Raw genomic sequence first — 56,885 nt, 5'->3', positions numbered from 1 at the left:
GTGGTAAAGCGCATCAATCCTCGCCAGGTGCCGACCAGCAAGGATGTTACCGTGATCTTCGACCCGCGCGTCGCCCGCGGCTTCGTCGGCCATATCGCCGGCGCGATCAATGGCGCTGCCGTCGCCCGCAAGTCCAGCTTCCTGCGCGACAAGATGGGTCAGCAGGTGCTGAAGGCGGGCCTGTCGATCACCGACGATCCGTTGATCGTGCGCGGCCCCTCCTCGCGGCCATTCGACGGTGAGGGCGTGTCGGGCGAGCGGCTGGTGATGATCGAGGACGGCGTCTTGAACCACTGGTTTCTCTCGACCTCGACCGCCCGCGAATTGGGTCTGGAAACCAATGGCCGCGGCGTGCGCGGCGGCACCGCCGTCTCGCCGTCCTCCACCAATCTTGCCCTTGAACCCGGGGACATCTCGCCCGAGGAACTGATCCGCAGCGTCGGCAACGGTTTTTATGTCACCGAATTGATCGGCCACGGCGTCAACATGATCACCGGCGAGTACAGCCGCGGCGCCACCGGCTTCTGGATCGAGAACGGTGAACTCACCTTCCCGGTTTCCGAGGTGACGATTGCCTCGAACCTCAAGGACATGTTCATGCGCCTGACGCTGGCAAACGACATCGATCGCAAATTCGGCGTCGCGGCTCCGACCTTCGCCATCGAAGGCATGACGCTCGCAGGGCGCTGAACATCCCTTCGCAAAAATGTGCGGCGGTTTCGGACGATATCATGCTGCTACTATTGAACTGAGAAACGGATAGGCGAGATGAGCGATAGGGAAAAGTCTCGCTGGCAGGGCGATCTCACGTTGATTGCCGATGCTGCGAAAGAGGCCGGTGCGGTTGCTTTCGGCTTTTTCAACCAGTCTCCTGAGGTCTGGTGGAAAAACGGCGACCGCTCCCCCGTCAGTGCCGCCGACTTCGCCGCCAACAAGACGCTCGAGACCATTCTGCGCAAGGCCCGGCCGGATTATGGCTGGTTGTCTGAGGAAACTGACGATGATGCCGACCGCCTCCTGCGCGAGACGCTGTTCATCGTCGATCCGATCGACGGCACGCGCGCCTTCCTCGGCGGGCAAAAGGTCTGGTGCGTCAGCGTCGCGGTCGTTCATCGCGGCCGGCCGGTCGCCGGCGTGCTCTATGCCCCGGCGCTCGAGGAACTCTATGAGGCGACCGAAGGTGGCGTGGCGATGAAGAATGGCGCGCCCTTTACCGTCTCCGCCGCAGGACCGGAGCAGGTGAGCCGCCTGGCGATCGGCGAGGATCTGTTGAAGACCTTCCCGCCGGAGTTTCGCGACCGGGTCACCCGCCAGAAGCACATACCCTCGCTTGCCTATCGCATCGCCATGGTGGCGGACGGTCGTCTCGAAGGCACCTTCGTCAAGAGCAATTCGCATGATTGGGACCTTGCCGCCGCCGATCTTATCCTGGCCTGCGCGGGCGGTGGCCTTGTCGACCTTGAAGGCAGGCCGATCGTCTACAATCGCGCCGCCGTTACTCACAACGTCCTCTGCGCAGCACCTACGCCCCGTCTCGACGAATTCCTCGTGGCCTTTGCTGGGCGACGAGACAGTTGACGTTTCCGTCAAAATCCCGCAGATGGGGTGGCGGAGGAGAATAGCAGAAAGAGAACAAAAAATGACTGACTCCGGTGACAAGAAGCAGCTTCTGCATCTCGTTTTTGGCGGCGAACTGGAAAGCCTCGATGATGTCCAGTTCCGTGATCTGAGCGGTCTCGATATCGTCGGCATTTTCCCGGATTATGCCACGGCGCTGACGGCCTGGAAGGCGAAAGCGCAACAGACGGTCGACAATGCGCATATGCGCTACTTCATCGTCCACATGCATCGTTTGCTCGATCCGCAGGAAAAGGCCAGGGGCAACTGACCTCGCTAGAAACAGGTTGATTTCAGGCCGGGTCGGCCCCAAGTCTGAATCCTGTTCTGAATTAATTGGTTAGGGCATGGTGTCGTGAGAAAACCGCTTGCACCTTTCGGCATCACGCTCTTGTGCCGCCGGCGAGCGGGGCTTTCCGGCATCGGGCGCTCCGGATTGTTTGACGCATTCTGAACAAATTGATCGGTCATTGCGGGCGCAACGATAATGAGGGAATGGGTTTGATGTCGATCGGTTTGGATCGGAGACTGGCGCGATGAGTTCCCGGATGGCTCGGTTCGGTCTGAGCGCATACCGTCTGGCGGGAACCGTGGCCTCTCCTGTTGTCGGCCTCTATATCACCTACCGCACCGCCAAGGGCAAGGAAGACCGAGCGCGCCGCCTGGAACGCTTCGGCTATCCAAGCGCCAATCGGCCGCAAGGCCCGCTCGTCTGGTTCCATGCCGCAAGCGTCGGTGAAACCAATGCCGTCATCCCGCTGATCCGCGAAATCCGCCGCCGCGATATCCATGTCATCCTGACGACCGGCACCATCACCTCCGCCAAGCTCGCCGCCGAGCGGCTCGGTCAAGACGCAATCCACCAATATGTGCCGCTCGACCTGAAGCCGTCGGTCAGCCGCTTCCTCGATTACTGGCAGCCCGATTGCGCCATCATCGCCGAATCCGAGATCTGGCCGGCAACGGTGCTGGAGCTTGGCCGCCGCCGCATTCCGCAGATCCTGATCAATGCCCGCATGTCGGACCGCTCCTTTACCCGCTGGCGCCGCCGCCCGGCGATAGCCGAAGCCCTGTTCGAGAATCTCGCCCTCGTCATCGCCCAGTCGGATATGGATGCAGAACGTTTCCGCGATCTCGGCGCTGTTCCCGTCATCACCTCCGGCAATCTGAAGGTCGACACCGACGCACCGCCTTATGACAGCGCTGTCCTTGCCCGCTACAAGAAGCAGATCGGCGACCGCAAGACCTGGGCGGCGATCTCGACCTTCGACGGCGAGGAGAATGCCGCTGCCATCGTCCATCGGGCGCTGAGGGAGCGCGATCGTCAATTGACGATCATCGTGCCGCGTCATCCGGAGCGCTGCGACGAGATCGAGGCGGCCCTGGTCAAGCTGGGGCTGAAGGTCGCCCGCCGCACCCGTGACGATGTCTTGTCGGCCGATGTCGATATTTTCCTCGGTGATACGATCGGCGAAATGGGCCTCTATTTGAGACTGACGGAAATCGCTTTCGTCGGCCGCTCGCTGTTTGCCGAAGGCGGCCAAAACCCGCTGGAGCCCGCCATGCTCGGCTGCGCCGTTCTCTCCGGCGGCCATGTACAGAATTTCCGCGATGCCTATCAGAAGCTCGCCCGCAGCGGCAGCGCCCGCATGGTGCGCGATACCGAAATGCTGGCCAAGGGCGTGCATTACCTGCTGATCAATGATGAAGCCCGCCGCAATATGATCGAGGCCGGCATCACCGCGGTGCACGAGATGCGCGGTGCGCTGACCGCGACCGTGAAAGGGCTGGAACCCTACATCAATCCGCTGACGGTGAAGGCGCGGTTGCTGCCCAAGGCCGTGGCCCAGGTCTGAGGATATATCATGTCGGCAGCGGCCCATATCAAAGGCATTCTCTTCGACAAGGACGGCACTCTGCTCGACTATGACGAGAGCTGGCTGCCGGTGAACCGGGAGCTTGCCCGCATCGCCGCGGAAGATGACCCGCTTCTGGCCGACCGGCTGCTGTCTGCCTGCGGCATGGATCCGGTGACCGGCCATATCGTTCCCGACAGCCTGCTTGCTGCCGGCAATACCCGCCAGATTTCCGAGGGTCTGGTTGCTGCGGGCTCGATGGTCGATGTCGACGAACTGACGGTGCGCCTAGACGCCCTGTTTTCCAGCGCCGCCGAATTTTCCGTGCCGGTGACCGACCTCGCCGGCTTCTTCGCAAGGCTGCATCGGCGCGGCTTCAAGCTCGGTGTCGCCTCCAGCGACAACGAACGGTCGATCCGCCAAACGGCGGAACGCTTCGGTTTTGCCCGCTACGTCGATTACATCGCCGGCTACGACAGCGGTTTCGGGGTCAAACCGGAGCCGGGCATGGTACTCGGCTTCTGCGCCGCGACCGGACTTTCGCCTGAGGAAGTTGCCATGGTCGGCGACAACAATCACGATCTGCACATGGGCCTGAATGCCGGCACAGGGCTCAGGATTGCAGTGCTGACCGGCACCGGTTCGCGCGATTCGCTTGCCGCTGCAGCCGATCATGTGCTCGACGATATCACCGCTCTCGAGGCGCTGCTGCCGGATCTGCAGCCAGCCTGACCGGCAGCATTCAACCTCGAAGATCGGAATCGATTTTCGAGGTTGAGTGCCAGTTCAAAGTCATAGAGCGTCCTTGACGCGTCCAATCGGGCGCGCGGCGCTCTAAGGGCTTGCATTTTCATCGATTTTGGCCTCTCAATCCCGCCGGTCGAAAAGCAAGGGGCCGGTTGCCGCAAGGCGGGCAGGGGAGCGGGACGGCAAGATGATATCCGAAGCGCCGCCGTTCTGGTGGCGGAAAGCCGATTGGCGGGCCTGGCTGCTGCTGCCGCTTTCCTTTGTCTACGGCCGTATCGCCGGCCACCGCATGGCCCATGCGCGCCGCGCCTCGGTTCCTATTCCCGTCATCTGCGTCGGTAATTTCACTGTCGGCGGCGCCGGCAAGACGCCGACGGCGCTGACCATTGCCCGTGCCGCCAAGGCGAAAGGGCTGAAGCCCGGCTTTCTCAGCAGGGGTTACGGCGGATCGCTCGATGTGACGACGGTGGTCGATCCCGATCATCACCGTGCGGTCGCCGTCGGCGATGAGCCACTGCTGCTTGCCCAGGAGGCGTTGACGGTGATTTCTCGCCGGCGCGTCGACGGTGCTCAGCGGCTGGTGGCGGAGGGCGCCGACCTCATCATCATGGATGACGGTTTCCAGAGTGCCCGGTTGGCGATCGACTATGCCCTGCTCGTCATCGACGCGACCCGCGGCCTCGGCAATGGCCATATCGTGCCCGGCGGCCCTGTCCGCGCGCCGATCGGCCAGCAGCTGCGTTCTGCGACAGCCCTGCTGAAGGTCGGTGGCGGCAATGCCGCCGACAGGATCGTCCGCATGGCGGCGCGCGCCGCAAAACCCTATTTCACCGCATCGCTGAAAGTGCGCGGCAACAACACGCTTGCCGGCATGAAGGTGCTCGCCTTCGCCGGCATCGCCGATCCTGCCAAATTCTTCCGCACGGTCGAATCGCGCGGCGCCGAAATCGCCGTCGCCAAGACCTTCGGCGATCATGAACACCTGACCGAAGAGGAGATCGACGACATCCTGACGACCGCCGAGCGTCAGGACCTGCTGATCGTCACGACATCCAAGGATTTCGTCCGCCTCTCCGGCCATCCCGGCAAGGCGGCGCAGCTTATTGAAAAGTGCCGGGTGATCGAGGTCGACATGGTATTCGAAGATCACCTCGCCCCGAGCCTGATCATCGACCGGGCGATCGCCGCCTGCCGCGAGCGCCGCCTCAGAGAATTGAAGGCTGAGGTTGAAGCGATTCCAGGAAAGGCCGAACCGCTCTAATCAGGCTGCAGCAAAACGTCCTCCCGTGGCAGAGACACCGGAAGTCAGACCAAGCCAGAGTGCTGCTCACATCTGTCCTTGCAATGTTATCACACGATCGAGTGAAGCAAAGTTTCGCGCGCCGAGGTCAGATGCGACCGGCAAGCGTGATTGATCAACGCGAGATTGCGGCTTTCGAGGGCATCGATCAGCGCCAGATGTTCCCCAATGGCGACCTCATTCCGCGCGCGTTCATCCCGCTTGTTCCACTGATAGTGATAGTGGAAGACCATGGCGATCACGTCTTGGAAGCTTTCGATAAAGCGGTTTGGCGCGACAGCCACAATCAGCCGATGGAATCGGCTGTCCAGTTCCGAGAAATCCTGAAACCGTGCATCGATATCCGCGAGCAGTTCCAGATGTGCCGCCCGTATAGCACGCACCTGCTTCCAGATGGGCGAGCCGTCGGGCAGGCTAGCGAACAGGCGTGCGGAGCGCATTTCGAACATCTCTCTGATCTCGAACAGTTCGAGTGCGAAACTCGCTGTGAACCCTTTAAAAACCCAGCCTGCATTCTGACGCTTCTCGATCAGCCCATATTTCTGAAATCGATTGAGAAACTCACGGACTATGGTTGTCGCGACGCCGAATTTCCGAGCTAATTCAGCCTCATTGATTTCTGTGCCCGGACAGGCATCGCCACGCAGCATCCATTCCATGAAACTCGTCTCGACCTGTTCCGAAATTGCTAAGGTCTCTTCCTTCGGATAGCGCTCTGTCTGCCGCGGCTGCTTCCGTATGATCCGCCTATGCGCTTCGGATATGATGATCCCACGTGCGGACATCGCCGCCAGCACCTTCCGCACAGTTGTTCTGCTTACGCCAAGCTGGGCGCGCAGTGCGTTTTCGGACGGCAATTCCTCCCCAAGATCGAATGTCCGAAGGATATCGATCATATCATTGAAGGCCCGCTTAAAGGTCGTATCCGTTCTCACTGAGCAACTCCAGGTATGTTTAGATATCCATAAAAAACAATTTGACGTACGTGTATCATATGTTTCTTATGTATAAAAAACCAGGGAGGCTCGGGAAATTTGGAAGACTCTGGGATTCTGCCTCAGAATTCGTCCCGGCCTGGTGGTTCGCAAGGTGCAACCTTCCACCCGAGACAATCTGGCATCACATTGGGACTGAAGCTTTTGAGCTTAGGCCCATTATTGATCCTCATTATACTCATTGCCGTCGTCAGTTTGATCACGCCGGCTTTTCTAAAGCCCAGCAACCTGGGGAACATCCTGGCGCAGACGGCGGTGATTGCTCTTGTGGCAATGGGGCAGCAGCTCGTTATCCTGACACGCGGGGTCGACCTGTCTGTCGGCTCAAATCTCGCGCTCGCGACAGTAGTCGGCGGACTCGTCTACCAGCAGGTTGATGCCTCGATCACCGTCATTATGGCCATGTTGCTTGCGGGTGCTGCCATCGGGGCGGTAAACGGCGTGGTGTTTGTCTACGGTCGGCTGCCACACCCCTTCATTATTACCCTTGCGACCTTGAGTATCTGCCGTGGCCTGGCACTTGCATTGGCGCCCGGCCACACCACCATGCGCGGGATGCCCGATACAGTTACTGCGATCGGTGGCGGCACGACGTTTGGTGTGCCCAATTCCTTCTTTGTCGTCGGGGTGTTCGGGTTCCTGTTTCTGATCCTGACAAAGTCAATGGTCTGTGGCAGATGGATCTATGCGGTCGGCGGCTCGCCGAATGCCGCCAGAAGCATGGGTATACCGGTAAAGGGTGTTCTGCTCTCGACCTACATTATCTCAGGCTTTTGTGCCGGTGCCGGCGCGGTGCTGCTGGCAGGACGGACCGGCGCCGCCTCGCCAATCTATGGCAATCTCTTGGAGCTCGACACGATTGCGGCGGTGATTATCGGTGGTGCTAGCTTCCTTGGCGGACGGGGCCATCTCGGCCACGCCCTGATCGGCGCCGTGCTGATCGGCGTCATCCGCAACGCCCTTAATCTTCTCGGCGTCGACGTGTTCTTTCAAATGATCGCGATCGGGCTCGTCATCGTCATCGCCGTAGAGGCTGACGTGCTTCGTAACCATCTCGAGGCGCGCGCGCGCGTGCTTCAATCGGCGAGAGTGCAATGAACGCTGCATCCGCCCCACCGGTCCTTTCGGTTCGAAATGCGCAGAAGCGCTTTGGCGCCATCCATGCCCTGAAAAATGTAAGCTTTGATGCATATGCAGGGGAGGTAACCGCTCTCCTGGGTGACAACGGCGCTGGCAAGTCGACGCTCGTCAAATGCATCAGTGGGCTTCATAGTCTCGACGAAGGAGAGATCCTTGTGGATGGTGCTCCCGTATTGCTCCATTCAACGGCGGCGGCCCGCCGCGCCGGCATTGAAACCGTCTATCAGGATCTGGCGCTTTTCGACAACCTGACCCCTGTGCAGAATTTCTATTGCGGGCGAGAAATCTCTTTCCCTTCTTGGCTGCCACGCCCGCTCCGCTTCCTCAACACGGGCGTGATGAAGCGGGAAGCAGCGCGTGTAATCGATCGTCTGAAGGTTAAGCTGCCGCGGTTCGACGCGCCGGTCGCGCTGATGTCTGGTGGACAGCGACAGGCGATTGCGGTCGCGCGCGCCATTGTTTTTGCACGCAAGCTGGTGATCCTTGACGAACCAACGGCCGCCCTCGGTGTTCGCGAATCTCGCCAAGTTCTCGACCTTGTCAATCAGCTTAAAGCTGAAGGCAATGCCGTGATCATAATCACACACAATATGGAACATGTCGTCGAAATCGCCGATCGGGCAGTGGTGCTGCGGCAGGGTCGCAAGGTGGGTGAACTGAAGCCAACCGAAGCGAACAAGCAGGACCTTGTCGCGATGATTGTCGGCGCCGAGACTTAAAGGAGATCGCTGCTTCGTTAGGGCAGTGGACAACGAGATCGCTCTAGAGGAGGGCGGTCGAAACATGGGAGGTGTATCATGAAACCGCAATCCCTGCTGGGAGCTCTCGCTCTCCTGGCTGTCGCTGCAGTCCCGTCCTTGGCGCAGGAGCCGGTCAAGCTCGGCTTTATAACCAAGTTCCCGGTACCGTTCTTCGCAACAATGGAGAACGCAGCCAAAGATTATGCAAAGAGAAATCCCGGCGTCGAGATCATCTACGGGCAGGGCACGTCCGCAACCGACATCGAGGGCCAGATTGCACAGATCGAGTCCATGGTGACACGAGGCGTGCAGGGCATTGCCCTCACGCCCGTCGATCCGACCGTGTCCGCTGCCCTGGACAAGGCGGTGGCGGCCGGTGTCAAGGTCGTGCTGATGGATAACAATATTCCGGATTGGAAAGGCAGGACGGCGCTTGCCACGACCGATAATTTCGCCGCGGGCAAAATCGCCGGCGAATATCTCAAAACTGTTCTTAAAGCCGGCGACACGCTCGGGATTCTCGAGGGTGTGCCCGGTGTGCCAGCGCTTGATGACCGTGTGAAGGGTATGCTTGAAGGGCTGCAGGGCCTTGACGTCAAGATCGTCGGGAAAGGCGCAACAAACTGCACCGAGGAACTCGGGATCAGTGTCGCCGAAGATCTGCTCACGAAGAACCCGGACCTCAAGGCCATTTACGCCGCTTGCGGCCCGCCCGCTGCTGGCGCGGCGCGCGCAATCAAGAATGCCGGCACTGCCAATGACAAGATTGTGCTGGTCGGTTTCGACTTCTGCTGCGGTGAAGAGGAAGCGCTGAAGAGTGGAATCGAGGATGCTTCGGTGGCGCAGTTCCCCACCAAGATGGCTGAACTCGGTGTGGATGCGCTGGTAAAATCGATTCGCGGAGAGACGGTGGAGTCTTTGATAGATTCTGGCGCCGCGCTCGTGACGCCTGAGAATATGGCGCAATTCAAGTAAACACTTGCCCCTCTGTGCAATTCGCAAAGAGCACATGGACCATGTTGTTGCTCAGCAAACGGCCCGTCCTGCGTGGGGCGGGCCGGACCTGTGGCCCCTCGCACGCGGCCGCGCTCTAACGCCGCTGGTTCGGCAGCACGCCGGCGCGTTTGTCGGCTTCGATGGCCGAGATCACGTCGGCATAGGGTTCCTGCCGGGCGACGCTCCAATAGCGCAATTCGTCGAGCGGGATCTGTTTTCCCGTCATCGCGCAGACGACATAGGAGCCGGGCGAGAGAATCTGGAAATCGCCGTCGAGGTACCGGATCTTCGCCTCGCGGTTTCCGTGTCCTTCGAACAAATTCATGCGCTCCGTTCCCTGCAGCCTGTCATTAAAGCTTGTCGCGCAAAAGTGTGCCGCGGATTTGCGATCACGACATGCGGAAAACCAAAGACCTAAAGCGTGGAAAGCGAATCTGAAAGATCGCGGCACGCTTTAGTCTGCCATACTCCCGCAAGGGCTGCTTTTCCAGCTTTTTTAGCTTCTGCCGAAAAGCCGCTCGATATCACTGAGCTTCAATTCGATATAGGTCGGCCGGCCATGATTGCACTGGCCGGAGCCTGGCGTCACTTCCATTTCCCGCAGCAGCGCGTTCATTTCCTCCGGCCGCAGCCGCCGTCCGGAGCGCACCGATCCGTGGCAGGCCATCGTCGCCGCCACATATTCGAGCTTGGCCGACAGGCCCGACGCCGTATCCCATTCGGCAATCTCGTCGGCAAGCTGGCGGATCAGGCCATGCGCATCGACCTCGCCGAGCATGGCCGGCGTCTCACGCACGGCGATCGCCCCGGGACCGAAACGCTCGATCGCCAGGCCGAGTTCGGAAAGCTCGGCCGCATGCTGCATCAGCCGGTCGCAATCCTCTTCCGGAATGTCGACGATCTCCGGGATCAGCAGCACCTGCGAGGCCAGCCGCTTCGAATGCAGCGCCTTGCGCATCGCCTCGAAGACCAGCCGCTCGTGTGCGGCATGCTGGTCGACGATCACCAGCCCGTCCTCGGTCTGGGCGACGATATAATTGGCGTGGATCTGCGCCCGCGCCGCGCCGAGCGGATAGCGTGCGACCGTCTCGGCTGCTGCCGGCTGCGGCGAAAACTGCGGCTCGGCCCGCGCCGTCGGCATCGACAGCCCGTCGAAGGAGGCCTGCGGCCGATCGCCGAAACCTGTTGCCGGCTGGTAGGGACGAAAGGGCGAGGTCTCGGCCGACCATGCCGTCTGCGGCCGTTGCGCGTGTGGCTGAAAACCGGGGCGGAAGGAGCGCAGCATATCGCTTGCCCCGGTCGTTGCCGCCCGGCTGCCGTCGCGCGCCAAGGCCTCGCGGATGGCGCCGACGATCAGGCCGCGTACCAGGCCGGGGTCGCGGAACCGCACGTCGGATTTTGCCGGATGCACGTTGACGTCGACGAGCGCCGGATCGAGTGTGATTGACAGCACCGCCACCGGATGGCGCCCAGACGGGATCGTCTCGGCATAGGCGCCGCGGATCGCCGAGAGGATCAGCTTATCCTGCACCGGCCGGCCGTTGACGAAGGCGTATTGATGGGCGGAGTTGCCGCGATTGAAGGTTGGCACGCCGGCAAAACCGGTCAGCGCGATCTCCTCGCGTTCGGCGTCGAGCGCAATGGCGTTGTCGCGGAATTCCTTGCCGAGCACCTGCGCCATACGCGCCAGATGGTCGTCGCCGGTCGCTGGGAATTCCAGCGTCGTGCGGTCCGAGCCTGACAGCACGAAGCGCACAGCCGGGAAGGCGATTGCCATGCGCTTGACGATTTCGGTGATTGCGCCGGCCTCGGCTTTCTCTGTCTTGAGGAATTTGAGCCGGGCGGGCGTCGCGAAGAACAGGTCGCGCACTTCGACGATCGTGCCGGGATTGGCGGCCGCCGGGCGCATATGCGCAATCTTGCCACCGTTGACGGCAATCTCGTGGCCGCCGGCGCTGTCGCGTCTGCGACTGGCGATGCTGAGCCTTGCGACCGAGCCGATCGAGGGCAGTGCCTCGCCGCGGAAGCCGAGCGTGCGGATATCCTCGAGCGTCTCCGATAACTTCGAGGTGCAGTGGCGCCTGACCGCCAGTTCCAGGTCGGCCGCGTCCATGCCCGAGCCGTTGTCGCTGACGCGCAGCAGCGCCTTGCCGCCGCCTGATGTGGCGATCTCGATGCGCGTCGCGCCCGCATCGATCGCGTTTTCGATCAGTTCCTTGGCAGCGCTCGCCGGCCGTTCGATGACTTCGCCGGCGGCGATCTGGTTGATGAGCGTTTCGGAAAGCTGTCTGATGGCCATGGGCTATTTTCGAGGATTCGTGGGCCGGAGGGAAGGGGTTTCGATGGGCTTTCCCAAAGCGTGATCCGGGGGCTCCCTCAAACTTGGGAGGTCGCTAGTGTTAAGCCGGTTTTAACATAAAAATGGCATTTCTATTCATATACCTCCGGAAGCTGTGAAATCGAACAGATGTGGGACGCAATGGAATGAGTGCCGGCTTCGAAAAGGCGGACACATCATCGGAAACCGACGGGATTTCCGCCGAGGCCGATCTGCAGACGGCGCTTTTCGATGTGGTGTGCGACAGCCTTGCGGCAGCCTTCATCATCTACGACAAGAACGATCATCTGATCTTCGCCAGCCGCCAGACGCTGGAATTTTTCCCACTGCCGCCCGAAATGCTGAAGCCCGGGACGCGGCTTCGCGATTTCCTCGGCGCGATGTACGACACCGGCATTCGCCAGCAATATGATGTGAAGCAGCGCGGCTCGCTGAGCCGCGAGGACTGGCTGTCGCAGAAAATCGCCTCGCACTGGCGCGAGCGCTTTGACTCCGTCGAGCGTCACGGGACCGACAGCTGGGTCCGTTTCGTCAAACGCCGGCTGCCGGGCGGTTACGGCGTCACCGTCATTTCCGACATTTCCGAGGACAAGAAGCGCGAAGAGCAATGGCGCTCGGATCTCGAGCGTGTGCAGCTCACCGAGGACATTCTCGACAATCTGCCGTTCCCGCTCTTCGTCAAGGACCGCAACCTCACCTATGTCGCGGTCAATCTCGCCTTCTGCGAGAAATATCAGACCACCGCCGACGAGGTGCTCGGGCGCAAGAGCGCCGATCTTTTTTCAGATGAGATCGCCAAACGCTTCGAGGAAAGCGATCGTCATGTGCTGGAGACCGGCGAGATGTCGATCTCCCGCCAGCGTCAGATCTCCCGCGACGGTATCGAGCGCGACATTGTCAGCCGCAAGCACCGCATCGGCAAGTCGGGCCGCTATTTCCTGGTGTCGACCATGCAGGACCTGCCACGCGACGGCGCCGATCTCGACGAGTTCGGTCGTGCATCGACGATCACCACTTCCAGCAATCAAAGCTATCGTCGGGCCTATGTGCCGGCGCCGAGCGCCGTCGAGCGCCGCGAGCCGGCGGCGATGGAAGCGATCGTTCCGGAGAATTTCTCTGGCCGCAAGGTCCTCGTCGTCACTGCCGACCTCGCCGCCGAGACCGCCGCACTGCGGACGCTGTCGAAATACGGTTTCGAATCCTGCTCGGTCCGCGGCGAGGACGAGGAGGAGCGGTTCCTGGAAATTGCCACCTCCTCCGGGATCTCGCTCGATCTGCTGATCATCGATAATCAGATGGGCATGCGCTGCCTCGAGCTTGCCGAGCAATACGGTATCCCGGCGCTGGTCATGGACGGCTTTCAGATCGCCAACGAGCTCACCTTCCAGATCGCCCGCCATTTCAACCGCAACAGCCGCAATAGTGGCGCCGGTGCGGATACGGATTGGGAGATCAGCATTTCCGACGACGTCGTCGGCCTGCAAGTTCTCGTCGCCGAAGACAATGATATCAACCAGATCGTTTTTTCGCAGATCCTCGAAGGCCTTGGTTATCGCCATATGATCGCGGCAACCGGCGACGAGGTCGTGCGCTTGTGGGCCGAGCACCGGCCGCAGATCGTGCTGATGGATATTTCCCTGCCGGGCTTCAACGGCTTCGAGGCCGCCCGCCTTATCCGGCAGATGGAGGAAACCGGCAGCGGAACCCGCACCCCGATCGTCGGCGTGCTTACCCAGGCCTTCGAACGAGATCGTGCCGAATGCGCCAAATCAGGCATGGACGATGTCATCATGAAACCCGTCAGCCCTGACATGCTCGAGGCTGTATTTCAGAGATACCTGATGGAAGAGGCCGTGCGAGCGCGAGGCTAGCCGTAAATAGCTGTCAACCCCTGGATTTCGGAGGGTCCAAGCGGCAAGGGCTGCTGATTTACTATCGAATTGTTAAGACATGCCGGTCATTCTCTGCGTGGCGCGGGAAAGCTCGGGTGGATAATGAAATCGGCGGAAATGGCCTTCTCGACCGTCGGTCAGAATGGGCTTCAGGCGATGGCCTATAGCGATCCGCTGACCGGATTGGGAAACCGCAATCGCATGCGGGACAAGGTCTTGCAGATCTCTTCGGAGCGCGCCAGCGATCCGGCCCCCTTCACCATCGGCATCGCCAATCTCGACAGTTTCAAACCGATCAACGATCTCTTCGGCTCGACAGCCGGCGATGAAATCCTGTGCCAGGTCGCCCATCGCCTGAGGGCCTGTATTCCTGATGGCGCGCTGGTTACCCGCCATGACGGAGATGAATTCGCTTTCGTGTTGCCGCTGATTTTCGAACGGGCGAGTGCCGAGAAATTCGGCCAGATGATCCGCGAGGTGCTGTCGGCCCCCTATGACCTCGGCGACCGCAACGTCCGTCTCTCCGCCTCCCTCGGCTTTGCCATCTACCCGTTCGCCGGAGAAGATTGCGAGGAACTGCTGAAGAGCGCCGAAACCGCACTCTACCGTTCCAAGCGCCGCGGCCGCGGCCAGGTCACCGTTTATTCGCGCGAGATCGCGCAGGAAATGAAGCGCGCAACGCAGCTGGAGCAGGCGCTCAGAAACGCCATCATCACCGACGTGATCGACGTGCATTTCCAGCCGATCGTCTCGCTCTCCAACAATCAGGTCGTCGGCTTCGAAGCGCTCGCCCGCTGGAACGATCCGGATCTCGGCTTCGTCTCGCCCGGCGTCTTCGTGCCGCTGGCCGAAGAGCGCGGCTTCATCGATGCGCTGTCGGAGGCGCTGCTGCGCAAAGCCGCCGAAGCGGCCCTTTCCTGGCCGCGCGAACTCTTCCTGTCGTTCAATCTCTCCTCGGCCCAGCTGATGGACCCGGGCACGAGCAGCAGCGTCCTGTCGATCCTCGGCCGCGTCGGTTTCGATCCGCATCGCCTCGAGCTGGAGATCACCGAGACCGCGGTCATGAGCTCTGCCGACACCGCCCACCGCATTATTGCCGATTTGCGCGCCGCCGGGGTGCGGATTTCGCTGGACGATTTCGGCACCGGCCAGTCGAGTCTCGGGCGCCTGCGCGACTTCATCTTCGACAAGATCAAGATCGATCGTGCATTCGTGTCCCGCATCAACTCCGACCGCGCCTCCGAACACATCATCAAAGCGATCCTGACCATGTGCGAGGGCTTGGACCTAGAAGTCGTGGCGGAGGGCATCGAGGATTATGCCGAGGCGGTGAAGCTACGCACGCTCGGTTGCGGCATGGGCCAGGGCTACCATTTCGGCCGTCCGGCCGACGGTATCGCCACGCTACGCTTCCTGCACGAGAACTATTACGATCCGGCAATAGTGGAGCGTGTCAGCGCCTAACATCGTGATGTCGGCTCTGCCCCCGGATGTATAATGCACGATCGCGTTGGATTCCGACTCCGGCTTGGCAGAAAAATGGGAAGCCGTGAGTGACACCCAATAGCAGTTCTCTTTACGTCTCGGCGTCAACATCAGCGGAACAGCTGCTACCGGTTCGGTCTCGTGCGTTCTATTTCGACGAGAGCATCATGCAGTGCATCGAGTAGCACATCTGCATTCTCGCAGGTGAAAGGGAGCGGTGGCCGAATTTTGAGAACGTTACCATTTAGTCCTGAGGCACTTATCAATACACGCCGATCACGGAGCCCATTAACAACCTTCAGCGCCAGGAGGCTATCTGGCTCGCGGCTGTCCTGATTTCCTACAAACTCCAACCCGAGAAACAACCCACTGCCTCGTACATCTCCAATCGAAGTGAACGTCGCTTTCAAGCTGTTCATTCCTGCGAGCAGGTAGTCCCCTGTCTTGCGCGCGTTATGCATGAGATTTTCGTTCTTGATAACGTCAAGTACAGCCGAGGCAGCGGCCAAAGAAACGTTGTTGGCCCCAAATGTGTTGAAGTAACGTATATCCTGGCCGAAGCACTCCTGGATGTCCGACTTCATAATGGCCGCTGCGATTGGCATTCCGTTACCCATCGGCTTGCCGATTACTGCAATGTCCGGGACGACTTCGTGACGCGCAAAACCCCACATGTTTGAGCCCACTCGCCCGAAGCCGGGCTGCACCTCGTCAGCGATATAAAGTACGCCAGCTTTGTTTAGCACATCAACGACAGGTTTGAGGAAACCGGGCGGATCGGCAAAAACGCCATCCGTGGAAAAGACGCTATCGGCGATAAAGGCCGCTGGCGTGATACCCCGGCGGCGCATGTGGCCAATCGCTTTAGCGACGTCCTGCGCCAATGCCGCGCCAACATCACGACCATTGGCGCGATAGGTGTCCGGCGCCGGCACCGTGAGCACATGCTGGCCAAGGGGTACACTATCCCCAAGCAACGGCGAGATTTCCGCCGCCGAAGCCGTAACGCCATGATAGGCGTTCTCCGTAATGATGATGCCGGTGCCACCTGTATAATAGCGTGCCAACCGGAGGGCTAGATCGACCGCCTCGCTTCCGGTGCAGGTGTACATCACACGGTCCAGGTCTGCCGGAAACGTCGCCAAAAGCCTTTCAGAGTAGGAGAGGATTTGGTCGTTCAGATAACGTGTATGAGTATTGAGTTGCGATGCCTGGTGACTTATTGCGTCCACGACGTGCGGGTGGCAATGACCAACCGACGGCACGTTATTATAGGCGTCGAGATAGGTTTCTCCGTCCGGTCCATACAGCCATACGCCTTTGGCCTTTGTGATATGGACCGGATTTTCATAAAAGAGCCGATACGACGATCCGAGTAACATCTGCCGGCGCTCGATCATCTTTCGCTCTCGGTCCGGCAGGCTACCGAGCCGAGCGGCGTCGAAGCCGTTAACCATAGCCGCACTCGGCTTGGTGGAAACGGGTCTTTTCATTCTCTTGATCCTTGTCGATTGGCCGCGCGCAGTCTTTCACTAGCGACAGTCCTCGGAATTGCATCAAGACGCGCCAGTTGGGCCCAAACGCTGGCGCTTTGGGTTGTAAAGCGTTGAGCATGCTCGGGAAACAGCCGCGCGCGCCACTTCGGAATGCAAAGCCGCATCACTAACCGCATGACCGCTACCGTGTAGACAAGGTCGACTTCAGTGTCGGACAGGAAACATTCTCTGCGATACCCCCTGATAAGATCGCATATCGCCTCTACCGGATCGGGTTCATCCCCGATCTGGTAAGCAGCAGCGACGCCGAAGTCGAAAAGCGTGGGCGCGTGCACCATGTCACCAAAATCGATGATGCCAGTGATTGTATCGGGCGTCGTCGTATCGACAAGAATGTTTTCCATATTAAAGTCGTTGTGGATTACCTGTGCCTGTAACGAGTCCATGACCGGCACAATCATCGTCTCGAACTCATCGATCGCATTTTCGAGGCGTTTCCGCTGATGTATATCAGCAAACGTCGGCAGGACTTCGCGCATCCCTATCGCATGTTTCAAATCCCAGGTGATACGGTGGGAGGCAGCGTCATGTGAAAAGCTCTTCAAGGCCTTTTGCAAACGTCCGAGCAGCGCGCCAACCCGCCGGCGCTGTAGAGGAGACTGTGGCGCGGTCCGTTGTGCAACGCCGGGCGCGAAGGTGACCATGCGCACACCGCGTTCGTTGCCGTCGTCCGTCACAAAGCGAAAATCCGCGGCACCGTCACGTGTGCGGACGACACGCTGGGAAGGAATTCCGGGGTCCACTCCCTCCACATGTAAAAGCGCCATGCTATGCATGGAGGTGACGAGAGGATCCTCTGCAGGGTTGAGGATTTTCAAAAGATAGGCAGTGCCGTCCTCAAGCATCAGGCGGTAATTGCTGTCCTTTTCACCCCACAGCCATTCCGCGCGGCCAGAGAGGCCGTAATGGTCGCGAGCAAGTTGTTGAGCTTGATGGCGCGGCACGGGGATGGAAGCAGTTTCCAGTTCGGCACCGAGCACACCTGTTTTTGAAATTTTTTTCAACGCGGACCCTATTCTGTTCCTGGTGCGGCGTCTGGCCGATACGGTGCTTTCAGCAATGTCGAAACACCGCAGTCGGGCGCCTGGCGACTATCCCCTCGCCAAAAACCAACTCAACAACTCCGGATCGTACATCTCACCGCCTAAAGCGTTCGACAAGCGTCTCCGCGGTCGTCCAGATTGAGAATCTCCGGACTGCGCCATCCTCTGAACCAAATCTCAACCCGGTTCAAAATGCCGATTAGGACCATTGCGTGTTGTAGTCAACATTGTATACATAATCGTATTCTGCTTGATCGAGCAAGAGGGAAAAAGTTATCATGACGCTCGCCGGCCCGGTTAATCGTCGCGTGCCTCGCCGCCCGCAGCCCCGACGTCGAGATGGTGACAAGCGGAAACCCCACTGCTAGCACATGCTCTCCTGGCTGAGGGAATTGCCGAAAATGCCCCCGATATCGACGCGATACTGCTAACGGGCTGCTGGTTCCCCCGCCATCGTGGTGGCCCATGTACATAGCCGCGCACGAGAACGAGCAGGATCTAGGATGAGATGGGTCGGGAGGACCATCAGGTTCTTGTTTGATTGAGCCTAATAATCTGTAGTCGTCATAAACTTGCTGCAACGCAGGGCGCGCCCCGACCCCTTCCAGGATCGATGAGGTTAATCAAGCTATGACAACACTCGTAACCATTCCGAGGATCATGTCCGATGCTCGTACTTGGCGCGCCGTCGCGGAAGCGAAGATCACTTATCCTCTCGCGCTTCAAACGAGGAGATTGCCAAACTTTTCACAGATGCCGAGGTTTCGGTTATCGAAGATGCAGGCCATCTCCTGCCCTTTGAACAGCCACAAGAACTTACTGTTGCTATTCTCCAATGGTTTGTCCGAAAGAAAATCGAGCTGATTTTGAAAAGCCAAGGTGCGAGGTGCGAAACACTTGCGCGTCAGCGCGAAGTGAACGCGCAAATGCACTTGCCGAAGAACCAATAAGCGCGTCCCGGCAACATCGGATTGAGGGTGGTCCAATGTCGCACGCCTTGATGGGATCCGGACCGGAGGGGACGAGTTCGCTAAAGAGCATGATGCCGAAAAGTGTGAGCGGTTTTTGGGCGACATCATGCTCTAACTCTCTAGTTTAGAACAGGATTCTGATTATTGGCCGACCGACCCTAAAATCTGAATCCTGTTCTAAGCGATGGCACAGCAAAAAAAACGATGGCGCCCATAGGAGCACCATCGCCTACGCTATACGACCCTCGCGGGTACTTGGGCCAAGTAGTGTATTTGGCCCGAGTTTAGTTGGCCCTGGCTCACTTGGCGGTCGTCGAGCCGGTGGCCGTGGTATCGGTACCGGTCGCCGCCGGGGCCTTTTCAGCTGACTGCATGGCCAGCGTCTTGAACTCAGGTGCGGCCTTCAGCGATTCAGCCGTTTCGCTAGTCGTCAGCTTGACGCTGCCGTCCTGGGTGTTCTGAGCGACGGTGATTTTTTCCATCGGCACGGCGACATTCTTTTCGCCGATGCCGAGGAAGCCGCCGACGCCGATGATCGCCGCAACGAAGCCGCCGTCCTTCTTGAGGATCAGATCGTTGACGCTGCCGATGCTTTCATTTTTGCCGTTATAGACCGACTGGCCGATATAGGTGTTGGCGCTGACCTGGTCCGGAGCCTGCTCCGTGATATAACCGGCCTGAGCCGTGTCTGCCGTCGGTGCTGCGGCAGGAGCCTGTGCGGCATCGCCTGCGGGCTTGGTGACATCAGGGGTGATCGGCGGCTTCGGGGCTGTCGGATCGGCAGGCGCTGCCTGCGTCGGAGCGGCTGGATCCGCCGGTTGCGGGGCCGCCTGCGAGAATGCCGCCGGTGCGAAAGCCGTGGCAAACAGTGCGCCAGCGGCAACGGTCGTCAAGAGTTTGCGTGTCATTTCGAACCTACCTTCATTTTTCCTGGAGTAGTCGCTGACCCGGCAATATCTGTGTCATTGCCGCGCCGGTTCGAAGGTAAAATGACTGGTGCGCCGATTGGTTCCGGTTGAAAACACGGAAAATTTCTCGATTTTCACGGAACATTTCTCAAGAGGCGGCAGCCGAAATGAGAAAAGGCGCCCCGGTCGGGAGCGCCTCTGGCAAGCAAATTCAGATGATCCGATGTTCAGATCACATAGACCGGATCGAACACGCCTTTGACGTCGATGCCGAGTTCCAGCAGCGCGCCGGCGCTGGGCTGCGCAGAACGGGCATCCTCGTCCAGCCCCTCCCAGGCGGTCGTTACCGCCAGCCGATCGGCGTTGACGCCGATGAAGGCAGGGCAAGAGGGCTGGACGGCGGGAACCTTGTAGCGCGAGATGCGCAGGCCATCGGGATTGTAACGGTCGACGACGCCGGCGCCCCAGCGCGAATTCCAGATATACCCGTCGGCATCGACCACCGAGCCGTCGATATCGCCGGGCTCGTTGGCGCTGTCGACCAGTACGATCGGTTCGCCCGAGGGCAGGCCGGTCTGCGGATCGACCATGACGCGCATCAGCCGGTTGAGGCGCGAATCCGTATAATAGCCGATCGTGCCGTCAGGCGAGAAGCAGATCGAATTCGGGATGCTGATGCCGTTGAAGATCTTCGTCACCTTGCCGCTAGCGACATGATAGATGGCGCCGGCCTGGTTTTCCGCCCGCTTGCTCATCGTGCCGATCCAGAGCGCACCGGAGGGATGGGTGCGGCCGTCGTTCGAACGGTTTTCCGGCCTGTCGTTTTCGAGCGCAGCGTAGAAGGTGAGGCCGCCGCTGGCCACATCGCGGACGAAAAGCCCTTCTTCGGTCGCGATCAGCTGCCGTCCGGCGTCGATACGGGCAAGCACGCTGGCCATGGCAGGCAGCGGATGCACCTTTTTCGCGCTCGTCGAAAGATTGAGCTCGTGCAGTTCCTTGCCGAGGATGTTGAACCACCAGACGGTATTGCTGTCCGGATCATAGGTCGGGCCTTCGCCGAGAACGGAATTGGTGTTGCAAAGGGTCTTGCCCTCGAACTCGTAGATATCGGTCATACGTTCACGCTCCAATGGCTGCATCATAGGCGTAAATGGTCGCCTTGGCGCGCTCGGCAACCTCTGCCGCGGTCATTCCCGGCTTGTAGAGGCTGGTGCCGAGGCCGAAGGAGAAGATGCCAGCCTTGGTGTAATCGCCGAAATTCTTGTCCGATACGCCGCCGACGGCGGCAATCACCAGTTCCGGCGGCAGGATGGCCCGGATCGCCGTGATGCCGGATGGACCGAGCACGCTGGCCGGAAAGAATTTGAGACCGGTGGCGCCGGCGCGCGCGGCGGCCAGCGCCTCGGTCGGCGTAAACACACCCGGCATCGTCACCATGCCGTAGTCGCGGGCCCGGATGATCACCTCGGGCTCGACATTCGGTGTGACCAGCAGCTTACCGCCGGCGGCATGCAGGCTGTCGACCGCCTCGACCGTCAGCACCGTGCCGGCGCCGATCAGCACCTCGGCCGGCGCCATCTTCGCGGCGATCTCGATGGATTTGAACGGCTCCGGCGAGTTGAGCGGGATCTCGATCGCCGTCAAGCCATTATCGATCAAGGCGCCGACGATGCTCTCGATCTCGTCAGGCCGGATGCCGCGAAGGATGGCGATCAGCGGGCGCTTCATGTCGGGGAAGGGGATACGGTTCATCGTGTCAGCTTTCTCAATTCGGCCAGATGGTTTCGGCAGCGGCCGAAAGCCCGCGGCGCACGGCGGCGTCCGCATCGATGGCGGTGAAGGTAAGGGAGAGTGTTCTGAACGCCTGTTCGTAGAGCGCCTGCAGGCGTCCGGAAGCGACGAGGGTGATGTCTGAGTTGGCGGCATCCTGCAGCGCGCCGGCGATTTCGAGACCGATCAGCGTGCCGGAAAGCTGGGCTTGCGCGGCAGCGGCAGATATGCCGTGCAGAAGCTGGCCCGAGCGGGCGGTAAACAGCAGGTTGGAGGCAAGTGCTGGACGCTGGAAGGCCGCCGATACCGCCGCCTCGAAGGCCGCCGTGTCCGCCGGCTGCTCTCCCGCACCGGCAACCGCATGCGAAAGGATCGTGTGTTTGCTGATGACGTCGAACAGCTCGCCGGTCATGAAGGTCGAAAAGCCGGTGACCTTGCTATCCCTGACATGCACCCATTTCGAATGGGTGCCGGGCATGCAGACCGCCTGCGCGCCCGAGCTTGCGGTATCGAGTGCGCCGAGAAGCTGGGTTTCCTCGCCGCGCATGACGTCGGGCGTCGCCTTATCCCGCTGGGCAAGGCCCGGCAGGATGCGGACGTCGCGGCTTTCGCCAGGCACGGAGACTGCCGCGGTCAGGATCGAGGTGAGCGGGGCCGGCACGTCGATATAACCGGCCTCGACCCAGCCCTGCCGGGCGCCGGCCATGCCGCAGACGATCACCGGCAGGTTTTCCGGCGCCTCGACGGCGGTGAGATGGCCTGATAGCACGGCTGAAAAGCCGGTTTTTACAGCGCTCGTCATGCCTTCGCCGCTTCGGCGCTCGGCAAGGATGCTGCCGTCCCTGGCGATCAGCCAGAGCCGGAAACTGCTGGTGCCCCAGTCCACCGCGACATAAGCGGGATTTGCCATTACAGAACGCCTCCATCGACAATCAGGGACTGGGCGGTCATTCCCGCAGCACAGTCGGATGCAAGAAACAGGCAGGGGCCGACGATCGCGTCGGCCTGGAGGGGTATTTTCAGGCACTGCTGCTCGACGGAGCGCGCAATGCTCTCCTCCGTCAGCCAGAGCTGCATCTGCCGTTCGGTGACGACCATGCCGGGCAGGATGCAGTTGACCCGGATGTTCTCCGGCCCGAGCCTGCCCGCCATGCTCTTTGTCAGCCCGACGACCGCAGCCTTCGCCGCCGCGTAGGAGGGAAAGCCGCCCATGTTCAGTTTGAAGGCGATCGACGACATATTGATGATCGCCCCACCGCCGGCCGCCCGCATCGACGGCGCCACCGCCTGCGAGGCGAAGAATACATGCCGCAAGTTGACCGCCTGGTTGTTGTCCCAATAGGCCTCGGTTACCGCGTCGAAATCATGACGGTCGTCCCACGCGGCATTGTTGACCAGCACCCGGATCGGCCCTGAACTTGCGACGACGGTGTCGACCGTGCGCCGGATCGCCTCGATGTCGCGCAGGTCGGCATGGTAGAAGGAGACCGGATGGGTCGTCTCCCGCGATAGCCGTTCGGCGAGCTCGCGGCCTGCCGCCTCGGCGATGTCGATGAACGCGACCTTGGCGCCTTGGCGGGCGAAACCTTCGACGATCGCAGCACCTATGCCCGATCCGCCGCCGGTCACCAGCACGGCTCGTTCTTTGAACTCGGGAAATTGTGCTGCTGGCATCATGGTCACCGTCTCCTCCCGAGTTTGCCGCCGTTCCATTATTTGGAACTTAATTTGACTATATGGAATTATCGGTTTACGCTGGCCTTTCTGTCAAGGGTGGATGAGGCGATGAATTCAAACGGCGAGAGCGCAGCACGGGCACGCGAGACCGGCACGCTCGGCAAACTGATGGTTCTGCTCGATCTCGTCACCCATGCGGATGCGCCGCTGCGTTTCACCGATATCCTGGCCCTTGCCGGCCAGCCGCGCGGCACATTGCATCGCCAACTGAGCCATCTGCTGGAGGAAGGCCTGCTTGAACTTGATGGCGACGGCCGTTATGCGCCCGGCCTGCGCCTGCTCGACTTCGCCGCGCGCAGCTGGGCGCGCAACGAATTCCGGCTGATTGCCGAGCCGCACCTTTCCGATCTGCAGCAGGCGACCGGTGAGACGGTGCATCTCGGTGTCCTCAGGGGTCAGTCGATCATCTATCTCGATAAGGTCGACGGCCGTCAGCCGGTGCGCATGTATTCGCAGATCGGCAATGCCTCGCCCTGCTACTGCACCGGTGTCGGCAAGGCCGCGCTTTCGCTGCTTCCGGCCGAAAGCCTCGTCGATCTCCTCACCGGCCTGAGCTTCACCAGCTTTACCGCCTCGACCCATGTCTCAGCCGAAACGCTGCTGGCCGAAATCCGCGAGATTGCCGACCAGGGCTATGCTTTCGACCGCGAGGAGCATGAAGCCGGCATCCGCTGCGTTGCCGCACCCGTCTGGTCGCAGGACCGAACCTTTGTCGGCGGCATTTCGATCACCGGCCCGGCCTACCGCTTGTCGATGGAACTTCTGCGTCAATGGGCCGTTCCGGTTCAGTTGGCGGCTGGGAGGATCATGGAAGACATGCGCATCCGGCTCGGCCCCCGCCGCTAGAGCACGATGCCGAAAAGTGTGAGCGGTATTCGGACGACATCATGTTGGAGTGGAGAATAAATTGCCCTCCGCCCCTTGCCGAATGCGATCTGAGAGCATGCTTATGATGAGGGCGATATTGAGATTTGCCGGCGAATCACGACAACTGCAAATAGTCTGCGAAATCGATTAACCACTTGCCGGCCGAACGCTGCATGCCGAGGCCGATTCCGTTTGATCCAAGCGATCGTCATTCTCCGATGCAATCGAACCGGCCGCAGCGCCGAAGATGAAGAAATGTGATGGCACCCTTGTCGCAAACATCCCCGGAAGACGACGACTACATCAACGAAATAGCCGGCCTGAAGACCCAGTTTGATATTTTCCGGTTCCTGAAACGCGTGACCGAAGCCTATCGCAGCCGCGCCTTCATGGTTCTCAATCTGCCGCCGATCACATCCCTGGATATCCAGGGCAGCACCGTCATCACCAGCTGGCCGGCCGAGTTTCTGGCCCTTTACGACCAGGAGGGCCTGTTGGTGAACAGCCCGGTTCTGAGACGCCTCAGAACATCGGCGCGGCCTTTCTCCTACGACATGTCGCGCCAGAACTGGTCGCGGGACGACGGCAAGTCCGGCCTCGTCACCACGCTGTTCGAACGGTTCAGGATGATGCGCGGCGCCTATTTTCCGACGCATGAGCCATCCGGCCTGCGCGGCGCCATCTCTTTCACCGGCGACCGCGAGCCTTTCAGCCCGGCGGAGATGCGTGAACTCTGCTACATCTCTATCCATGTCTACGACAGGCTCGCCGAGATCCGTAACCTCGATACGCGCATGACGGACACGCTGACCGACCGGGAAATCGACTGCCTCAACTGGACGGCGGCGGGCAAGACCAGTGCGGAAATCGCCGAAATCCTCACTCTCTCCGAGCACACAGTCAATCACTACCTCAACCGCGCCACCAAGAAGCTCGACACGGTCAACCGGACCCAGGCGGTTGCCAAGGCGCTGCGCATCGGCCTGATCAAATAAGTTGCAAAAAGCACGGCATGGTTTCGCCGACGCCCAGCGCTTGGGCATTTCCTTGCCGTTGTCGCCGTCTTCAGGCCGCTTTTGTGCCATTTCCGCCCGATTTCCGTCTGGCACGCTTTCTGCATCTCTTTTGCCAAAGGCCCAGAGGGGACTTGGACCAGCGCCAGCAAATGGCGCGGCCGACACGCCGCTGCCGACGCCGATGCCGCTTTCCCTAGCCTTCGGTGTCGGCGGCGGTTGTTGCGTTTTGGCACCGCTTGCATCGCAGCTTGTGGTGATCTGGCCTTTCCCCTTCGTTTTTTTCTGGCCTTTTTGTCGGCTTGCGCTAGTTCGCCCCGGATTGCGCCGGTTCTCGGGGAGACCGTTGCGGCCATCAGGGCGAAAGCCCGGCGGACTTGATGGCCGCAACGGATCGCCGATTCTCCCCGCGCTTTTTTTGCTGGCCGGCAAATCGATTTTCCCTGCGATGATTTTGTTTGGCGAAGGCGTCCGCCTCCACTATCTGTGATCGAGAAGAAGCAGTGAGGGTGGAATGACCGACGTCACCAAGGAACAGGTTCTCGAAACGCTGAAGACCGTGCGTGGACCGGATCTCGAGCACGATATCGTCGAGCTCGGCATGGTTTCCGACGTCTTCATCTCCGACGGCAAGGTCTATTTCTCCATCACCGTTCCGGCTGATCGCGCCAAGGAGCTGGAGCCTATGCGGCTCGCCGCTGAGCGCGTCGTCAAAGCAATGCCGGGTGTCAAGGGCGCGCTCGTCACACTGACCGCCGATAAGAAGGCCGCCGCCGCCGCTCCGGCTGCCCGCCCAGTACCGAACCCGCCGCACGGCCATGATCATCAACATGATCACCAACATGAACACCAGGGCCACGCCCATGCCCCGCAACAGCCGCCGCGGGCCGGCAAGATCGGCGTTCCCGGCATCGGCGCCATCATCGCCGTCGCCTCGGGTAAAGGGGGAGTTGGCAAGTCGACCACCGCCGTCAACTTGGCGCTCGGGCTGCTTGCCAATGGCCTCCGTGTCGGCATTCTCGATGCCGATATCTACGGTCCCTCGATGCCGCGGCTCTTAAAAATATCCGGCCGTCCGACGCAGATCGACGGCCGCATCATCAATCCGATGGAGAATTACGGCCTCAAGGTCATGTCGATGGGTTTCCTCGTCGACGAGGAGACGGCCATGATCTGGCGTGGCCCGATGGTCCAGTCGGCACTGCTGCAGATGCTGCGCGAAGTCGCCTGGGGTGAACTCGACGTGCTCGTTGTCGACATGCCGCCCGGCACCGGCGACGCGCAGCTGACCATGGCCCAGCAGGTGCCGCTTGCCGGTGCCGTCATCGTCTCCACGCCGCAGGATCTGGCGTTGATCGATGCCCGCAAGGGCCTCAACATGTTCCGCAAGGTCGAGGTGCCTGTGCTCGGCATCGTCGAAAACATGAGCTATTTCATCGCGCCCGATACCGGCACCCGCTACGACATCTTCGGCCATGGCGGGGCCCGCAAGGAGGCCGAGCGCATCGGCGTGCCCTTCCTCGGCGAAGTGCCGCTGACGATGAACATCCGTGAAACCTCCGACGCCGGCACGCCGCTCGTCGCCTCCGAGCCGAATGGCGTCGTCGCCGGCATCTATCGCGGCATCGCCACCAAGGTCTGGGAACAGGTCAGTGGCCAGCCGCAGCGTCCTGCTCCGGCGATCGTCTTCGAATAAGCCTCGTCCATCAAAAAGTGTGCAGCAGCTCGAGGCGCGCGCAAAACAGAGACTTTCGAACCTCGAATCACCGCGGCGGATACCCGAAATTGCGAGGGAAACGTGGTGAAAAGCCGCGGATCACGGAAGATGTCTTGATTATTGCATGGCTTTGCTTCATATGCCGCGGCGCCATGATGGCGTTTGCTGCAGATGCTCAATGACGGCCATCTTCGTTTTCGAAGGGTCGCCTCGCCTGCAAGTTCGGAGTTGTCTTGTCGATCGAAGGATTGGTAGCTGCGATGCGGTGGAGCACAATGCGCATGCTGGCCGTTGAGGTTGCATGCAGCCGGAGTTGTATGAACTTTCTTGATCCGCTGTCGCTTCGAGCGACGCACACGAGCGACCGTCGCGTTGCCGCGCTGGCGGCCGCATGGAAAGGCTTTCGATGAAAAGCGCAATGGCCGCGAAGCGTCGTGAGCATCGGAGAGGCTGCCGGTGATCACCGCTTACTGTTCCAATTGCACGTCGGTCGAGATCCGCGATCTGTCGCATGCCACATCCTTTCCTGGGGATGTCGTATGGATCGACATGATCGAGCCGACCCGCGACGAGGAACTCTATGTCGAGAAGGTTCTCGGCATTGAGGTTCCGACCCGTGACGACCTCAAGGATATCGAGCCTTCCGCCCGCCTCTATGTCGAAAACGATGCCGTCTTCATGACCGGCTCGCTTCTCTGGAAGGCTGATACCGAGGCCCCGACGCTGACCGATGTCGCCTTCATCCTGGCCGGAAACCGGCTGGTCACCATCCGCTACGCCCATCCAAAATCCTTTGCGCTGTTCATCGCCGCCCTTCACCGGCTGCCGGAAAACTGGCGCAGCGGTGCTGCCCTTCTCGCCAAGCTGTTGGAGACGATCGTCGACCGCACCGCCGAAATCCTCGAGGTTTCGATCTTGCGCCTCGACATCCTGTCGATGCATGTCTTCGGCGACCGGGCGAAGAAAACGCGCAAGCCCTCGAACTACCTCGAGGAGAAGTTGCGGGATATCGCCGGCCATCACCGGATGATCAGCAAGGTGCGCGACAGCCTCGGTTCGCTTTCCCGCCTGCTTACCTTCTTTCACACGATCCCGGCGATCCAGCAGGACCGTGAGGCGAAGGAGCTCTGCCGCACCGTCTCGCGCGATATCCAGTCGCTGTCGGAGCATGCCTCCTTCGTCGCAGGCAACATCACCTTCCTGCTCGACGCGTCGCTCGGTCTGATCAACATCGAGCAGAATTCGATCATCAAGATTTTCTCGATCGCCTCGGTGGTGTTCTTGCCGCCGACATTGGTCGCCTCCGTCTATGGAATGAATTTTCAGGTCATGCCGGAGCTGGCCTGGGCCGCGGGTTATCCCTATTCGCTGGCTCTGATGGTGGTCTCCGCCGTCATCCCCTTTTTCTTTTTTCGCTGGAAAGGCTGGCTCTGAGGAGCCTGTTGCAACTTCATGTCTGAAGAGAGCCATCCGAACGAATCCCAGATGACGCCGAAAAAGCTGTTCTATCTGACGCTGGGTTCCGTCGGCGTCGTCTATGGCGATATCGGCACCAGCCCGCTCTATGCCTTTCGCGAGGCGCTGAAGCCCGTGGCCCATGACGGCCTCACCCGCTTCGAGGTCATCAGCCTGATTTCGCTGATGATCTGGGCGCTGACGATCATCGTCACCATCAAATATGTGCTCTTCCTGCTGCGCGCCGACAACGAGGGGGAGGGCGGCACGCTGTCGCTGCTTGCCCTTCTGATGAAGACCGCCAATGGCCATACCGCCATACTGATGCTGCTCGGCCTGATGGGTGCTGCCCTCTTCCTCGGCGATGCGATGATCACGCCGGCGCTTTCGGTGCTTTCGGCCGTCGAAGGCCTGAAGCTCGTCACACCGAGGCTCTCGGAATATATCGTGCCGATCTCGGTGGTGATCCTGGCGCTGCTTTTCGTCGTGCAATCGCGCGGCACCGGTGCCGTCGCCAGGTTCTTCGGCCCGATCACCGCCGTCTGGTTCATCGTCATCGCCGCCGCCGGCATTTCCCATATCTCGGACGATTTCGGCATCCTCGCCGCCTTCAATCCCTATTATGCCGTCAGCTTCCTGCTGCATGAGGGCTTCTACGGTGTCGTCGTGCTTGGCGCCGTCTTCCTGACGGTGACGGGCGCCGAGGCGCTTTATGCCGATCTCGGCCATTTCGGCCGCCGGCCAATTCAATGGGCCTGGTTTGCGCTGGTGTTTCCGTCGCTGACGCTGAACTATCTCGGGCAGGGCGCCCTTGTGCTCGGCAAGCCGGAGACGATGTCCGATCCCTTCTATCTGATGTTTCCGCAATGGGCGCTGCTGCCGGTCGTCATCCTGGCGACCGCCGCGACGATCATTGCCAGCCAGGCCGTCATCACCGGTGCCTTCTCGCTGGTGCGTCAGGGCATTAACCTCGGCTTCCTGCCGCGCATGGAAATCCTCTTCACCTCGGAAACCAATACCGGCCAGATCTTCCTTCCTTCGGTCAATGCCGTGCTGTTCATCGGCGTCATCTTCCTGGTCCTGAGTTTCAAGACGTCGGACGCGCTGGCGACCGCCTATGGCATCTCCGTCACCGGTGCCATGGTCGTCACCTCGATCATGGCCTTCGAATTCGTTCGCGCCCGCTGGAACTGGTCGCTTCCGGTTGCGGTGATCGCGCTCGCGCCGCTGGTCGTGCTCGAATTGATCTTCCTCGGCGCCAACCTTCTGAAGATCCACGACGGCGGCTATATCCCGATCCTGATCGCCACGGCCTTTACCGTCGTCATGTGGACCTGGCGCCGCGGCACCGCGATCCTGATGGAAAAGACCCGCCACACCGATATTCCGCTCGCCTCCTTCGTAAGCTCGATCGAGCGCAAAAGCGACCATTCGCCGGCCCAGGTTCCGGGCACCGCGATCTTCCTGACCAGCGATCCGGAATCGGCCCCCGCCGCCTTGCTGCACAATCTCAAGCACAACCATGTGCTTCACGACCGCAACGTCATCCTGACGATCCGCACCGTCAACAAGCCGCGCGTCCCAAGCCAGGACCGCTACAAGGTCGAGCAGATTTCCGAGCGCTTCTCCCGCGTCGAACTGCTCTTCGGCTTCATGGAATCGCAGAACGTCTCGCAGGCCTTGGCGACGTTGCGCAAGACGGGACTGAAGTTCGATATCATGTCGACCTCCTTCTATCTCGGCCGCCGCAAGCTGGTGCCGGACGCCAAGTCGGGCATGCCTTACTGGCAGGACCGGCTCTACATCGCGCTGGCCAACGCCGCCGCCAACCCCTCCGACTACTTCCGCCTGCCGGCCAACCGCGTGGTGGAACTGGGGTCTCATGTTATAATTTGATGGGTGGGAGCTGTTAGTTTCTCCTGTGGCGAGCCAGGTAGCAAGGCACAAGCGGCGTTCCACAGGCGACGCTTGACGGTGCCACGATTCCCCTTCTCCCCAGCGGGGAGAAGATGCCGGCAGGCAGACGAGGGGGTGAGCGGCAAAGCCGCGAATGCTCGTCGCGCAAGCGAAGGGCAATGAAGGGCGTGCCGTGTGGCCCCCTCATCCGACCCTTCGGGCCACCTTCTCCCCGCTGGGGAGAAGAGAGAGCAAGCCTGACCTCGGCCATAGCCACATTCCGGTACGGCCCGTTAACCCGACGTCAAGGTTAATGAGAGATTTTCGATGGAATGATCCCGCGTTCCATTGCCGGAGTTGGTTTTGCGTCGAAAGAGCTCTTCCCGTAGCAAGCTGCGTCTTTTCCCCGAGAACTGGGTATCGCCGATGATCTTCGGGCTTGCCTGCTGGCTGATCTTCCCGAGCGTCACGTCCCATGCCGATCTCGCCGCCATGCTTGCCGGCCTCGATCATGAGGGTGGGAACTGGCGCATGGTGCTGACCAATTCGCCGGCCGGTTCCATCCATCAGGCCGAACTTGCCTTCGCCGACCCGACGGTGACAGGCACGATCTCGTCAGGGGCCGGCATGGTGCTTCCCGATGGCCGCAAGGTTGCTTTCACTGCCAAAGACAAGGGCACCGCCAAGGACAAGGGCCACGAGGACACGCCGGACGAGGATCGCGTCAACCGCGCCACCAAGAAGGGCCGCGTCGTCGCCGTCGAGAGGATGCAGCCGCCGAAGGACTTTTCCGCCGGCTCTATCCTCGAGCGCACCAAGATGCTGTTCACCCCGAGCTTCGATCTCAAGGACAGGTCGGCCTTCGTCAAGCCGAAGATCCAGGGCAAAGAAATCGAGATCGCCACATCTTTCTATAAGAAGCTGCCGGTGGTGACCGATGATGGCGTGCCGGCGATGCTTGCAAGCCTCGTCACCAGCGACAAGGCCGATGTGCTTGCCACTGCCTATGGGCCGGCCGCACCCGACTATTCCCGCCAGTCGCCCTTCGATTCCATACTGACCGAGCAGGACAGCGGCCGCTTCGTTCCGGAGATCGGCCCGCGCGACCATGCCTGGGCCGCAAGCATATTGGCGCCGAGCGTCTTTTCCGCCCGCGAACAGCAGTGCCTTGCCTCCGGCATCTATTTCGAGGCGCGTGGGGAATCGGTGAAGGGCCAGGCGGCAGTCGCCCAGGTCATCCTCAACCGCGTCCGCAACCCTTCCTATCCGAAAACCATCTGCGGCGTCGTCTACCAGAACGAAGATTGGCGCAACCGCTGCCAGTTTTCCTTCGCCTGCGACAGCATCAAGGACCGGGTGAACTCGGAATACCACTGGCGGATGGCTCGCGATGTGGCGATGGCGGTGACCGCCGGCAAAATCTGGCTGCCGCCGGTGGGCTCGGCGACTCATTACCATGCCGTCTATGTCAGGCCGAAATGGGCAAAGACCATGGAAAAGGTCGGCCGCATCGGTCTTCACGTCTTCTATCGCACCTATGGCGGCGGCTGGAGCTGAGATAAATCGCCTGCACAAGCTGATTTACCGGGCTCAAAAGCGGATTCTTTCCATCGAATTTAAGCGATCGACCCAAAATCGGTTTATCTCTTTGATTCGATGAAATTATTTTCTCGCTGGACAGAAGCTGTCTACGCCTTGACTATGCTAATCCCTAAAACTATGTTGCGCGCGACTTCAGAACGGGCCGGAAGGGTCTCACCCTTCGCGTCCGGGGTCCGAATGACCGGGGTAGCGGGAGTGCGGGCAACGGGCAAGCGAGGAGAGATCCATGGCGGACGACCGCGAGGAAAGTCTTGAAAAGCGCCGTACGCAACTGGAAGCGAAACTCGCGACCAAGCGTGTCGAGACGGGGAAGGACGAGGCCAGGGAAGCTCGTGCCGAGGTAAGCCGCAAAGGTTATGCCCAGGCGATGAAGCTTTCCAGCGAGTTCATTTCCGCCATCGTCGTCGGTGCCGTCCTTGGCTATGTCTTCGACCGTTTTGTTGGCACGGCGCCTTGGGGGATGATTGTTCTTCTGCTTCTCGGATTCTGTGCCGGCGTTCTGAACGTGCTGCGTTCTGCGGGGGTGGTGGCCCATCCCCTGGACGACGACAAGAAATAGGGACCGGGTTCCGGTCCAGTGCAATGACCCCGCGTCCTGCGGGCCAAAGAGAGAGAACAAGCGGTGTCTAACGATCCGACTCATCAGTTCCTGATCCAGAAGATTGTGCCGATCGAAATCGGCGGAATTGATTTTTCGTTCACCAATGCATCGCTCTTCATGGCCGCTTCCGCTGCCGTTGCCGTCGGCTTCCTTTATTTCGCGACCTCAAACCGTGCCATCGTGCCGGGCCGTTCGCAGTCGGTCGCGGAAATGTCCTATGAATTCATCGCCAACATGTTGAAGGAAGGCGCGGGCAAGCAGGGAATGAAATTCTTCCCGCTGGTCTTCTCGCTCTTCATGTTCGTGCTGACGGCGAACCTGCTTGGCATGTTCCCGTATTTCTTCACGGTGACGAGCCAGATCATCGTGACCTTCGCCCTTGCCCTGCTCGTCATCGGCACCGTCGTCGTCTACGGTTTTTATAAGCACGGCTTCCGCTTCTTCAATCTCTTCGTGCCGCAGGGCGTGCCGGTCGCGCTGTTGCCGCTGGTGGTGACGATTGAAATCATTTCCTTCCTGTCGCGGCCGATTTCACTCTCGGTTCGTCTTTTCGCCAACATGCTCGCTGGTCACATCACGCTCAAAGTGTTCGCAGGCTTCGTCGCCTCGCTTGGAACCCTGGGTGCTCTCGGTGTCGGCGGCGCCGTTCTTCCCCTCATCATGACCGTCGCCCTGACCGGTCTCGAGTTCCTCGTCGCCTTCCTTCAGGCTTACGTCTTCGCGGTGCTGACTTGCATGTACCTCAACGACGCAATCCATCCGGGCGGGCACTAAGGATAACGACATCGACGTCTCGAGGGCGTCAGTCATTCGCCGCAACAACCATTTCAAAGGAGTTCAACATGGAAGCGGAAGCAGCAAAGTACATCGGTGCAGGCCTGGCTTGCTTTGGTATGGCCGGTACGGCTCTCGGCCTCGGCAATATTTTCGGCAGCTACCTCTCCGGCGCACTGCGCAATCCGTCTGCCGCTGACGCCCAGTTCGGCCGTCTGGTATTCGGTTTCGCCGTTACGGAAGCTCTGGGCATCTTCTCGCTGCTCATCGCTCTCCTCCTCCTCTTCGCCGTCTGATATCGGCGAATAGATGGATCACGGCCTGCGACCGCAAGCCGTGATCCTTTGCATTTGCAGTCCACCTGGAGGTGAGAATGTTTTTTGTGACCCCGGCTTACGCTGAAGAAGCACCGGCGGCAGCGACGGGTACGGATGCGCATGCCGCTCCGGCCGCAGGCGAGGTCCATACCGAGACCGGTGTTGCCGAAGGCGGACACGCCCGCGGCCCTTTCCCGCCTTTCGATTCGACGACCTTCGCGTCCCAGCTGCTCTGGCTGGTGATCACGTTCGGCGTCTTCTATTTGCTCATGCAAAAGGTCATCGCGCCGCGCATCGGGGCGATCCTCGATCAGCGTCACACGCGCCTTTCCCAGGATCTGGAGGAAGCAGGCCGCCTGAAGGCGGAAGCCGACGCTGCCGTCCGGACCTATGAAGGTGAACTGGCCGCTGCCCGCGCCAAATCCAACGCGATCGGCGCTGCCGCACGCGATGCCGCCAAGGCCAAGGCCGAAGAGGATCGCCGCGCTGTCGAGGCGAGCCTGTCGGAAAAGATCAAGGCTGCCGAGCTCCGCATCGGCGAGATCAAGGCCAAGGCCTTTGCCGACGTCGGCACCATTGCCGAGGAAACCGCGGCTGCCGTGGTCGATCAGCTGATCGGCGGCACCGTAGCCAAGGCCGATGTTGCCGCTGCCGTCGCGGCGGCCAAGAAGGAGGCTTGATCGATGGAATTTGCCTTTGACGCGACTTTCTTCGCCTTTGTCGGCCTCGTCCTCTTCCTGGCCCTGGTGGTTTATCTGAAGGTTCCGGGCATGATGGCAAGGTCGCTCGACGACCGTGCCGACCAGATTCGCAACGAATTGGCCGAAGCCAAGCGCCTGCGCGAGGAGGCCCAGCACCTGCTCGCCGAATACCAGCGCAAGCGCAAGGAAGCGGAAGCCGAAGCTGCCCACATCGTAGCCGCTGCCGAGCGCGAAGCCGAAATGCTGACCACTGAGGCGAAGATGAAGACGGAAGAATTCGTCGCCAATCGCACGGCGGTTTCCGAGCAGAAGATCAAGCAGGCCGAGGCCGAGGCGATCAAGGCGGTGCGTTCCGCTGCCGTCGATCTCGCAATCGCCGCCGCCGAAACGGTGCTTGCCAAGCAGGCCGACGCCAAGGTCCAGTCCGAACTCTTCGGCAATGCCGTCGGCCAGGTCAAGACGCGGCTCAACTGAGCGCTTCGAAAAGATTGAGATCGAAGGCCGGGCATGTCCCGGCCTTTCTTGTTGGCAGACGTTTTTATCTATCCCAAGCTGTGCGCCACGGCTGTCGGCTTGGCGCCGAAGACTGCTCCTCACCCTAACTCTCTACCAGTAAACGAGGCGAGGGAACGTGCCAAACGCGGCTTTGAGGTTAAGGAAGCGGGTGCGGCTTGTCCCTTCGCTCCGCGAGCGGGGAGAGGTGCCGGCAGTGGATGAGGGGCAAGCGCTCGACAGTCCGGAGGCCAAGGTCTTTTCTTTTGATCAGGCCTATTCGGAAATCAGCTCGTCCATCTCAGGACCATCCTCGACCTTGCGCAGCGGCCGAAAACTCATCCGGTGCAGGGAGCACGGGCCATGTTTTTCGATACCGGCGCGGTGCTGCGCCGTGCCGTATCCCACATGGGCGGCAAAGCCGTAGTCCGGAAACACCCGATGGACCCGGGCCATCATCCGGTCGCGCGTTACCTTGGCGACGATCGAGGCGGCAGCGATCGAGACTGAACGGGCATCACCCTTGACCACAGCCTGCCCGGGGCAATCGAGGCCGGGCGGCACGTCTAGCCCGTCGGTCAGCACGTAGCTTGCCGGAATGGCGAGGCCGCAGATAGCGCGGCGCATGGCGTCGAGGCTCGCCTTGCGGATATCGGTCTCGTCGATGCGGGTCGAGCTGGAGGAGGCGATGGAGACGGTGGCGGTCGCCAGGATCTGCACGAACAACTCCTCGCGCCGTTGCGCCGAAAGCTGCTTGGAATCGTTCAGACCCTCAGGGATGCGCTTCGGATCGAGGATGACGGCGGCTGCGACGACCGGCCCGGCCAGCGGCCCGCGGCCTGCCTCGTCGGCGCCGGCGACCGGCCAGTGGCCGGCCTTGCGGGCTTTGAGCTCCAGCCGGAAATCCGGCACCAGCGGAACCGCTTGGAAAAGCAGCGGAGAATCGGGTGGCGTGCGAGGTTTCATGCGGCTGAACCTCGCACGCCAACCCGATTGCCCGCAAGTCCCCGATCAGGGCGGCGGTCGGGGACCGGGTCCGGCGGATGGTGGCGGTCAGGCCCATCCGCGGGAATTGCGCTCGGAGCTCGAAAACAGGGCGGTTTCTCGATGGGCCGATGCGCAAGCTTCAAGCAATTGCAGGAAAAGTGCCTTGCGGTTTTCCCCGGGGCAAAGCGCGAAGCGCTGTTGCCCAGAATTGCGTAAAACAAACGGTTACAGCAGTGACAGTTGCACGCCGCTACCATCAGGCGGCACGAACAGGTCGTCGCGCAATGGCATGCCGCGTCGCGTCAGGCCGAAACGTCTTGCCGCCATTTCAAAGCGCCGGGCGATCTGCCAGGCATAGGGACCGGCGCCCTTCATACGTTTGCCGAATTCGGCATCATAATCCTTGCCGCCGCGCATCGAGCGCACCAGCGACATCACATGCCGGTAACGATCGGGGTAGTGCTGCAGCAGCCAGTCGCGAAACAGCGGGCTGACCTCGAGCGGCAGCCTCAGGATGACATAACTCGCCTCGGCTGCGCCGGCAGCCTTGGCCGATTCGAGGATGCGTTCCAGCTCGTGATCGTTCAGCGCCGGGATCAGCGGGGCGGCCATCACAGCCGTCTGGATGCCTGCTTCCGACAGCGTGTGAATGGTCTCCAGCCGGCGCGGCGGCGTGGCGGCGCGCGGCTCCATCGTCCGGGCAAGCTTGCGGTCGAGCGTGGTCACGGAGATGCCGACGCGCACCAGGTTCTTCGCCGCCATATCCTGCAGAATATCGAGATCCCTCAGGATCATCGCCGACTTGGTGACGATCGATACCGGATGGTTCGCCTTGTTCAAGACCTCAAGAATGCCGCGCATGACGCGCCACTCCTTCTCGATCGGCTGATAGGGGTCGGTATTGGTGCCGATCGCGATCGCCCGCACCTTATAACCCGGTTTGGCGAGTTCCCGCTCCAGCAGTTTTGCCGCATCCGGCTTGGCAAAGAGCTTCGTCTCGAAATCGAGCCCCGCCGAGAGCCCCATATAGGCATGTGTCGGCCGCGCGAAACAATAGATGCAGCCATGTTCGCAGCCACGATAGGGATTGATCGATCGGTCGAAGGGAATATCCGGCGATTCGTTGCGGGTGATGGCCGTGCGGGGTTTCTCGATCTGCACGTCGGTCTTGAACGGCGGAAGCTCTTCCAGCGTCTGCCACCCGTCATCGAAGGTTTCCCGCTGCAGCGCCTCGAACCGCCCGGTCGGGTTCAGTCCCGCCCCACGCCCGCGCCGCCGATCGACCTCGATCCGCAGGCCGGAAGACACCATCATCGCATCGGCAATATCTGCTGTGTTGGCAGGCGCGAATGCGGCCTGCCCTGCCAGGGACTGCTCTCTCATCGGATTCTCCCGTGACGGAAAGCCATCGCTCCCGCCCGTTTTGATGATTAAATTCCTATCCGCAAAACAAGAACAATGCAAGAACAAAATGCGGAAAACGCCGCTGGCAAAATTTTGTGCGGCGCATTATGAATAGGCAATGTTGACGGTTGTTCTCGAATGTCAGGATCAGGAATCTGAGCTGGCGCAGACCCTATCGGTATTGGTGGCAGGCGCGGTGGAGGGGCTCGTCAGCGATGTGGTCGTGCTCGATCACGGCTCGCGCGACGGCACCTCGCGGCTCGCCGACGCCGCCGGCTGCCGTTTTCATTCGCAGTGGGATATCAAGGACATCGTCCGCTCGGCCCGCGGCGAATGGCTGCTTTTCGTCGAGCCGGGCGCCAGACCCCAGGCCGGCTGGATCGACGAGATCGCCGAATATGTCGCGCTGAACAAGCTGCCGGCGCGTTTCACCGCCTCGCGTGGCTACCGGCGCCCGTTCCTCCGCCGCCTCGGCCGCGCCGTGCCGCCGCTGGAGCTTGGTTTGCTGATGCCGAAGAAACAGGCGCTCGCCGCTGCCCATAGCGGCATGCGCCTTGCTGAGTTCGCCAAGGGTCAGAAGCCACGCAAGCTCGCGAGCGAACTGATTCCCTCCTGGGTCGCCAGAGCCGCGCGGTAATATTCGCGCTCCTCCCGTCATCGCGCAAAGATGGCGCCCAATGGAATTTTGCGCTATAATTCGTCGATGGCGCCGCCGAAGCGCCTCGCTTCGCAACGGATGGCCATGGAATGCCGGTGGACGGCAGAACAGGTCAGCGAAAATCTCCTCTTCTGCCGGGGTCCCGGCGAAAGGAGGTGCGTCATGGCACACGGTATGGTCTACGGCCTGCTGGCCGTCATATTGCCGACATTGATGATCGCGCATCCGCATTCGGCAGCATCGCAGACGATGCTCAGTTGCGCAGGCCGATCCGACGTCGTCAATTTCCTCGACAGGAACTTCGCTGAAAAGCTGACGGCAGTCGGCCTGGTCAACCAGAACGCCGTTCTCGAGGTCTATGCCGCCGAAAGCGGAACCTGGACGCTCGTCGTCACGGATGTTCATGGCATCAGCTGCATCCTGCTGTCGGGTGACAGCTGGGAAACGATGCCCGCTTTGCCGGGCCTTGCCATATAGCGAATTCAAAAGCGCGGCCCGCTTTAGTTGTTTTATGAATGTCGGTATCCCGGAACCGCGGCACACTCCCGGGCGACATGCATTATTTCGCCGCGCCGCGTTTCAAATGCTCGTCCAGACGCGGCATGATTTCGACGAAATTGCACGGCGCGCTGCGGTAGTCGAGCTGCCCTTTCAAAATGCCGTCCCAGGCATCCCGGCAGGCGCCGGGCGAGCCCGGCAGCGCGAAGATGAAGGTGGCGTTGGCAACGCCTGCCGTAGCGCGCGACTGGATCGTCGCCGTGCCGATCTTCTCATAGGAGATGCGGTGGAAGATGGCGGAAAAGCCGTCCATGCGCTTTTCGAACAAAGGTTCCAGCGCCTCAGGCGTCACATCGCGGCCGGTGAAGCCGGTGCCGCCGGTGGTGATGACGACGTCGATCTCGTCCCGTTCGGTCCAGGCCTTCACCCGGGCTGCAATTTTCTCCCGATCGTCAGGCACGATCGCTCGGTCGACCAGCCTGTGGCCCGCCTCGGCAATTCGCTCCGCCAGCGTGTCGCCTGACTTGTCCGTCTCCGGGGTGCGCGTATCCGAAACTGTGAGAATCGCGATGCCGACGGCGACGAAGGGCCGCTTTTCTTCCAGACCAGCCATCACATGCCTCCTGAAACCGTTTCCGTTACCTGAAAATACCAGTCGGGCCGCTCGGCGTGAAGAGCTGCCGCCGCATCTTGCGCGGCCGTCATGCTGGCAAAGATCCCGAAACAGGTGGCGCCGGAACCGGACATGCGAGCCAAAAGCGCGCCGCGCGCCTGCAGCATCGCCGAGATTGCCGCAATCTCAGGCACGAGATCGCGCGCCGGCGGTTCCAGGTCGTTACGGGCAGCGCCAATCGCCGCGAGCCAGCCGGTAGCCCCACGAAGACCCGGAGCGAGGTTCAGAGCCGGATTGTTCTTTGTCGGCAGTCGGCGGAAAACCTTGGGCGTCGAGACACCCTTCAGCGGGTTGGCGAGCACCATGGCAAACGCGGGCAGATCCGGCACGGCTTCGATCTGTTCACCGATGCCGTGGGCAATCAGCGGCCGGCTCTCAAGGCACATCGGCACGTCGGCGCCGAGCTGCAGCGCCAAGGGCGCGAGCGTCTCCACGGGCAAGGTCGTCTCCCAGAGCCGCATCAGCCCGCGCAGCGTCGCGGCCGCATCGGCTGAGCCGCCGCCGATGCCGGAGGCGATCGGCAGGTTCTTTTCCAAGTGGATGTGAACGGGGAAGGCGAGGGGGCCGACCGCCGCGCGCAACAAATCACGCGCCCGCAGCACCAGATTGGCTTCGCCGTCGCCGGCAAGCGTCTCGCCGAAACGGCCCGACAGGGAGAACGCGTCGGCCGGCGCGCGCAAGAAGCTCAGCCGATCGCCGCAATCTGCGAAAGTGACCAGCATATCGAGCAGATGATAACCATCTGCCCGCTGGCCCGTCACATGCAAAGCGAGGTTGATCTTCGCGCGAGCCTCTTCGGTGACACTGAAAGCGCCTGATATGCCCTCGTCAGGCATGTCTCGCCCGTCAGGATTTCTTGTCGACCGGCGGCGGGGTGACCGGTGCCGGATCCGGCTGCTTCTTGTCGGCCGCTTTGGCATCGTCGCTGGCGGCAGGCAGGCCGTTGGCGACCTTTTCCTTGATCTTCGGGACCTCGGCGGCTTCGGGTTCGGAGGCGAGCGCCCGGTTCCACTGATAAACGGCTTCGAGCTTGCGGCCGACGCGCCAATAGGCATCGCCGAGATGGTCGTTGATCGTGGCGTCGCCGGCCTTGATCTGTGCTGCCCGTTCCAGTTCGTCGACGGCGTCGTCGAAGCGGTTGAGGCGGAAATAGGCCCAGCCGAGCGAATCGATGATGTAGCCATCGTCTGGGCGAAGGTCGACGGCCTTCTTGATCATGCCGAGACCTTCGTCGAGGTTCCGGTTCATGTCGATCCAGGAGTAGCCGAGATAGTTCAGCACCTGCGGCTGGTCGGGATTGAGCTCCAGGGCCTTGCGGAAGTTCGGTTCCGCCTGGTCCCACTTCTTCAGCCGCTCATAGGCGATGCCGCGCTGGAAGAAGACGCTCCAGTTGGCACGGCCGGGAATCGGACCGATCGCTTCGACGGCCTTGTCGTAATTGGCCGCCATCGCCTCGTAGTCCTTGGCGTCGGAGAGCACGCTGCCATAGGCGAGGTAGCTGCGGATATCCTTCGGGTCGGAGGCGATCAGCGCCTGCAGGTGCTTGCGCGCCTCGTCTACCTTGCCGCCCTGGGCAAGGGCGAGGCCGAGTTGCAGTTCGGAGATGCGCCGCATCGGCGAATTCTCCGGCACCTTCTTGTAGAGCGCGATGGCGCGGTCCATCTGGTTCTGCTTCTCGGCGATGCCGCCGAGCAGCACCAGCGTATCGGCGCTGTTCGGGTCGAGCGCATTGGCGGTCTGCAGGTAAAGCGAGACGATATCCTCGGCGCCGTCGCGGTTCAGCGCGCCGCCGACCGAAAACAGCACGCCGGCGGCCCCTTCTTCGGCCGTCTTGACCTGCTGTTCCTGCTTTTCGTCTTTTTCGATACTGGCGCGCAGCGCGTTCAACGGCGCATAGTTCGGCAGCAGATTGTCGCCGACGGAGACGGCGTCGAGCGCCTTCTGCTTATTGCCTTGTATTGCCTCGAGGCGTGCAAGTGCCATCACTGCGCGCATGAAGGTGTCGGGCGCCGTCGCACCTCCCTCCTTGTCGAGCACGGCATCGTTCAGATGCTTTCGGGCGGATTTCACGTCGCCGGTGGTGATGGCGATCGCGCCTGCATTATAATTCTGGAAGATGCCGACCCAGTCCGGCCCCTTCATCTTCTCGACCATGACGAGCGCTTCCTTGCCGCGGCCGGCGCCGACGCGAGCCCAGGCGAGCAGCAGGTCGTTCATCATCCGATCGAGATCGTTCGGCCCGTTATATTTGAGGATGGTCTCGGCGGTCTTGTAGTCATCACGGCGCACGGCATCCATACCGCGCACGATCGTGGTAATGCGCTCGACGGACGGATCGCCCTTCAGGTCGTTGGCATATTTGACGCCGTCCTTGATGTCGCCATTGAGCAGCAGCGAGATCATCAGCCGCTGGCGGATCTCGGGATTGCCGGGCTCGATCTGCAGCGCCTTCTTGTAGAGTTCGATCGCCGTTTCATAGTCATGGTCGACATCGGCCGTGCGCGCCGCGAGGAAGGCGCCGGAGAAAGTGGTAACGCTATCGGCATCGAAGCTGTCGGTTGTTCCGGCTTCACTCGCCTTGGCCGCATCCTCGGCGTTGACACCGCCGACGCCGCCCAGCGAAAGGACAGCGGCAAGCGCTGCGCTCGTAAGAAGACGGATGGCAATTCTCTGCCGCATTAGGAAACCTTTCTTCGACAGCGTCCCGACACTGGTGCCGGTCGCAAACCAGTTGCGCTCACTGATTCATAACAGGATGGCTTTTTTGAAGCGGCGCTGCAAGAAAATCAGCCCGCAATCGAGCATGTGTGATCAGTTGACACGCTCGATGCAGAAATCGATCACTTCCATCAGGGCGGATTTCCATACCGTATCGGGCAGGGGCGCAAGCGCGTCCCTTGCGATCGTGCCGTAATGGATCGCGCGGCCGATCGTGTCGGCGAGCGTGCCGTATTTGGTGATCAGCCCGAGCGCTTTTTCGAGGTTCGCGTCGGTGCTGTTGCCGGCTTCGATCGCATCGCGCCAGAAGGCGCGCTCGTCCTCGGTACCGCGGCGATAGGCGAGAATGACCGGCAGGGTGATCTTGCCCTCGCGGAAATCGTCGCCGACATTCTTGCCGAGATCGGCCGCCTTGCCGCCATAGTCGAGCGCGTCGTCGACGAGCTGGAAGGCAAGCCCCAGATTCATCCCATAGGATTTCAATGCATTGCGACCGGAGCGACCGGCCTCGGCGACGATCGGCCCGACTTCGGCGGCAGCGGCAAAGAGGGCGGCCGTCTTCGCGCGGATGACAGAGAGATAATCGTCCTCCGTCGTCTCCATGTTCTTGGCGACGGAAAGCTGCAGCACCTCGCCTTCGGCGATCACGCAGGCAGCGGAAGACAAGACGTCGAGCGCATCGAGCGAGCCGACATCGACCATCATGCGGAAGGCCTGGCCGAGCAGGAAGTCGCCGACCAGCACACTTGCCTGGTTGCCCCAGATCATCCGCGCTGTCGATTTGCCGCGGCGCAGATCGCTTTCGTCGACGACATCGTCATGCAGCAGCGTCGCCGTGTGCATGAACTCGACTGACGTGGCGAGCTTGACATGGTTTTCGCCCCTGTAGTCGAACAGCGAGGCGGACGCCAGCGTCAGCATCGGCCGCAACCGCTTGCCGCCGGACGAGATCAGATGGTTCGCCACTTCGGGGATCATCTGCACATCGGAGCCGGCCTTGGACAGAATGAGCTGGTTCACCCGCTCCATGTCCGCCCTGGTGAGATCGACCAATGGCTTGATGGATGCCAGTTTGTTTTTGCTTTCTTCAAGCGGTATGACCACGCCCAACGACCCGGACTCCTGTTCATTCTTTGCATCTGACAATAGAAAGGGGCGATGGACGCGGCAAGGGGTGAATTGTCGCGCAAGACGAAATTGGAAGGAAAACGACGGCAAATGCATGAACTTATCCGCGCCAACGACCCCGTTCTGCTCTCCTTTGCCGAGAGTTTGATGAAGGATGCCGGAATTCACTGCTTCATCGCCGATCAGGGCATGAGCGTCCTGGAAGGCTCGCTCGGCATGCTGCCGCGCCGCCTGCTGGTGGATGAAGAGATGGCCGATCAGGCGCGCCGCATCCTGACCGACGCCGGCCTCGGCGGCGAATTGCGCGACAGGAAGTGAGCGCCCGATGACCGGGGAGCCTGCCGAAACCATCGATGCCTTTCATCGCGGCGCCTTCCATCTGGTGCAGCCGAAGGGCAGGGGCCATCGCGCCGGCATGGATGCGATGCTGCTTGGCGCCCTCGTCGCTGACGATCGGCCGGTCAGGGTCGCCGATCTCGGCGCCGGCGCTGGTGCTGCCGGCCTTGCCGTCGCCTCGCGCCTTGCCGATGCGGACGTGGTGCTTTTCGAGCGTTCGGCCGAGATGGCCGATTATGCCCGCCGCAGCATCCTTCTGCCCGAAAATGCCCATTTCGCCGCCCGCGTCAGCGTCGTCGAAGCCGATGTGACGCTGACTGCCAAGGCGCGCAACGATGCCGGTCTCATCGACGAGAGTTTCCACCACGTCATCATGAACCCGCCCTTCAACCACGCCGGCGACCGGCGCACGCCGGATGCGCTGAAGGCCGAAGCCCATGCGATGACCGACGGCCTGTTTGAAAGCTGGATCCGCACGGCTGGCGCCATCATGATCTCGGGCGGGCAATTGTCGCTGATCGCAAGGCCGCAATCGATCGCCGAGATCGTTATCGCCTGTGGCCGGCGTTTTGGCGGCATCGAGATCACTACCATTCATCCGCGCCAGGGTGAAAACGCCGTCCGTATCCTGATGACGGCGATCAAGGGATCGCGGGCTCGACTGTCGCTGCGCGCGCCTCTGATCATGCACGAAGAAGGCAGCCATAAGTTCTCCCCTCTCGTCGATGATTTCAACAATGGCTGGGCGGCCTATGCCAGGCTTTGAAAGCGCGTGCATCGAAGCTGTTCATTGGCGAGGGATGATTTGTGACAATATCCGACCCGCGGAAGCGCCTGCTCGATCTTCTGCGCATCGTTGCTGCCTATAATGACAAAGGATATCAGTGGATCCCGCATGACGCTGCACAGGTGGCGCTTTACCGACATCGGGTCCAAAGCGAGATCCTGCAGCTAACGACTGAGATCGGCGAGCAAGCCTTCAGCGCCGATCTGCTTGACATGTTGAAATCCGGCGTGGCCGTCCGAGACGACAGCGGCGATGCCCATCTCCTGGCCAAATCGGAACTCTCCTGAATGGTCGGAAAACCGCAGTTAGAGACCTGGTGGATCCAAATCGATCGATGAATGGCGGACAAATCAAAGCGCGGCGCATCAACCAAGGTCGATGCGCCGCGCTGTCGTTTCTTAGTCCCGGACCGCCGCACGCAGCCGGCGCCGCACTTTCGTTAGCCGGTGACGAAGTCGAAGAGCAGCTTGACGTTGAGGCCGGCGATGACGACTGCGATCAGATAGGCGATGCCGCTCAGCCAGCGCGGCGCGACGAGTTCGCCCATCTTGGCCTTGCTGGCGGTGAACATGACAAGCGGGAAGACGGCGAAGGAAAGCTGCAGGCTGAGCACCACTTGAGTGAGGATCAAAAGCTCCGCCGTGCCCTGGTCGCCATACCAGATGGTGACGATCGCCGCCGGCACGATGGCGATGGCGCGGGTGATCAGCCGGCGCACCCAAGGTTTCAGCCTGATCTTCAGGAAGCCTTCCATGACGATCTGGCCGGCAAGTGTTGCCGTCACCGTCGAGTTGAGGCCGCAGCATAAGAGCGCGATGCCGAACAGCGTCGGCGCGATGGCGAGACCGAGCAGCGGCGACAGCAGCGAATAGGCGTCGCCGAGTTCGACGACATCGGTCTTCCCATGCGCATTGAAGGCGGCAGCCGCGAGAATCAGGATCGAGGCGTTGACCAGCAGGGCGAAGCACAGGGCCACCGTCGAGTCGATCGTCGCAAAGGTCAGCGCCTCCTTCTTCTCGGGAACCGTATGGCCATAGGCCCGTGTCTGGACGATGCCGGAGTGGAGGTAGAGATTGTGCGGCATGACGGTCGCGCCGAGAATACCGAGCGCCAGATAGAGCATCTCCGGATTGGTGACGATCTCCGTCGTCGGGAAGAAGCCGGTGACGACGGCGCCCCATTGCGGGTCGGCAAGCAGGATCTGCACGCCGAAGCAGACCGCGATGACGCCGAGCAGCGCAATGATGAAGGCTTCCACCCAGCGGAAACCAAGCTTCTGCAGGAAGAGGATGACGAAGACGTCGAGCGCGGTGATCAGCACACCAAGTTCGAGCGGGATGCCCATCAGCAGGTTGAGGCCGATCGCCGTGCCGATCACCTCGGCGATATCGGTGGCGATGATGGCGATTTCCGCAAAGGCCCACAGCGGTATCGAGACATATTTCGGAAAGGCGTCGCGGCAGGCCTGCGCGAGGTCACGGCCGGAGGCGATCGCCAGACGTGCGCAGAGCGATTGCAACACGATCGCCATCAGGTTGGAAAGCAGCGCGACGGTGAGCAGCGCATAGCCGAATTTCGAGCCGCCGGCGAGCGAGGTCGCCCAATTGCCGGGATCCATGTAACCGACGGCGACCATGTAGCCCGGTCCGGCGAAGGCGGCCGCCCGCCGCCATCTCGAGCTGTGACGCCCGGTTCCGACGGTGCGGTAGACATCCGATAGCGACGCCTCGCCGCGTTCGTGCCGCCAGCCGCTTCTTGCATTCGGATTCAGGGCATCCATGCGATTTCCACCTGTTTATCGTGTCTGCACTATGACGAATTAGAATGATAATGCAAGTCATTCGCAACAACAAAATCAATCCGATGTTTTCAGGTCCGATGTTTCGAGAACGCAGCCATTGCGTTTGTCGTTCCAGCGCATACATGGATGCCGATCGCGGATTGACGATCGTGCGACCCGAAGCGAAGGATAAGAGATGGCTGGATTGTTGAGAAAGCTGCTGCCGAAACGGTTCCGCAAGGACGGCATCACCATCCCGGTCGTCCGGCTGCAGGGGGCGATCGTCAGCGGCGGCGGCCAGTTCCGGCCGGCCCTCAATCTCGCCAATGTCGCTCCGGTTCTGGAGAAGGCCTTCGCCATGAAGGACGCGCCGGCGGTTGCCATCTCGATCAATTCGCCCGGCGGTTCGCCCGTCCAGTCCCGCCTGATCTTCACCCGCATTCGGGAACTCGCTCGCGAGAAGCAGAAGAAGGTGCTGGTCTTCGTCGAGGACGTCGCCGCGTCCGGCGGTTACATGATCGCCCTTGCCGGCGACGAGATCATTGCCGACGCCACCTCGATCGTCGGCTCGATCGGCGTCGTTTCCGGCGGGTTCGGCTTTCCCGAGCTCTTGAAGAAGATCGGCGTCGAGCGCCGCGTTTACACCGCCGGCGAAAACAAGGTGATCCTCGACCCTTTCCAGCCCGAAAAGGAAAAGGACATCGAATACCTGAAGAGCCTGCAGCTCGAAATCCACCAGGTTTTCATAGCAATGGTGCGCGAACGCCGCGCCGGCAAGCTGCGGGATGATGCGGCGGTGTTCTCCGGCCTGTTCTGGAGCGGCACCCGCGGCCTTGAGCTCGGCCTCATCGATGGCCTCGGCGACATGCGCCAGGAATTGAAGCGGCGCTACGGCCAGAAGACCAAGCTGGAGCTTGTCACCGCCGGCCGCGGCCTGCTCGGCCGCCGCATTCCCGGCGTGTCGCCGGTGTCGCTCGAAGGGGCGGCGTCCGGTCTTGCCACAGGGCTTGCCGAAGCGGCGGAAGAAAGAGCATTGTGGAGCCGTTTCGGGCTTTGAGGGGAGCAGAATAGGGTCATGCCGCAGCTTATTACCATCCTGATCCTGGTCTTCTCAGCCTGGTGGCTCTATCGCCGCTTCGTCTCCGATGCCCGCAAGCTCGCCGAAAAGTCGCGCCGGGCTGAGAAAGAGCGCCAGACCGGCGCGATCGGCACGCTGGTCAAGGATCCGGTGACCGGGGAATACCGGCTGAAGCGCGAGGGAGAATAGGCGCCACAGCTCCGCTTGCCGCGCGTCGGGGCTGCCCCTCATCCGGCTGCCGCCACCTTTTCCCCGCAAACGGGGCGAAGGGGATATGCCGCAACGTCTCCGTCCCTCGCTGGCTTCTCGCAGGGCACGTCCCCTCGCCCCGTTTAGGGGGAGAGGGTTAGGGTGAGGGGCAGAGGCTCTCTCCACACAGCGTTGCCACCCGCGCAAAACTCTTGACCCCTGCCGCCCTCCATGGCACCTGTCGCGCCGATAATCTCTAAGCAATCGGTGCCGTTTCATGTCAGCTATGCCAGACCATATGAACCCGAAGCGCTCCTTCCAGGCGCTGATCCTGACCCTGCATAACTATTGGGCGGACAAGGGTTGCGCGGTGCTGCAGCCCTACGACATGGAAGTCGGCGCCGGCACCTTCCACCCCGCCACAACGCTGCGCGCCCTCGGCCCCAAGCCGTGGAAGGCCGCCTACGTCCAGCCGTCGCGGCGCCCATCCGATGGCCGCTACGGCGAAAACCCGAACCGGCTGCAGCATTATTACCAGTATCAGGTCATCCTGAAGCCGAACCCTGCGAATCTGCAGGAGCTTTATCTCGGATCGCTTTCGGCGATTGGTCTCGATCCGCTGCTGCACGATATCCGCTTCGTCGAGGACGACTGGGAAAGCCCGACGCTCGGCGCCTGGGGGCTCGGCTGGGAATGCTGGTGCGACGGCATGGAAGTGTCGCAGTTCACCTATTTCCAGCAGGTCTGCGGCATCGAATGCTCGCCGGTCGCTGGCGAACTGACCTATGGCCTCGAACGCCTCGCCATGTATGTCCAGGGTGTCGACAATGTCTACGACCTGAACTTCAACGGCCGCGAAGGTGATGAGAAGATCAGCTATGGCGATGTCTTCCTGCAGGCCGAGCAGGAATACTCTCGCCACAATTTCGAATTCGCCAATACCGAGATGCTGCATCGCCACTTCGTCGATGCCGAAAAGGAATGCCGGGCGCTGCTCGATGCCGGCGCGCCTGCCGACAACGCCAACCAGCGCCTGCACAAATGCGTCTTCCCGGCCTATGACCAGTGCATCAAGGCCAGCCACGTCTTCAACCTGCTCGACGCCCGCGGCGTCATCTCCGTCACCGAGCGCCAGAGCTATATCCTGCGCGTGCGCACCCTCGCCAAGGCCTGCGGCGAAGCCTTCCTGCTGACCGACGCTGGCGGCGTCAACCTGTCGAAAGAGGCGGCGTGACGCAAAAGCCTGCCAGCCGTATCGTCCATATCAACGGCTGGCCAGGCACCGGGAAGCTGACCGTCGGCCGTTTGCTGGCTGAAAGGCTCGGCGCGCGGCTCATCGACAATCACACGCTGCTCAATCCGGCCGAGGCTCTGTTCTCCCGCAGCGATCCGTTGCACGCATCGCTGCGCGGGCAGATCCGCCAGGCGTTTTTCGACCATGCCGTGCGCGCCGACCCGGCCGAAAGCTTCGTCTTCACCGATGCGCTCTCGGATGACGCAGATGATAGTGCGGTCTTCTCCTGGTATCGCGATCTGGCTGCCGCAAGAGGCGTTAATCTTGTGGCGATCCTGCTCGATTGTGCGCCGGAAGAGAATGCCAGGCGCCTTGCCTCTCCCGGTCGGTCCGAGGCGCTCAAGCTGACGGATACGGCAACGCTGCAACGGTTGCGGGCAAACTATAAACTGCTGCGCGGACTGGCTGAACGCACCGTCGAAATCGACACGACAGGCCTTTCGCCGGAGCACACGATGGCCCGAATCCTCGGAGATATCGGCGTTTGACGGCTACCGGGAAACCTGCGTAGTCTCCGCCCGGACATTACTTCGCTGCGGGGGATTCGCGATGTATATTGCACTTGGCGTCATCGTTCTGGTCGTGCTCTACGTCGTCTTTATCTACAACGGCCTGGTTCGCTCCCGGCAGATGGCGGAGGAAGCCTGGTCGGGCATCGACGTGCAGCTGAAGCGCCGTGCCGATCTGATCCCGAACCTGATCGAGACGGTCAAGGGTTATGCCGCCCATGAAAAGACCACGCTCGAAGAGGTGGTTTCGCTTCGCAACAAGGCGCAGGCGGTGCCATCAGGCGATGTTGCCGGCAGGGCGCAGGCGGAAGGCCTGCTTGGCCAAGCGCTCGGGCGGGTCATCGCGCTCGCCGAAGCCTATCCCGATCTCAAGGCCAACCAGAATTTTGCCGAGCTGCAGGCCTCGCTGGAAACCATGGAAGGCGAGCTGCAGATGGCGCGGCGGTATTACAACGGTGCCGCCCGCGACCTGAACGTCAAGGTCGAAAGCTTCCCCTCCAATCTCGTCGCCGGCCAATTCGGTTTTGCCAAGCGGGAATATTTCGAAATCACCAACGAGACCGACCGCGCCGTTCCCAGCGTGAAATTCTGACGATCCGGCATTTTGCCTTTGCGAAAAAGCGATTAAGAGCAGGGGCAGACTGCGGCCGATAAGGCTCGCCCCATGGACGGAAGACTCAGCATGACACGCACAGCCAAACTCACGATCATCCCGCCGGGCAAGCCGCTTTCGGGCCGCGCCATGCCGCCGGGCTCGAAGTCGATCACCAATCGCGCGCTGCTGCTCGCCGGCCTCGCCAAGGGCACGAGCCGGCTGACCGGTGCGCTGAAGAGCGACGATACGCGCTATATGGCCGATGCGCTGCGCGCCATGGGTGTTGTGATCGACGAGCCCGATGATACCAGCTTCGTCGTTACCGGCAGCGGCAGGCTGCTGCCGCCGAAAGCGCCGCTCTTCCTCGGCAATGCCGGCACGGCGACGCGCTTCCTGACGGCCGCGGCCGCCCTGGTCGACGGCACGGTGATCGTCGATGGCGACGAACATATGCGCAAGCGCCCGATCGGCCCGCTGGTCGAGGCGATGCGCACCCTCGGCATCGATGCGAGCGCCGAAACCGGCTGCCCGCCGGTCACCGTCAAAGGCACCGGCCGCTTCCAGGCCGACCGCATCCGCATCGATGGCGGTCTGTCCAGCCAGTATGTCTCGGCGCTGCTGATGATGGCGGCCGGCGGCGACCGGCCGGTCGATATCGAACTGGTCGGCGAGGATATCGGCGCGCTCGGTTATATCGATCTGACCACGGCGGCGATGAAAGCCTTCGGCGCCAAGGTCGAAAAGACCAGCGCCGTCACCTGGCGCGTCGAGCCGACCGGCTACCGCGCCGCCGACTTCATCGTCGAGCCCGATGCCTCGGCTGCCACCTACCTCTGGGCCGCCGAGGTCCTGACCGGCGGCGCGATCGATCTCGGCGTTCCCTCCGACGCCTTTTCGCAGCCGGATGCGCGCGCCTACGACATGATCGCCCGTTTTCCGCAGCTGCCGGCGGAGATCGACGGCTCGCAGATGCAGGATGCCGTCCCGACGCTTGCGGTGCTTGCCGCCTTCAACGAGACGCCGGTTCGCTTCGTCGGCATCGCCAACCTGCGCGTCAAGGAATGCGATCGTATCCGGGCGCTCTCGACCGGCCTCAACGGTATCGTTCCGGGGCTTGCCCGCGAAGAGGGCGACGATCTGATCGTAAAGTCCGATCCCGCACTTGCAGGACAGCGTCTTCCGGCCGAGATCGACAGCTTTGCCGATCACCGTATCGCCATGAGTTTCGCGCTCGCCGGGCTGAAGATCGACGGCATCACCATTCTCGATCCCGATTGCGTCGGCAAGACCTTCCCCGCCTATTGGCGGACGCTCGCCGCCCTCGGCGTGACATATCAGGACAAAGATTGAGGTAACGTGCAGCCGAGGCTGCCGGCGGGGAGACAGGGATGGGGCGTCGGTTTTTCGGGTTTTGTTTTGCACTGCTGTTGATGTTCGCTGCTCCGGCGGCCTTTGCCGCCGAGGTCATCGACAGTTTCGCCTCCGACATCGTACTCGAAAAGAGCGGCGCGATGACGGTGACGGAAACGATCACCGTCGATGCCGAGGGTAACCAGATCAATCACGGCATCTTTCGTGATTTCCCGCTCTACTTCACCGATGCCGCAGAGCGTCGCCGCAGCGTCGATTTCAATATGGTCTCGGTGCAGCGCGACGGCGCGGATGAGCCCTGGCATACCGAATCGATTTCGGGCGGCATCCGCATCTATGCCGGTTCTGCCGACGTGAGGGTGACGCCGGGTCGTCATCGTTATGTCTTCACCTACCGGACCAACCGCCAGATCCGCTATTTCGACGATCATGCCGAACTCTACTGGAACGTCACCGGCAATGGCTGGATCTTCCCGATCCGCTCGGCCACGGCGACGGTGACGCTGCCGCCGGGTGTTACCGCCACCGACACGGTCTTCTTTACCGGCCCTCAGGGCGGGACGGGAAAGAACGCCAGCGTCGACGAGACCGGCGCCGGCCTGGTCTTTGCAACGACCGCGCCGCTTGACGCCAATGAGGGCCTGACTTTCGCGATCCGCATGCCGAAAGGGTCGATCGATCCGCCGAGCGCGGATATGGAAAGCACATGGTGGCTGAAGGACAACCGTAATTATTTCATCGGCTTCGGCGGTCTGATCCTGGTTTTCGCCTATTACACCTGGTCCTGGCTGAAAGTCGGCCGCGATCCCGCCCGCGGCGTCGTCGTGCCGCGCTGGGACGCACCTGATGGCATCTCGCCGGCGCTGGTCAACTACATCGACAATAAGGGCTTCTCCGGCGAGGGCTGGACCGCGCTGTCGGCCACGGCGCTCAATCTTGCCGTCCGCGGTTACGTCAAGCTCGAAGACCTGAAGAATTCAATCGTCATCCAAGGTACCGGTAAAGCGCTCGGCAAGGAGAAATTCCAGGCCGGCGAAATCGAATTGCTGAAGGTTGCCGGCGGTGCGGGTTCGACACTGGCGATCGACAAGGCCAATGGCGAGCGGGTCAAATCCGTCGGCCAGGCCTTCCGTTCGGCGATCGAGAAGGAGCACCGCGGCAAATATTACAATTCCAACCTCGGTTATACCGCAGGCGGCATCGCGCTCAGCGCCGCCGCCCTGGTGGCGCTGTTCGTCTTTGGCTCGCTGGAACCGGAGACGATCGCGCTGATGCTGATCCCGACCGCCATCGCGGTTTTTGTTGCCGTGTTCGCTGCCGCCCTCGTCAGGTCGCTGCATCGCGGCACGTCGCTGTTCGGCAAGATCATCGCCATCATCGCCACCGCGGTCGGCGTTTTCGTCGGCATCAGCATTCTTGCGGTCGTCGTTATGGCGCTTGCCTCGTCGCTGGTGGAACTGCATGAAACGCCGATGCTCTTTGCCGTCGGCGGCATCGTGCTTTTGAACATCCTCTATTTCTTCATCATGAGCGCGCCGACCCCGCTCGGCGCCAAGATGATGGATGGCATAGACGGCTTGCGCCAATATTTGACGCTGGCCGAGAAAGACCGGATGAACACGGCGGGCGCCCCGCAAATGTCGCCGCGGCATTTCGAGACGCTGCTGCCTTATGCCGTGGCGCTTGGGGTCGAAAAACCCTGGTCGCGCACCTTCGAGACCTGGCTTGCAGCCGCCGCGGCCGGTGCGGCTGCCGCCTATGCGCCCGCCTGGTATTCCGGCAATTTCAACAGCGGCAGCTTTTCCGACCGCATCGGCGGCTTTTCCTCGTCGATGGCCTCGACCATCGCCTCGACGATCCCTGCGCCGCCGCCCTCGAGTTCGTCCTCCGGTTTTTCCGGCGGCGGTTCGTCCGGCGGGGGTGGCGGAGGCGGTGGGGGCGGCGGCTGGTAAGCTTTCCCGCTTGACCTTTCGGCCCTTGGCCCTTAACCGCCAGAGGCAAAAGGAAAGGGTGGCGCATGAAGGTTCTGTTGATCGGATCGGGCGGACGCGAGCATGCGCTCGCCTGGAAGCTGGCGCAATCGCCGTTGATGACGGAATTCTACGCCGCACCCGGCAATCCCGGCATAGGCGAACACGCCATCCTCGTGCCCTTGAATATCGAGGATCATGAAGCAGTCGCCGCTTTCTGCCGAGAGAAGGCGATCGATTTCGTCGTCGTCGGCCCGGAAGCGCCGCTGGTCGCCGGCCTTGCCGACCGGCTGCGCGCCGACGGTCTGACGGTCTTCGGCCCCTCCGCCGCCGCCGCCCAACTCGAGGGCTCGAAGGGCTTCACCAAGGATATCTGCGCCCGCTACGGCATTCCGACGGGCGCCTACCAGCGCTTCAACAATGGGCCGAAGGCCAAAGCCTATATCCGCGCTGAAGGCGTGCCGATCGTCGTCAAGGCTGACGGCCTTGCCGCCGGCAAGGGCGTGACGGTTGCGATGACTCTGGATGAAGCCTTGGCGGCCGTCGACGACTGCTTCGAGGGCGCCTTTGGCGAAGCCGGCGCCGAAGTCGTCGTCGAAGCCTATCTCGATGGCGAGGAGGCAAGCTTCTTCTGCCTCTGCGACGGGAAGAACGCGCTGCCGCTCGCAACCGCCCAGGATCACAAGCGGGTGGGCGAGGGCGATACCGGCGTCAATACCGGCGGCATGGGCGCCTATTCGCCGGCGCCTGTCATGACTGCCGAAATGGTCGAGCGCACCATGAAGGAGATCATCGAGCCCACGATCCGCGGCATGGCTGAGAGCGGTCATCCCTTCTCCGGCGTGTTTTTCGCCGGGCTGATGATCACCAGGAAGGGGCCGGAACTCATCGAATACAATGTCCGCTTCGGCGATCCCGAATGCCAGGTGATGATGATGCGGTTGAAGAGCGATCTGCTGCCGCTGCTGCTTGCCACCGCCAACGGCACGCTCGATCAGCTGAAGGCGGAATGGAATGACGATCCGGCGCTGACAGTGGTCATGGCCTCCAAAGGCTATCCCGGCGCCTACGCGAAGAATACGCCCATCCTCTCCGTGCCCGAGGCAGGCGAGGGCGAGAAGGTGTTTCATGCCGGCACGGGTCTCAAGGACGGCGCGCTGGTTGCGACCGGCGGCCGCGTGCTGAACGTCACCGCCTCGGGCGGCACGGTGGCCGACGCCAAGGACCGCGCCTACGCGCTGCTCGACCGGGTGAGGTGGGAAAACGGCTTTTGCCGGCGCGACATCGGCTGGCGGGCGATCGAGCGCGAAACGGGCTCGGACAAAGTATAAACCGCGGCGTTCTTTAAATTTTTACCCTTTCCCCTGACGGGATGGAAACAAAGCTGCGCTATACCGCTCTCACAGTGAGACGGAGGTGCGTTGATGCGTCAGATTTTCCTCGGTGCGGCAATCCTGCTGATGGCAGGTTCGGCGATGGCGTCCTCGATCGAGGTGATCGGCAAGACCGCGCCGCACGCTGACGGCAGCATCGTCACCGAAACCTGTGTCAATTGCCCGCCGCTGCAGGCCGAACTCGTCAAGAAGGACTATAAGGTGCCGGAACTTAAGCCCGGCGTCCTCCAGGCCAGTGAAGTCCGCGATGTCGGCGGCGAAAAGAAGATCTATCGCACCGAAGGCTGGATGGGCGGCTCACCCGTAGTCTTCGTCAGCAAGGCGACCCCGGAAGCGATCATTGCGGCCATGCCGCCGACCCCGCCTGCCGATGGCATCGATATGAGCGCGACGACCGCAGCCGTCATCGGAAGCGACACCAAGCCCGTTGCCGCCGGCATGGCGGAACAACCGGCGACGCTTAACGTTTCCGAATTCAAGATGCGTTTTTAAAGCAACTTCGGTTTTAACGTCCGGAATTGCGTAAAGACGAAAGTTCCCTGCCCCTGCCTGATCAAGGTTTCGATCGCTTGGGGTTCCACTTCGGTGGACCGGATGCATCCTCGAAGAGAAGCGAGGGTGCATTCCTGTTTTGGAACATATGCGGAAAAATGGGCGCGGATTTCGGCCCTTGCAGACCGCCGGATGAACGTCCGGCGGTTCTGCTTTGTCGGTGCCCCCAGATTTTTAGGGAATTCGCGTCGTAAACAGTAAAATTAAAGCTTTCTTATCGGATAAGCCTCAATTGTTACTCACCGGTCGCAGCATGTTGTTTTTAGCAGCGGTAGACGCGTCGTCTTCTTGGGCGCGCTCGCACAAGCGGTAGAAGACCGCACCGGAATGCCCCACCATTCCCGTTGCGAGGATTCATGAAAAATCTCAAAATATCGAAGCAGCTCATATTGCTGGTCATCGGCCTGATGATCGCCTTCGCGATCGCCACGTCCCTGCAGATCCGCTCCTCGGTCGATGCGATCTACAAGGAGCGCTATGACATGCTCCGTTCCGAAGTTCAGTCGGCGGTCTCTGTTCTCAAGCTTTACCAGGCCAAGGTCACCGCGGGCGAAATGACGCTTGAGGACGCCCAGAAGCAGGCCTACGCCACCGTCAATGCAATGAAATACGATCCCGATGGCTATTTCTTCGGCTATAGCTACGACATCCAGATGATGTTCCACTTCGATGCCTCGAAAGTCGGGCAGATCAACAAGGGCCAGCCGGACAGCAAGGGCAAGCTCTATCGCGAAGAGCTGGTCAGGCTCGGGCAGCAGGGTGGCGGTCTCGTCGAATATTATTCCACAGCCAAACCGGGTCAGCCGGCTGGCGATTTTCGTAAGACGGCCTATGCACTGGCCTTCGACCCTTGGAAGGTCGTCGTCGTCACCGGCGTCTACATGGAAGATCTCGATGCCCAGATCAACAGCACGATCCTGACCGCCTTGTCCGGCAGCATCATACTGTTCTTCCTTGCTATTTTGGCCGCTTATGTCGTCATCCGCGGCATTTCGGGCCCTCTCAACAGCGTCCATGCCGCCCTGAAGGCGGTGGCCGAAGAGGACGTTTCCATCGCCATTCCGCATACCGGCATGAACAACGAAGTCGGGATGATGGCCAAGGCGACGCAGTCGCTGCAAGAAAAGATCAGGGAACGCCATGCGATGTCGGATCGCGAGGCGGCCCAGCAGCTGGCGCTGGAAAACGAGCGCGAGAACAACCTGCGCCAGCAACAGGACGAAGCGACGCTCCAGGCCCGGGTGGTGACGACGATCGGCCAGGCGCTGGAGATGATTGCGCGTGGCGATCTCACCGTCCGCTGCGCCGATCTCGGCCAGAAATATGCCGCCCTTCGCGACAACTTCAACGATGCATTGTCGCATCTCGAAGCCGCCATGGCCAAGGTCAGCGCCAAGGGTACCGATATCGGCACCAGCAAGGAAGAGATCCGCCGCGCCTCCAACGAATTGTCGCAGCGCACCGAGCGCCAGGCGGCAAGCCTCGAGGAAACCTCGGCGGCCCTCGACGAACTCACCGTCGCCGTCCGCCAGACGGCCGACGGCGCCCATGAGGCGAGCAAACGTGTCCATTCGGTCAGCACCGAAGCCACCCACAGCGATGCGATCGTCACCCAGGCGATCGAAGCGATGAGCGGCATCGAGAAGTCGTCCTCGGAGATCACCAAGATCATCGGCGTCATCGACGAGATCGCCTTCCAGACCAACCTTTTGGCGCTGAATGCCGGCGTCGAGGCGGCCCGCGCCGGCGAATCCGGCAAGGGTTTTGCGGTCGTCGCCCAGGAAGTCCGCGAACTTGCCCAGCGTTCCGCCGCTGCGGCCAAGGAGATCAAGGACCAGATTGCTCGTTCTTCCAGCCAGGTCGACCATGGCGTCCGACTGGTCGGCGAGGCTGGCGAGGCGCTGAAGCGCATCTCCGACCAGATCAAGGCTGCCAACGAGATCGTCGCCAAGATCGCCCACAGCGCCTCCGAACAGGACACAACGCTGCGCTCGATCTCGTCGTCGATGAACCAGCTCGACGCCGCCACCCAGCAGAACGCCGCCATGGCCGAGGAGACCACGGCCTCGGCGGAAACGCTGGCCACCGACACCGACGAGCTGATCGATCTCATCCGCGGCTTCCGCGTCAGTGGCGAAAACATTGCTCCGGCCATGCATCAGGGTCGCCGCGCCGCTTAAACGGCGCGGGGACAATCGGCGTTTCATCACCAAATTCTTAGCGGCCGTCGGTTCTCCGGCGGCCGTGCCGTTTTGGACGCCTATCAGCATGAATGAAATTGCTCGGCGAGAGCAGCCCCTCATCCGCCCGGCACCTTTGTAACTTCCCTTTACCCGCTATTGGCGTAGTACTGCCTGTTGCGGTGGCGGATGGAAGACCGTTGCACCTTTGGGACACCAAGCCCGTGGGAGAGCCTGGGTCTCCGTCCGCCGTTCCAT

56 protein-coding genes (1 of these 56 running past the window's edge) are annotated in these 56,885 nt (G+C 61.3%); 39 read left to right on the top strand and 17 right to left on the bottom strand.

Annotated features, from left to right (window positions below; all coding sequences use genetic code 11):
* The 6 genes from HJB82_RS28415 to lpxK form a co-directional block, all read left to right on the top strand.
* Nucleotides 1–690: the 3' portion of a TldD/PmbA family protein gene (locus tag HJB82_RS28415; protein WP_207583104.1), read on the top strand. Its footprint begins 657 nt before the window's first position; only the last 690 of its 1,347 coding nucleotides appear in the window; its start codon lies beyond the left edge, outside the window; it ends in the stop codon at nt 688–690.
* A gap of 78 nt (nt 691–768) precedes the next feature.
* On the top strand, nt 769–1,578 hold the full coding sequence (locus HJB82_RS28410; protein ID WP_207583105.1) for a 3'(2'),5'-bisphosphate nucleotidase CysQ: 810 nt from the start codon (nt 769–771) through the stop codon (nt 1,576–1,578).
* Nucleotides 1,579–1,639: 61 nt separating this feature from the next.
* Nucleotides 1,640–1,888 carry a DUF4170 domain-containing protein gene (locus HJB82_RS28405; protein WP_207583106.1) on the top strand — a complete coding sequence of 83 codons (249 nt, stop codon included), beginning with the start codon at nt 1,640–1,642 and terminating at the stop codon, nt 1,886–1,888.
* A gap of 265 nt (nt 1,889–2,153) precedes the next feature.
* Nucleotides 2,154–3,473, top strand: a complete 1,320-nt coding sequence (gene waaA / locus HJB82_RS28400) for a lipid IV(A) 3-deoxy-D-manno-octulosonic acid transferase (RefSeq protein ID WP_207583107.1) — start codon at nt 2,154–2,156, stop codon at nt 3,471–3,473.
* A 9-nt stretch (nt 3,474–3,482) separates the two neighbouring features.
* Nucleotides 3,483–4,205, top strand: coding sequence for an HAD family hydrolase (locus tag HJB82_RS28395; protein WP_207583108.1), 723 nt, complete (start codon nt 3,483–3,485; stop codon nt 4,203–4,205).
* A 202-nt stretch (nt 4,206–4,407) separates the two neighbouring features.
* Nucleotides 4,408–5,481, top strand: a complete 1,074-nt coding sequence (gene lpxK, locus HJB82_RS28390; RefSeq protein WP_207583109.1) for a tetraacyldisaccharide 4'-kinase — start codon at nt 4,408–4,410, stop codon at nt 5,479–5,481.
* Nucleotides 5,482–5,570: 89 nt separating this feature from the next.
* Here lpxK and HJB82_RS28385 read toward each other — a convergent pair whose 3' ends face one another.
* Nucleotides 5,571–6,455: a GntR family transcriptional regulator gene (locus HJB82_RS28385; protein ID WP_207583110.1), complete on the bottom strand. Its 885-nt coding sequence runs from the start codon at nt 6,453–6,455 to the stop codon at nt 5,571–5,573.
* A 99-nt stretch (nt 6,456–6,554) separates the two neighbouring features.
* Between HJB82_RS28385 and HJB82_RS28380 the strand changes: the two genes are divergently transcribed.
* From HJB82_RS28380 to HJB82_RS28370, 3 genes are all read left to right on the top strand, one after another.
* Nucleotides 6,555–7,613: an ABC transporter permease gene (locus HJB82_RS28380; protein WP_207583111.1), complete on the top strand. Its 1,059-nt coding sequence runs from the start codon at nt 6,555–6,557 to the stop codon at nt 7,611–7,613.
* Nucleotides 7,610–8,374, top strand: a complete 765-nt coding sequence (locus tag HJB82_RS28375; protein WP_207583112.1) for an ATP-binding cassette domain-containing protein — start codon at nt 7,610–7,612, stop codon at nt 8,372–8,374. Before HJB82_RS28380 ends, HJB82_RS28375 begins: the two co-directional genes overlap by 4 nt.
* Before the next feature lie 78 nt (nt 8,375–8,452).
* Nucleotides 8,453–9,370 carry a sugar ABC transporter substrate-binding protein gene (locus tag HJB82_RS28370; protein ID WP_207583113.1) on the top strand — a complete coding sequence of 306 codons (918 nt, stop codon included), beginning with the start codon at nt 8,453–8,455 and terminating at the stop codon, nt 9,368–9,370.
* Nucleotides 9,371–9,485: 115 nt separating this feature from the next.
* Here the strand turns inward: HJB82_RS28370 and HJB82_RS28365 are convergent, their stop codons facing one another.
* Nucleotides 9,486–9,716 (bottom strand): DUF2093 domain-containing protein, encoded by a 231-nt coding sequence (locus tag HJB82_RS28365; protein WP_003588271.1) that lies wholly within the window; start codon nt 9,714–9,716, stop codon nt 9,486–9,488.
* Nucleotides 9,717–9,887: 171 nt separating this feature from the next.
* Entirely contained in the window at nt 9,888–11,690 is a 1,803-nt protein-coding gene (mutL, locus tag HJB82_RS28360; protein WP_207583114.1) for a DNA mismatch repair endonuclease MutL, read from the bottom strand.
* Nucleotides 11,691–11,875: 185 nt separating this feature from the next.
* Between mutL and HJB82_RS28355 the strand changes: the two genes are divergently transcribed.
* Nucleotides 11,876–13,600, top strand: coding sequence for a response regulator (locus HJB82_RS28355; protein WP_207583115.1), 1,725 nt, complete (start codon nt 11,876–11,878; stop codon nt 13,598–13,600).
* Between the two features lie 120 nt (nt 13,601–13,720).
* Nucleotides 13,721–15,085, top strand: a complete 1,365-nt coding sequence (locus HJB82_RS28350) for a bifunctional diguanylate cyclase/phosphodiesterase (protein WP_207584259.1) — start codon at nt 13,721–13,723, stop codon at nt 15,083–15,085.
* 146 nt (nt 15,086–15,231) lie between these two features.
* Here HJB82_RS28350 and HJB82_RS28345 read toward each other — a convergent pair whose 3' ends face one another.
* Together HJB82_RS28345 and HJB82_RS28340 are read right to left on the bottom strand one after the other, a co-directional pair.
* On the bottom strand, nt 15,232–16,563 hold the full coding sequence (locus HJB82_RS28345) for an aspartate aminotransferase family protein (protein WP_221142174.1): 1,332 nt from the start codon (nt 16,561–16,563) through the stop codon (nt 15,232–15,234).
* A gap of 32 nt (nt 16,564–16,595) precedes the next feature.
* On the bottom strand, nt 16,596–17,666 hold the full coding sequence (locus tag HJB82_RS28340) for a phosphotransferase (protein ID WP_259674020.1): 1,071 nt from the start codon (nt 17,664–17,666) through the stop codon (nt 16,596–16,598).
* Nucleotides 17,667–18,382: 716 nt separating this feature from the next.
* Between HJB82_RS28340 and HJB82_RS28335 the strand changes: the two genes are divergently transcribed.
* Nucleotides 18,383–18,655, top strand: a complete 273-nt coding sequence (locus HJB82_RS28335; RefSeq protein WP_221142153.1) for an alpha/beta fold hydrolase — start codon at nt 18,383–18,385, stop codon at nt 18,653–18,655.
* 320 nt (nt 18,656–18,975) lie between these two features.
* On the opposite strand, the gene HJB82_RS28330 is transcribed toward HJB82_RS28335, so the two are convergent.
* The 5 genes from HJB82_RS28330 to HJB82_RS28310 all read right to left on the bottom strand — a co-directional run bounded on the left by HJB82_RS28330 (nt 18,976) and on the right by HJB82_RS28310 (nt 23,031).
* Nucleotides 18,976–19,584 (bottom strand): PRC-barrel domain-containing protein, encoded by a 609-nt coding sequence (locus HJB82_RS28330; protein ID WP_207583116.1) that lies wholly within the window; start codon nt 19,582–19,584, stop codon nt 18,976–18,978.
* Between the two features lie 227 nt (nt 19,585–19,811).
* Nucleotides 19,812–20,699, bottom strand: a complete 888-nt coding sequence (locus HJB82_RS28325; protein WP_207583117.1) for an SMP-30/gluconolactonase/LRE family protein — start codon at nt 20,697–20,699, stop codon at nt 19,812–19,814.
* Nucleotides 20,700–20,703: 4 nt separating this feature from the next.
* Nucleotides 20,704–21,336, bottom strand: a complete 633-nt coding sequence (locus tag HJB82_RS28320; RefSeq protein ID WP_221117558.1) for a 2-dehydro-3-deoxy-6-phosphogalactonate aldolase — start codon at nt 21,334–21,336, stop codon at nt 20,704–20,706.
* Between the two features lie 13 nt (nt 21,337–21,349).
* Nucleotides 21,350–22,264, bottom strand: coding sequence for a 2-dehydro-3-deoxygalactonokinase (locus HJB82_RS28315; RefSeq protein WP_221142152.1), 915 nt, complete (start codon nt 22,262–22,264; stop codon nt 21,350–21,352).
* Nucleotides 22,264–23,031 carry an SDR family NAD(P)-dependent oxidoreductase gene (locus HJB82_RS28310; protein WP_207583120.1) on the bottom strand — a complete coding sequence of 256 codons (768 nt, stop codon included), beginning with the start codon at nt 23,029–23,031 and terminating at the stop codon, nt 22,264–22,266. Before HJB82_RS28310 ends, HJB82_RS28315 begins: the two co-directional genes overlap by 1 nt.
* A 108-nt stretch (nt 23,032–23,139) precedes the next feature.
* On the opposite strand from HJB82_RS28310, the gene HJB82_RS28305 reads away from it, so the two are divergent.
* The 12 genes from HJB82_RS28305 to HJB82_RS28250 all read left to right on the top strand — a co-directional run bounded on the left by HJB82_RS28305 (nt 23,140) and on the right by HJB82_RS28250 (nt 34,508).
* A complete protein-coding gene (locus HJB82_RS28305) occupies nt 23,140–23,937 on the top strand; it encodes an IclR family transcriptional regulator (protein WP_207583121.1) in 798 nt (265 codons plus the stop codon).
* A gap of 281 nt (nt 23,938–24,218) precedes the next feature.
* Nucleotides 24,219–24,953 (top strand): LuxR family transcriptional regulator, encoded by a 735-nt coding sequence (locus tag HJB82_RS28300; RefSeq protein ID WP_207583122.1) that lies wholly within the window; start codon nt 24,219–24,221, stop codon nt 24,951–24,953.
* Nucleotide 24,954: 1 nt separating this feature from the next.
* Nucleotides 24,955–25,461: a hypothetical protein gene (locus HJB82_RS28295; RefSeq protein WP_221142150.1), complete on the top strand. Its 507-nt coding sequence runs from the start codon at nt 24,955–24,957 to the stop codon at nt 25,459–25,461.
* 24 nt (nt 25,462–25,485) lie between these two features.
* Nucleotides 25,486–26,667, top strand: a complete 1,182-nt coding sequence (locus HJB82_RS28290; RefSeq protein WP_221131093.1) for an Mrp/NBP35 family ATP-binding protein — start codon at nt 25,486–25,488, stop codon at nt 26,665–26,667.
* A gap of 477 nt (nt 26,668–27,144) precedes the next feature.
* Nucleotides 27,145–28,122 (top strand): magnesium transporter CorA family protein, encoded by a 978-nt coding sequence (locus HJB82_RS28285; protein WP_207583125.1) that lies wholly within the window; start codon nt 27,145–27,147, stop codon nt 28,120–28,122.
* A gap of 18 nt (nt 28,123–28,140) precedes the next feature.
* Complete coding sequence (locus HJB82_RS28280; RefSeq protein ID WP_207583126.1) at nt 28,141–30,039, top strand: potassium transporter Kup; 1,899 nt, start codon at nt 28,141–28,143, stop codon at nt 30,037–30,039.
* Nucleotides 30,040–30,402: 363 nt separating this feature from the next.
* Nucleotides 30,403–31,596: a cell wall hydrolase gene (locus HJB82_RS28275; RefSeq protein ID WP_221142148.1), complete on the top strand. Its 1,194-nt coding sequence runs from the start codon at nt 30,403–30,405 to the stop codon at nt 31,594–31,596.
* Nucleotides 31,597–31,867: 271 nt separating this feature from the next.
* Complete coding sequence (locus HJB82_RS28270) at nt 31,868–32,200, top strand: AtpZ/AtpI family protein (RefSeq protein ID WP_207583128.1); 333 nt, start codon at nt 31,868–31,870, stop codon at nt 32,198–32,200.
* Between the two features lie 63 nt (nt 32,201–32,263).
* Nucleotides 32,264–33,016, top strand: a complete 753-nt coding sequence (locus tag HJB82_RS28265) for a F0F1 ATP synthase subunit A (RefSeq protein WP_207583129.1) — start codon at nt 32,264–32,266, stop codon at nt 33,014–33,016.
* A 68-nt stretch (nt 33,017–33,084) separates the two neighbouring features.
* Nucleotides 33,085–33,312 carry a F0F1 ATP synthase subunit C gene (locus tag HJB82_RS28260; protein WP_207583130.1) on the top strand — a complete coding sequence of 76 codons (228 nt, stop codon included), beginning with the start codon at nt 33,085–33,087 and terminating at the stop codon, nt 33,310–33,312.
* Between the two features lie 77 nt (nt 33,313–33,389).
* On the top strand, nt 33,390–34,013 hold the full coding sequence (locus tag HJB82_RS28255) for a F0F1 ATP synthase subunit B (protein ID WP_207583131.1): 624 nt from the start codon (nt 33,390–33,392) through the stop codon (nt 34,011–34,013).
* Between the two features lie 3 nt (nt 34,014–34,016).
* The gene (locus HJB82_RS28250) at nt 34,017–34,508 is read left to right on the top strand and encodes a F0F1 ATP synthase subunit B (protein WP_207583132.1); all 492 of its coding nucleotides are present in this window, start codon (nt 34,017–34,019) and stop codon (nt 34,506–34,508) included.
* A gap of 294 nt (nt 34,509–34,802) precedes the next feature.
* Here HJB82_RS28250 and HJB82_RS28245 read toward each other — a convergent pair whose 3' ends face one another.
* Both HJB82_RS28245 and HJB82_RS28240 read right to left on the bottom strand, forming a co-directional pair.
* A complete protein-coding gene (locus HJB82_RS28245; protein WP_221133251.1) occupies nt 34,803–35,492 on the bottom strand; it encodes a ribonuclease HII in 690 nt (229 codons plus the stop codon).
* A gap of 246 nt (nt 35,493–35,738) precedes the next feature.
* Nucleotides 35,739–36,896, bottom strand: coding sequence for a PA0069 family radical SAM protein (locus tag HJB82_RS28240; RefSeq protein WP_221142146.1), 1,158 nt, complete (start codon nt 36,894–36,896; stop codon nt 35,739–35,741).
* A 139-nt stretch (nt 36,897–37,035) separates the two neighbouring features.
* On the opposite strand from HJB82_RS28240, the gene HJB82_RS28235 reads away from it, so the two are divergent.
* Together HJB82_RS28235 and HJB82_RS28230 are read left to right on the top strand one after the other, a co-directional pair.
* On the top strand, nt 37,036–37,554 hold the full coding sequence (locus tag HJB82_RS28235; RefSeq protein ID WP_221142144.1) for a glycosyl transferase: 519 nt from the start codon (nt 37,036–37,038) through the stop codon (nt 37,552–37,554).
* A gap of 183 nt (nt 37,555–37,737) precedes the next feature.
* Nucleotides 37,738–38,052, top strand: a complete 315-nt coding sequence (locus tag HJB82_RS28230) for a hypothetical protein (protein ID WP_207583136.1) — start codon at nt 37,738–37,740, stop codon at nt 38,050–38,052.
* A gap of 82 nt (nt 38,053–38,134) precedes the next feature.
* Here the strand turns inward: HJB82_RS28230 and moaB are convergent, their stop codons facing one another.
* The 4 genes from moaB to HJB82_RS28210 form a co-directional block, all read right to left on the bottom strand.
* Nucleotides 38,135–38,686 (bottom strand): molybdenum cofactor biosynthesis protein B, encoded by a 552-nt coding sequence (gene moaB, locus HJB82_RS28225; protein ID WP_221142142.1) that lies wholly within the window; start codon nt 38,684–38,686, stop codon nt 38,135–38,137.
* Entirely contained in the window at nt 38,686–39,582 is an 897-nt protein-coding gene (locus HJB82_RS28220; protein WP_221142140.1) for a 4-(cytidine 5'-diphospho)-2-C-methyl-D-erythritol kinase, read from the bottom strand. The genes moaB and HJB82_RS28220 overlap by 1 nt, the downstream gene beginning before the upstream one ends.
* A gap of 10 nt (nt 39,583–39,592) precedes the next feature.
* Nucleotides 39,593–41,425 (bottom strand): tetratricopeptide repeat protein, encoded by a 1,833-nt coding sequence (locus tag HJB82_RS28215; RefSeq protein ID WP_207583139.1) that lies wholly within the window; start codon nt 41,423–41,425, stop codon nt 39,593–39,595.
* Nucleotides 41,426–41,557: 132 nt separating this feature from the next.
* Entirely contained in the window at nt 41,558–42,574 is a 1,017-nt protein-coding gene (locus HJB82_RS28210; RefSeq protein ID WP_207583140.1) for a polyprenyl synthetase family protein, read from the bottom strand.
* Nucleotides 42,575–42,682: 108 nt separating this feature from the next.
* Here HJB82_RS28210 and HJB82_RS28205 point away from each other — a divergent pair, with 108 nt between their 5' ends.
* Genes HJB82_RS28205 through HJB82_RS28195 form a run of 3 tightly spaced genes read left to right on the top strand, consistent with a single transcriptional unit; the run spans nt 42,683 to nt 44,002 of the window.
* Nucleotides 42,683–42,910: a DUF2007 domain-containing protein gene (locus tag HJB82_RS28205; RefSeq protein WP_007632954.1), complete on the top strand. Its 228-nt coding sequence runs from the start codon at nt 42,683–42,685 to the stop codon at nt 42,908–42,910.
* Between the two features lie 7 nt (nt 42,911–42,917).
* A complete protein-coding gene (locus HJB82_RS28200; RefSeq protein ID WP_221142138.1) occupies nt 42,918–43,694 on the top strand; it encodes a tRNA1(Val) (adenine(37)-N6)-methyltransferase in 777 nt (258 codons plus the stop codon).
* A gap of 41 nt (nt 43,695–43,735) precedes the next feature.
* Nucleotides 43,736–44,002, top strand: coding sequence for a hypothetical protein (locus tag HJB82_RS28195; RefSeq protein WP_207583142.1), 267 nt, complete (start codon nt 43,736–43,738; stop codon nt 44,000–44,002).
* Between the two features lie 152 nt (nt 44,003–44,154).
* On the opposite strand, the gene HJB82_RS28190 is transcribed toward HJB82_RS28195, so the two are convergent.
* Nucleotides 44,155–45,495 (bottom strand): Nramp family divalent metal transporter, encoded by a 1,341-nt coding sequence (locus HJB82_RS28190; protein WP_207583143.1) that lies wholly within the window; start codon nt 45,493–45,495, stop codon nt 44,155–44,157.
* 196 nt (nt 45,496–45,691) lie between these two features.
* Between HJB82_RS28190 and HJB82_RS28185 the strand changes: the two genes are divergently transcribed.
* From HJB82_RS28185 to HJB82_RS28140, 10 genes are all read left to right on the top strand, one after another.
* The gene (locus HJB82_RS28185; RefSeq protein ID WP_221117948.1) at nt 45,692–46,552 is read left to right on the top strand and encodes a S49 family peptidase; all 861 of its coding nucleotides are present in this window, start codon (nt 45,692–45,694) and stop codon (nt 46,550–46,552) included.
* 18 nt (nt 46,553–46,570) lie between these two features.
* Nucleotides 46,571–46,762, top strand: a complete 192-nt coding sequence (locus HJB82_RS28180; RefSeq protein WP_207583145.1) for a hypothetical protein — start codon at nt 46,571–46,573, stop codon at nt 46,760–46,762.
* Between the two features lie 277 nt (nt 46,763–47,039).
* On the top strand, nt 47,040–47,996 hold the full coding sequence (locus HJB82_RS28175; protein ID WP_221142137.1) for a glycine--tRNA ligase subunit alpha: 957 nt from the start codon (nt 47,040–47,042) through the stop codon (nt 47,994–47,996).
* The gene (locus HJB82_RS28170; RefSeq protein ID WP_221133253.1) at nt 47,993–48,544 is read left to right on the top strand and encodes an AAA family ATPase; all 552 of its coding nucleotides are present in this window, start codon (nt 47,993–47,995) and stop codon (nt 48,542–48,544) included. Before HJB82_RS28175 ends, HJB82_RS28170 begins: the two co-directional genes overlap by 4 nt.
* 61 nt (nt 48,545–48,605) lie before the next feature.
* Nucleotides 48,606–49,157, top strand: coding sequence for a LemA family protein (locus HJB82_RS28165; RefSeq protein WP_207583148.1), 552 nt, complete (start codon nt 48,606–48,608; stop codon nt 49,155–49,157).
* Nucleotides 49,158–49,247: 90 nt separating this feature from the next.
* Entirely contained in the window at nt 49,248–50,510 is a 1,263-nt protein-coding gene (locus HJB82_RS28160) for a 3-phosphoshikimate 1-carboxyvinyltransferase (protein ID WP_207583149.1), read from the top strand.
* A gap of 38 nt (nt 50,511–50,548) precedes the next feature.
* A complete protein-coding gene (locus HJB82_RS28155; protein ID WP_221142135.1) occupies nt 50,549–52,483 on the top strand; it encodes a DUF2207 domain-containing protein in 1,935 nt (644 codons plus the stop codon).
* Nucleotides 52,484–52,548: 65 nt separating this feature from the next.
* The gene (gene purD / locus HJB82_RS28150) at nt 52,549–53,832 is read left to right on the top strand and encodes a phosphoribosylamine--glycine ligase (protein ID WP_207583151.1); all 1,284 of its coding nucleotides are present in this window, start codon (nt 52,549–52,551) and stop codon (nt 53,830–53,832) included.
* Nucleotides 53,833–53,925: 93 nt separating this feature from the next.
* Complete coding sequence (locus tag HJB82_RS28145) at nt 53,926–54,387, top strand: plant virulence effector HPE1-like domain-containing protein (protein ID WP_207583152.1); 462 nt, start codon at nt 53,926–53,928, stop codon at nt 54,385–54,387.
* Nucleotides 54,388–54,803: 416 nt separating this feature from the next.
* Nucleotides 54,804–56,627, top strand: a complete 1,824-nt coding sequence (locus HJB82_RS28140; RefSeq protein ID WP_221142133.1) for a methyl-accepting chemotaxis protein — start codon at nt 54,804–54,806, stop codon at nt 56,625–56,627.
* Nucleotides 56,628–56,885 lie beyond the last annotated feature (258 nt).

Origin of the sequence: Rhizobium sp. NZLR10, from assembly GCF_019685125.1 — a bacterium.
Taxonomy (GTDB): Bacteria; Pseudomonadota; Alphaproteobacteria; order Rhizobiales; family Rhizobiaceae; genus Rhizobium.
The sequence above is the reverse complement of the archived record's forward strand: the minus strand, read 5'-3'. Positions and strand labels throughout refer to the sequence as shown.

Coding starts and splice junctions, on each gene's coding strand:
- purD (WP_207583151.1), top strand. CDS start 52,549: ATGAAGGTTCTGTTGATCGGATCGGGCGGACGCGAGCATGCGCTCGCC.
- HJB82_RS28345 (WP_221142174.1), bottom strand. CDS start 16,563: ATGGTTAACGGCTTCGACGCCGCTCGGCTCGGTAGCCTGCCGGACCGA.
- HJB82_RS28365 (WP_003588271.1), bottom strand. CDS start 9,716: ATGAATTTGTTCGAAGGACACGGAAACCGCGAGGCGAAGATCCGGTAC.
- HJB82_RS28215 (WP_207583139.1), bottom strand. CDS start 41,425: ATGCGGCAGAGAATTGCCATCCGTCTTCTTACGAGCGCAGCGCTTGCC.
- HJB82_RS28355 (WP_207583115.1), top strand. CDS start 11,876: ATGAGTGCCGGCTTCGAAAAGGCGGACACATCATCGGAAACCGACGGG.
- HJB82_RS28140 (WP_221142133.1), top strand. CDS start 54,804: ATGAAAAATCTCAAAATATCGAAGCAGCTCATATTGCTGGTCATCGGC.
- HJB82_RS28260 (WP_207583130.1), top strand. CDS start 33,085: ATGGAAGCGGAAGCAGCAAAGTACATCGGTGCAGGCCTGGCTTGCTTT.
- HJB82_RS28180 (WP_207583145.1), top strand. CDS start 46,571: ATGCCGCAGCTTATTACCATCCTGATCCTGGTCTTCTCAGCCTGGTGG.
- HJB82_RS28305 (WP_207583121.1), top strand. CDS start 23,140: ATGAATTCAAACGGCGAGAGCGCAGCACGGGCACGCGAGACCGGCACG.
- HJB82_RS28375 (WP_207583112.1), top strand. CDS start 7,610: ATGAACGCTGCATCCGCCCCACCGGTCCTTTCGGTTCGAAATGCGCAG.
- HJB82_RS28255 (WP_207583131.1), top strand. CDS start 33,390: ATGTTTTTTGTGACCCCGGCTTACGCTGAAGAAGCACCGGCGGCAGCG.
- HJB82_RS28370 (WP_207583113.1), top strand. CDS start 8,453: ATGAAACCGCAATCCCTGCTGGGAGCTCTCGCTCTCCTGGCTGTCGCT.
- HJB82_RS28200 (WP_221142138.1), top strand. CDS start 42,918: ATGACCGGGGAGCCTGCCGAAACCATCGATGCCTTTCATCGCGGCGCC.
- mutL (WP_207583114.1), bottom strand. CDS start 11,690: ATGGCCATCAGACAGCTTTCCGAAACGCTCATCAACCAGATCGCCGCC.
- waaA (WP_207583107.1), top strand. CDS start 2,154: ATGAGTTCCCGGATGGCTCGGTTCGGTCTGAGCGCATACCGTCTGGCG.
- HJB82_RS28300 (WP_207583122.1), top strand. CDS start 24,219: ATGGCACCCTTGTCGCAAACATCCCCGGAAGACGACGACTACATCAAC.
- HJB82_RS28190 (WP_207583143.1), bottom strand. CDS start 45,495: ATGGATGCCCTGAATCCGAATGCAAGAAGCGGCTGGCGGCACGAACGC.
- HJB82_RS28230 (WP_207583136.1), top strand. CDS start 37,738: ATGGCACACGGTATGGTCTACGGCCTGCTGGCCGTCATATTGCCGACA.
- HJB82_RS28160 (WP_207583149.1), top strand. CDS start 49,248: ATGACACGCACAGCCAAACTCACGATCATCCCGCCGGGCAAGCCGCTT.
- HJB82_RS28240 (WP_221142146.1), bottom strand. CDS start 36,896: ATGAGAGAGCAGTCCCTGGCAGGGCAGGCCGCATTCGCGCCTGCCAAC.
- HJB82_RS28220 (WP_221142140.1), bottom strand. CDS start 39,582: ATGCCTGACGAGGGCATATCAGGCGCTTTCAGTGTCACCGAAGAGGCT.
- HJB82_RS28165 (WP_207583148.1), top strand. CDS start 48,606: ATGTATATTGCACTTGGCGTCATCGTTCTGGTCGTGCTCTACGTCGTC.
- HJB82_RS28405 (WP_207583106.1), top strand. CDS start 1,640: ATGACTGACTCCGGTGACAAGAAGCAGCTTCTGCATCTCGTTTTTGGC.
- HJB82_RS28395 (WP_207583108.1), top strand. CDS start 3,483: ATGTCGGCAGCGGCCCATATCAAAGGCATTCTCTTCGACAAGGACGGC.
- HJB82_RS28185 (WP_221117948.1), top strand. CDS start 45,692: ATGGCTGGATTGTTGAGAAAGCTGCTGCCGAAACGGTTCCGCAAGGAC.
- HJB82_RS28250 (WP_207583132.1), top strand. CDS start 34,017: ATGGAATTTGCCTTTGACGCGACTTTCTTCGCCTTTGTCGGCCTCGTC.
- HJB82_RS28310 (WP_207583120.1), bottom strand. CDS start 23,031: ATGATGCCAGCAGCACAATTTCCCGAGTTCAAAGAACGAGCCGTGCTG.
- HJB82_RS28145 (WP_207583152.1), top strand. CDS start 53,926: ATGCGTCAGATTTTCCTCGGTGCGGCAATCCTGCTGATGGCAGGTTCG.
- moaB (WP_221142142.1), bottom strand. CDS start 38,686: ATGGCTGGTCTGGAAGAAAAGCGGCCCTTCGTCGCCGTCGGCATCGCG.
- HJB82_RS28175 (WP_221142137.1), top strand. CDS start 47,040: ATGTCAGCTATGCCAGACCATATGAACCCGAAGCGCTCCTTCCAGGCG.
- HJB82_RS28325 (WP_207583117.1), bottom strand. CDS start 20,699: ATGACCGATATCTACGAGTTCGAGGGCAAGACCCTTTGCAACACCAAT.
- HJB82_RS28315 (WP_221142152.1), bottom strand. CDS start 22,264: ATGGCAAATCCCGCTTATGTCGCGGTGGACTGGGGCACCAGCAGTTTC.
- HJB82_RS28330 (WP_207583116.1), bottom strand. CDS start 19,584: ATGACACGCAAACTCTTGACGACCGTTGCCGCTGGCGCACTGTTTGCC.
- lpxK (WP_207583109.1), top strand. CDS start 4,408: ATGATATCCGAAGCGCCGCCGTTCTGGTGGCGGAAAGCCGATTGGCGG.
- HJB82_RS28155 (WP_221142135.1), top strand. CDS start 50,549: ATGGGGCGTCGGTTTTTCGGGTTTTGTTTTGCACTGCTGTTGATGTTC.
- HJB82_RS28280 (WP_207583126.1), top strand. CDS start 28,141: ATGTCTGAAGAGAGCCATCCGAACGAATCCCAGATGACGCCGAAAAAG.
- HJB82_RS28205 (WP_007632954.1), top strand. CDS start 42,683: ATGCATGAACTTATCCGCGCCAACGACCCCGTTCTGCTCTCCTTTGCC.
- HJB82_RS28290 (WP_221131093.1), top strand. CDS start 25,486: ATGACCGACGTCACCAAGGAACAGGTTCTCGAAACGCTGAAGACCGTG.
- HJB82_RS28320 (WP_221117558.1), bottom strand. CDS start 21,336: ATGAACCGTATCCCCTTCCCCGACATGAAGCGCCCGCTGATCGCCATC.
- HJB82_RS28235 (WP_221142144.1), top strand. CDS start 37,036: ATGTTGACGGTTGTTCTCGAATGTCAGGATCAGGAATCTGAGCTGGCG.
- HJB82_RS28245 (WP_221133251.1), bottom strand. CDS start 35,492: ATGAAACCTCGCACGCCACCCGATTCTCCGCTGCTTTTCCAAGCGGTT.
- HJB82_RS28270 (WP_207583128.1), top strand. CDS start 31,868: ATGGCGGACGACCGCGAGGAAAGTCTTGAAAAGCGCCGTACGCAACTG.
- HJB82_RS28410 (WP_207583105.1), top strand. CDS start 769: ATGAGCGATAGGGAAAAGTCTCGCTGGCAGGGCGATCTCACGTTGATT.